Origin of the sequence: Candidatus Nitrosotalea sinensis, assembly GCF_900143675.1 — an archaeon.
In the GTDB taxonomy this organism is placed as follows: domain Archaea; phylum Thermoproteota; class Nitrososphaeria; order Nitrososphaerales; family Nitrosopumilaceae; genus Nitrosotalea; species Nitrosotalea sinensis.
This window is the reverse complement of sequence record NZ_FRFC01000003.1, coordinates 622,124-677,784: the sequence shown is the minus strand read 5'-3', so window position 1 is coordinate 677,784 and position 55,661 is coordinate 622,124. Positions and strand designations below refer to the sequence as shown.

The following is a 55,661-nucleotide window of genomic DNA, read 5'->3' as shown; positions in this document are numbered from 1 at the left end:
AAATACGAGAGTCAAATGATAAAATCAAATCATGGTTGAGATATGGCCATTTATCGCAATTTCAATTCCTACAATGATATTTCTGGGCATACGCCATGCACTGGATGTTGACCACATTACTGCAATAGACAACCTGGTACGATTGCATAATGCAGTAAAAAAATCTCGCCTAGTTGGAACTGGCTTTAGCATAGGCCACATGATCTCAGTGCTTGCAGAGATGATCTTCATAATTTACGTAATAGGCAGCATAACTAATTCTGGTACCATATCATTATGGGGGGGAATCATTGGGGCCATAGCGCTTGGAGCAATAGGAGTAACCAACATCTACTCCATGAAAAGATGGGGCAAGAGCGGATCTTCAATACTTGCAAGTAAGGTACTAGGCAAAACAGGAATCCTAGGTCCTACAGGCTCGGCAGTAGTAACAGGACTTGTGTTTGGTTTGGGATTTGACACTGCAACGCAAATTTCAGCAATTACACTCTCAGCAGTATCATCTGCTACAGCAGGTGTCCAATCAGCCTTTATTTTGGCAGGATTTTTTGCAATAGGAATGATAACCATAGACACATTTGATAGCATAATACTGCGCTCTGCTTTCTCAAAGATACTTCATACAAAGGGCTTTAAAGTAATGTCATACGCTCTAAGCGGAACGGCTTTGATGATTGCATCAGTGGTACCGTATGAAATACTAACAAACACAGAGATACTTCCAAAGATGACAGGTCCCATTCTAGCAATAGGTATCGTATCATCATCTTTTGTGTACGCATTTGTTACACAGAGAAAAACAGTACAAGAGAAATTTACAGAATAGATTCACAATAAGATACTAGTCACATTCTCAAAAGTGATATTCTTCTACAGTAATAATATTCAAAGTAACACCACCACATTTCATGACTAGCAAGTATATACTAGCAGGAATTGCAGTAGGAATATTTCTTGCAGGACTAGGTACAGGCTATGCTATTTTCATGAACACGTTAAACCCATACCAAATGATGAGTGGAAATCCTTCCATGTTTAATCAAATGATGGGAAAAAATCCACAGGTGCAAGGACAATACATGTCATACATGATGCAAAACCCCCAGTACATGAGCCAATTTATGACACAAAATCCACAGTATATGGGTCAGTGGATGGGAACAATTATGCAAGATCCTCAGCTAAGACAGCAGATGTACAATTACATGTTACAGAATCAAGATTTCATGTACCAAATGATGAAAGACAGGAACTTTCAAAATACATACATGGGTCCATGGATGATGCAGAATAACTTTACTTACAACGGCATGATGTGGCACCGATGACATCAAAGGGAAACATCAACATCATTATAACTTGCAGATACCATATCCAGCTACCACAATGACAGACAAGTTCAGTTATACCACCAAGACAGGAAAAACAATAGACAAGACAATAGAAGACATCACAACAAGTCTGAAAGAAATTGGTTTTGGCGTCCTTGGAATACTTGATTTTAAAGCAATTTTGCAAAAAAAAGGCCTCGATTACAAGGAGGAGTACAGATTGCTCGAAGTATGTAACCCTGGCGCAGCAAAACAGGCACTAGAGTCAAACCCAGAAATAGGACTGTTACTTCCATGCACCATTGCAGTATACCAAAAAGACAAGGAAAATTTCATCAGCCTTGCCAGGCCTACTGCACTTCTTGCAAATATCAAAGACAGTAGACTGGACAAGATGGGTACTGAGATAGAACAGAAACTTGTAGAAGTAATTGAAAAAATAAAATAGATTTTGAATTTAGAATTTAGTGAACTACCACTACAGGGCATGAAGCATTTTCCAATACCTGTCTGCTCACGCTTCCAAGCACTTTTATCTTTTTTATTCCTCGCAATCCTTGGCTTCCCATAATTATCAGATCACTCTCATTTCTTTTTGCATGATCTAGTATGGCCTTGCCAGGATTTTCTGTTACCACCTTATAGGTTGCTTTTACTCCCTTGTTTTTGCAATACATTACACACTCTTGCATAAAACCGTGAGCTTCACTTAGTGCCTTTTTGACGTACTCATCAACGGCTTTTGTTGCACCCTTTCCTTTGATCACGCCTGAAAGTACAATTCCAGGGGGCTGAGCTGCAGAAGTAGACACAACATGAAGAAGATCAAGTTGCGAGTCAAGCCTTTTTGATATTTCAACGGCTTCATCTAGTGCTCTCTTAGAATACTCTGAACCATCAAGTGGAACAAGTATGCTAGAATAGTTTTTTGCCATACTCAGTTATTGGATTTTATGCTATTATAGACTCGGAAGAATATCATTTGTGAGAATCGCTCAGACAATCTAAAGATTCTCAGTGTTGTTGTTTTCTTGTAATTGCAATAACTGCTATTACAATTCCAGCAATTCCAATACCTATTCCAGTCATACTTATCATATACAGTTTGTCAGTGGTATCTTTTACCTGTTGGAATGATTGTACCACATTTGACACACTTTTTGCTGCCGAGTCTGCATTATTTTTTGCATCTTCAATGTCACTTGTCAATTGATTTACAAGTGTACCCATCTGGCTTGTATCAACAGAACCTCCAGATGAAGATCCACTAGATGCTGGAAAGTTCAGTACATCCACACTTGCAACATCATCAAGAGGTATCTCAGCATCAATTGCTTGTTCGTTTATTGAACCCTTGAACACAAGGCTGTATGTTCCAACCCTAGTCGGAATCAAGGGTGAAACATACTGTCCATCAACTGTACTGCTTGGCAAAAAGTCAAGAGGCTTTGTCACACCACCATATTGAATTGAAATTTGCATGTCTTTTAGTGCATTAATTACAGGAGTTGCACTGTCACCACTTCCTTTTTTGACTGTAACCTGAACAGCGTTTACAAGACCAGTGTATACAGGCTCATTATCCCAACCTACCTCAACAAGATAATTTCCAAAAACTTTGGTGATATGTGCCTCAGCAGGCTTTACACCCAATGGTGAGACAAATACAAGAGTTGCAACAAGAAACAATACAGACCCAGTAACAAGAAATTTTTTCATCATGTCAGTCACGTGACGATATCTTAGAATCGCACCTGTGATTTGAATCTAGTTACCAACACTACACCTGCAATTGAAATTATAATCAGGACAGCAGGTAATGGGAATTCTGGCACTGCAGATGTTGATGCCTCTTGAATATTATATGATGCAATCAATGTCGGATGGATTCCCACATGTACATCTTTCATTATTGTATTGACATCTGACTTGTTGTTTAGATCTTGAACTAGTTTTGTAAAGCCAGTAGTAATCTTGTCATTTCCAGCAACACTTGAATTCTTTGATGCTACATCACCAAACATTTGTTGTGCAGTAGTTGCAAGTCCTACGGAATTTTCATAAGCATTTTGATCAACTATGGTAGCAGGCATTGACATGGAACCTGACATGCCAGACATTGAACCGCCAGATGTACCAGACATGTTATCATTCATATTCATTTGCGACATATCATTCAAATCAACAGTAGAGTTTAGAGCATCACCATATTTTTCAAGAGACTCTTTTAGAACAAAGACTACTGCAAGTGCTTGCACTGTAGAGTTGTCAAGTTTGGAAGGGTCGACTCGAGCAGATACAGATTCATCAAGATAATTACCAAGCATAGTGACATCATCTTGTGTACCGGTTGCATTGTTAGATTGGGCGGCAGATATAGTGGAATTTATAAGGGTTGGAATTTGTTTTGCTAACAAGACATTTCTCTCACCCATCTCTTTGGTATCATTTGAATTCCAGTATTCACCTAATGCATCTGCATAGTAGCCTATTGCTTGCTTGTCACCTACATGCTTTGATACAAGACCAACCTCGGTCTTTATTTCAGAGACTTTGGCAAGCCATGATGCACTCTCATCCCCACCAAAGTTGTGTGCAAAAGCAGGATGAGTATAGATTAAACCAGATGCTATAATCGCGGATAACAATACTGCAATTAATTTATTGTTCACAAAAGATAAACAAGATTTGTTCTTTAAAAGTCTTATAGTACAACAATCGAATGACACACAGAACACGTAACAAGGGTTAGCAACAATCCAATGTTCGACGATTGTACCACAAATTGAGCAAGAGCAATATACTAAATCAAACAATTCAAGTTGTACTAGATGTCAAGATCAAAAAGTAAAAACAAATTTCTTATCATATTCATCATCGGAATAATTGCAGCAGCAATATCTGTTCCAAGCATTCCAAGTGCACACGCACATGCAATCATAACAAAAAGTGATCCTGTTCCAGGACAGTCCCTTTCAGCTGCACCGTCCAAGGTTGATATTTACTTTAGTGATCCAGTAGATATCCGGTACAGTGAGATAAAAGTTCTAGATGCAGACGGACAGCAAATTGAAAAAAATGACCAACACTACATAGGAAGTGATCAAACAGCACTCAGTGTATCACTTCCACCAAACTTGAAAAACGGCATTTATACAATATCAACCAAAGTGCTAGACCAGACAGACGGTCACGTCACTGAAGATGCGTTTGTTTTTGGCATAGGTCAAGAAGTACCAAAGAGTACCACAACTCCTACCTCAAATAACTACCAAGAAGTATCAATACCTGAAACAATAACGAGATTTCCTGCACTTGTAGGACAGATAGTTGTTGCAGGAATTGCATCAGCATCCTTATGGCTATGGGGACCTGTCTCAAGAATTCCAGGATTTGGAAGAACAACCGAGACCACAAGAGCCAAGATTGACAGCGCAATGGCAAGACTTGCAGTAATTGGTTCCATAGTTGTGATATCATCAGGCTTTGCAATGATAATTGTCCAAGCCTATTCCATCAATGCAGGAATACTTGATGCAATCTCTACAAAGTTTGGAAACATGTGGGTCTTGCGAATGATAACATCATCAGCATTGCTTGGTGTCTCGTTGATGTTGTACCAAAAAACAAGAAAAAACCCTGCAATCATTTCAAAATATCACACAGCAACACTTCTCGGAATAAGCTTTGCAGTACTTTTGACAACTAGTCTAATCAGCCACGGTGCCGCAACAGGTCAGATAGTACCACTCTTGTTGGACTTTTTCCACAATGTGTTTGCATCATTATGGATTGGAGGAATAATCTACATTGCATTTGTAATCATGCCGCAGGTGAAAAAATCAGATCAAGCAAGCAACATCATATCAATAATAATTCCGAGATTTTCCATACTTGTCATATCAGTGCTGGGTGCAGTTGTAATTACAGGACCATTCCTGATGTATTTACTAGAAAACAACCTCGCATTAACATTGGCATCATTTTATGGTCGAGTTTTGATTGTAAAATTACTTTTAGCTTGTGTCATGATTGCATTTGGAGCATATCACCAGTATTATCACAAAGAGAAAATACTGACACCATCAAGTCAAGGCATCAGAAACCCCATCATGCAATTATCCAGTCCAAATCATTCACTTTCAAGATTTGATAAAACCATAAAGATAGAAGCTCTAATTGGTATTGCACTTGTTGCCACTGTTGCAATACTTGTAGATTCAGGTCTGCCATCAGGCGAGTTTCAAAATCAACTCCAATCAGTGCAATATGATGTATTTGGGCTTGCGGTAAATGCAAACCAGGCACCATCAGGTCTTTCCCAGACAGGATTCATAGAAAACGGAAGTAGAATTGTCTCATCAATTTCGCCATTTACTACAGGGGATAACGATTTTGTAGTATCATTTCTTGATTCCTCCAAAAATCAGATAGATATGGAATCTGCACAGATAAAACTCACCCAGACTGACAATAACATAGGACCAATAACAATAGATGCCAACAAGACAAACACTGGCACCTTTACTGCCAAGACAGACTTTGGATTTCCAGGACACTGGACATTACGAGTGGAGGGAGTACAAAACAAACAAAATTCTTTGAACCTTGTCTATTCATACAACTTTTTTGTCAAGCCAGGACTAGATAACCTTCAGACAGACATCAAGGAATACAAGACTCCTGGAAACAGTAGCACTCCAAGATACCCAGTATATGACAGTGAGCGAAACAAGGTATGGGTTGGAGATACCACACTTGGAAGCGGCAATATACTTGATTTTGATTTGGCTACAAACAAATTCACAGAACACAAGATTCCAGGACTAAACAGCATGGTCTATTCTGCACTTGATTCACATGGCACCTTGTGGTATATTGACTTTACAAGAAAAGTCCTTGGAAACTACAACCCAGATGACAACTCCAACAAAGAGTATCCAATTCCAAACCAGGACTTTCTCACATCAATAGCAATTGACAAAAATGACACAGTGTGGATAACTTCACATTCTGATGATATATTGAAATTTTCTCCATCTACAGCAAAATTTGATTCCATAAAACTTACACCAAAATCAGACCCGCTTGATATGGCAATTGACAACACACAAGGTATGATATGGATTGCAGACGGTATTGGAAAGATATCAAGTCTTGACATTGCAACAAGCAAGGTGACAGATTATGCTCCACAGGGCAATTTCACCATGAAAGGTCCCACAGGAATAATCCTGGACTCTCAGACAGGTAAGATATACATCTCAGAGCACGAAGGACAGGCAGTCACGGTCTTTGATCCTCTGTTAAAGACATTTAGAAAAATTCCACTTGACTCAAACCCGGACAATCTACCATACGGCATGGCATTTGATAAATACCACAACCTATGGGTCGCACAGCATACACTTGACAAAATATCAGTAATAGATACAAGGACAAACCAAGTAATAGAAAAGAACATCCCAACATCTGGCACATGGGTCCAGTGGTTAACATCAGACTCTGAAGGAAACATCATCATGGCAGAAGAAAAGGCAAATGCACTTGGTGTAATAGACATATCTGCAGGACCGGTACAAAGTACACCGCAACAAGCCCAGTCTTCAATTCCAAGCCTTGGTGTAAATTACACCCAGGTAGCAGCTCCTGCAATGACCGGACTTTTAGTAATTGTGGGATTGTTTTATTCCAAGGGCATAATTGATCTTAGAAGAGCTACTGAACAAGTAAAATCACAAAATTAGATAAAGCATTACCAACATAACAAAAACAAAAAAAGGAAAAGCGGTTTTACCCACTTAGTTTTTTGAGGCCCTCTGCAATAGAAAATGTTGCAGTGTTTCTATCTCCAAAGGTGATTGGATCATGGCTGGTGTTTACTATTGCAAAGTCTGTGACCCCGTTTGGTGTGCCAATATCAAAGTGATACAGGCAACTCTGTCCAGGCGTAGACAATTGTGGTAAGTATTCCGGAGATATTGGAGACAATGTGTTTACACCAACATCTACCCTACCTTGCACAAATGATATCCTTGAAGTTCCATCACTGTTGCACGGAATATACATTGCAACATGTCCTCTGGTGGTCAGAAATGGTGTGGTATCCACCATGTCCAGGAATTCACCAGGTTGCAAAGTTATTCCTTTGAAGGAAAACCATTCTTCAGTCGGTATGTCATTTGTGACCGGTTGGTATTTTGGACCAGCTGCATACGCGTTTGTTTGTGTCGTAGGACTGATTCCAAGTCCCATAGCAGCAACTATGACAATTGCCATAATTGCAGTCAAGATTTTTTTATACATTAAAATTTTGAAACTTGAAAAAATATTTCAAGAAATTGGTATGTTCTACGAATATACCAATCATGCAAAGACGCAATAACCCATTACAAAAATCATATCAAAAAATATTTAGAAAAATGGCTCATTTTTGCTGCATGACCGCACTTGTCACACAGCAAAAAAAGAGCATGATGAAGCCAAGACGATATGCTGTACCACATATGACACCAATTTACAAAATAAACAAGATGGTACATTTAACGAATATACCACATATTCAACTAATTTGTTCGATGATTGTACCATTTCATTTAAATTAAAATTTGAACCATTTAGAGATGTGTTAAGATACAACAACATTATTGAAAATAGATCAAATTTGTTGACTCTGATAATGTTTCTAGTAATTGGTATTTTAGCGGTGCCTGTAATTTTGCCACACCTGCTTCACAAGTTCCAAGTATTCCACATTTTGATTCATCTCAGCGGAATAAGTCTTGCAGTGTTTCTTAGTGTGATTTCAGCAATTGCATATTCCAGGGTCAAGACCAAAAGAATGTTCTTCACAATGATAGCATTTTCATTGTTTGTCATAGCAGAAGCATTATCGCTTGTAGATGCAGCATGGCAATACACATACTATTTAGGTCCGTTTCCCGCAGAAGAGGTAGGTCATTTCTTTGAATTGTCAACCCTCGGAATGTTTGCGATTAGTGTATTTAGGAAGGACTAGACATGGATAGAACATCAGAGATAGTCAACATTATTGAAAAAAATCCCGGGATAAAATTCAGGGAGATAATGAGGGAGACAGGACTCAAAAATGGAGTGCTGAGCTACCATACAAGAAAGCTAGAAGAAAATGGAGTTGTAAAAATTGACAGAAAATCAGGGGAGACTAGATTTTATCCTCTTTTTGTAACAGAAAAAGAATCAGTCCTGATATCAAGTCTTAGGCGTGACACTCAAAGACAGATACTTTTAGCACTACTCCAGAATTCGCCCCTTGCATTCAATGATCTTGTAGGTCTAGTCAAAAAGGCACCATCCACAGTATCTACATTTCTTTCAAAACTTGTAGAAGATGACATTATTGAAATCAAGATCATGGAACTACGAAAGACATATTCGTTGAAAAATCCAGACATGGTCAGAGAGATAATAGAAAAATACAATCCAGTGTTGCTTGAGAGAACTGCATACAACTTTGCAGACACATTTGCAAACCTCTAACAATATCAGAAAATACCATCATCTAGGTTCTGTTATAATACAATGAGAAGATACCCATTGTTTATTTATAGATAAAAGATAACAATTCGTGAAAATTGAAAAAGATTGCCATTTTATGCATTAGTGGATTTGTCTTGTTTTCAGGTATTTTTTTCACATCAGTATACGGTGACGGGCTTGCAAGTGAGATACTCCCCCCTGCAATGATTGGAAACAAGAATGTTACATTGTCAATTAACTCATCACCATTTTTGATTGACAACAATCATGTAGGAACCCAGATAAACTTCATAGTTCAAGATGCATCAAACCAAGTCCCATTCCAGCAGGTAACACTCTCAGTTGCAGCCTTCAAGGACAACAATGCGCTGTTTGGCCACATATTCATGAGTGACAGTGGCAACTTTTTGTTCAATGTCATACCTGACAATTCCACAAACAATATAACAATAACAGAAAAGGGCGGCGTATTGCCAGGACTATTAGGTCATAGCGGAACCTACGACATAAAAGGTCCAGTCTTTGTGTCAGGCGGTCTATATAAATTCAAGATTAGTGTTCTAACACTTGGCTCTTATGATAACCAAATTAGCAAGTCATATGATGCTGCAATATCAATACCGCAAACAAACCAGTACACTGTAGACGATAAAGACGACGGAAAACAGACAGTCTCCATTGTTGCGTACTATGATACAATAGGAAATTTCCAGTATGATAAAGACAATAAAAAAATGAGCTTTACAATGCCGTTTAACTGGAGCCCTGACAATCTAAAACAAGTCACAGTTGTACACCAAGAACTAAAGATACCAAGATCCTTTGCAACATTTGTTGTTACAAAATATGATGCAAGCGTTAACGGCGTACAACTTCCAGACAAGGCAATAAGCATTGATGACTATTCTTCAGACGAATACAGAATCATTCACCTGATACTGTACAAACAAGAAATAACCGCCATAAGTCAGCAACAAAACACAAAACAAGAGATGGACTTTACATTGTCTCCAAGCAATCAGACTGCATTTCCAATAATCCAGTATACAAGAAATGCCCAATACAAGGTAGGCCTCAGCTGGGACCCACCTCAAATCATGGCAGGACACACAACAAAGTTATCCTTCCAGGTATTTGACCCCTATATTGTAAACAAGACGGTAGGCTCGATACCATATGACTTTTCTGCAATTGAAGGAAAGAATGGTCTTGTATATCATAAGAGTGGAACAACAAACAGTGACGGTACACCAAGCACAATAGACATGAACATTCCAGACAACTATACAGGCCCGATAACTTTGGGATTTGAGAACCTAAATGGAAATAGTTTTGCAGATGCCGAGTTTACTGGAATCGTATCAAGACCTGCCATAGTGCCTGAATTTCCATCAGGAGTTATCATGATATCAATAGTAGTATTTACTGCAGCCCTGATTTTGCCCAGATTTTTAAAGACATGAAACTAAAACGAGGTGCAGGAATCATGATTGCAGGTATTGTCATGTTCCTAGCAGGACATTTTCTCTCCCAAATGGTATTGAATCTGACTCCAACAATAAATCCCGCAAATTCAAGTTTGATTGCAGATGCAAACTATCACATGATAGCAATGAGCAATCAATTGACAACCATAAGCCAGTTTGGAATTATTGCGTTAGTGATTGGCGCATTTGTGTTTTTCATCGACAGAAGAGCAGGAAGATGATTCTACCCTTTCATGCCATATCCTACTAGGACTGAATAGCAACCAAGCCCACATTCTTCGCATATTGGCTTCATTGCCGAGTTTTCCGCACTTCCAATACAGCATGGCCGCTTTTCTCTTCCCATGTGATCAACTGATACAATTGCCCAAGTAGGACAGTCAATAGGAGTTGTTCCACGTCCTCCCCAATTTTTTTTCATCAACTCCAGCTGGCTGTCAGGATTTATGATGTAATCATCATCAAATTTTTTCCTCATTGCCATGATGTCATCTACAACTCTAGTCCTCTCAGGACCAAATGGTAGGAACAAGGGGTCTCCCTTTGCAAACGGAGTATGGAACTGGAATCCAATCTTGTTTGTGTGATCATGCCACTCCTCCATGACATCTTTTACTGTCTTGTAGTTTTGCGAGTTGATTGTCATTGTTATCCAGATATCTTTCCAGGCCTTGTCTCCATTATTTTGCACATACTCTAGAACATGTTTTCGCGTTTTATCATAAGAACCAGGCCCACGAATCTTGTCATGGATTTCTTTTGTGCCATCAATTGAGATCCAGTAAAAGTACAGGTTTGGAATTTTTCGTATAGGCAGGGTACCATTTGATACAATGCAGACCCGTTTTGGAAATTGCTTGACAAACAAGTCTATGACATCAGGGCGTAGTGTTGGCTCTCCCCCAACCAACGTTATGATAAAAACATGGTTTTTCTTGAATTTCTCATCAATTACTTTTTGCCACTGCTCAACTGTCAGCTCTTCATTTTCTTTTCTGTTTAGCCACCAGTAGCAATGAGTACAGTGGAGATTGCAGACGTTAATTATATCAGCAGAACCATAAAGTGGACTTTTTCTATTGAGTAACTTGTATCCTGCAAACTTGCCAAATATGTGAAAATAGCATGGCATCTCTTGGATTATCTGCGTAAACCCTCTTCCCATTATCTCCATGATACCATACAATCACACAAAGGTGCTTAAAAGGAATTTTGCATACTGATTTTACAATAACATGGGCGTCCTGGGAAATACCGCAGACAGGAGGATCAATTTGCGCACATCAGTGTAGTAGTGCACTTGACCTGATCCAAATGGCGTATCTTTCTTGTTATGATATCTCGCAGATCTTCAATATCTGAGCATTCTACTTTTATTATGATATCATAGTTGCCAAAAACACCTGAGACTTCTTTTACGTCATCTATTGTTTTTACACCATCTACGATTGCCCCTTCCGCACCCATCTCACAATTTATCATGATATATGCGGTCTCCAACTATAATATATGGTAGTTATAATATATCAAATTTTTGCTAATACACCACAAGATCCGGGACACAAGCCCAAATGTGTCAATTTCATGCAAAAACCACTTGTGCGTGACAAGACCAGATTCAAGATTTTCAATATCAATATAAACAAAAAAGAAAGAAATGTAAAACTACTGGTCCCCAATTAGGAAGGTCACATTTACAGTAGTTGTTACTTGTTGGTTTGCCGTAAATACGGGCGTAGACTTGTCAACCATGGCCATTGCGCCATAGTACATCGGCATTGGTGACGGAGTAAATTCAGACAGACTGACAGCCTTGACTCCGATTATCTTTTGGCTTAGAGGTCCAATTGCCTTTTCTGCTCGTGATTTGGCATTAAGTACTGCTTTTCCAAGCAGGTCATCTTGCATGCTCTGTTGCTTGTCAGGTGAGAGTGAGAACGATATATTGTCCACCCTGTTTGCTCCTGCACCGACAGCAGAATCAACGATGCTTCCTGCCAGAGACAACTTGGTTGTCTTGACATAAAGTGTGTTTGATGCTCGATATCCTGTCAGAACACTCTTGTGTATTCCAGTCATAGGATCTGGTACAGAGTCATTATACACAGGATAGATTGAAAATCCTGCAGTACTAATTTCGTCTGTTGTGACACCTGCACTTTGAACTGCAGCTACTACAGTATTCATTAGCTGCGAGTTTTCGCTGATTGCATCTTTTGCAGTCTTGGCATCAGTATCTACACCAAATTGGACTGTAACCAAATCAGGTGTTACAGATTCAGTTGCAGAGCCTGTAACAGATACCGTTCTTTCCCGCGATGCAGGAATTACTGTTGTCTGGCCATAAGCTCCCTGTTGTGATACTTCAAGACTTGCAAAGATTGCAGTTGATACAATCAAGATTGCTGCAAGTGTTGCAAGCATTTTTTTTGTTGCCATGCCATACCAATATACAGTACAGCTTATAGGCTTTGATTAAATTTTATTTTAACTTAATTTTTTTAAAAAATTATAAAATACAAATCAAGATGTAGCATTTTTTGTTGATGGGATATATTTTGTAAATATTGTAATTATTTTCTAGATTGTCTAAATTTTGAAAAAAGCCTTGTTCCAAAAAATACTGCAAGAAAAGCAGCAGAAGCACCAAGTATTGCAATTACAATCATGGCAGGATCAGACATTGTTGAAACATGCTCTACAGGCGCACTGGTTACAGCAAATGGAGCTGCAGTCATGTTGGAATGGAGTGATTCAGAGGCCTTCATCATTGCCCTTTGTGTCATCTCAGGTATTTGAGGCGGTTGATTTTCAGATTGGTTTTGTTCCATTACATACACAAGCGGACCTACTATAACAAAGGCTGCAATTGCTGCCAGATAGTGTCGAAGCTGCATAAAGATTGCATCTTTTTTTGATTTTGAAACATTATTTTCCATGGGCGTAGATGGAGGTACAATCACAAATGCCGTCTTGACAGGTCCATAGTATTTCATTTGCTTGTTTTTTGAGCTGAGTTCTATCTTTTCGACCTTGATGAGTCCCACTCCAAGCAGCCGATTTATGTGCCAGTTGACAAGAGGTAATGAGACATCAAGTGCTTTTGCGATATCGTTTGTGCTCAGCACACCTTGTGATATCTTTCCAAAGATTGCCCTTCCGGTATCATTTGCAAGCTCTTCTCCAATTATTTTTATTCTCTGATCCTCAGTACTGATTACCTCGATATGCTCTTCTGCCTTGACTAGAAAATCATCATCATTTGCCATGACATAATCAAGATATGGTTTACAACATATAATTTAACAAGGATTGGTTCAACTCTGTAGAAATTCTTATCTTGATACAGTACCGCAGTATGCTCTAAAATGCCAGATTGGAATCAAAGATCGACGGGGTTTGCCAGACTCTTTTTGTATAATTTTGTAACAATCAAAAATATGAGTATAACGTCACAAATCCATGATACCATAAGGAGCATACCATGAGTACTCTAAGAGAGCAAAAAGCAATAGCAGTGCTTGCAATAGAGCACACCCTTCTAAAGATAAGCAATGACACCCTAACCAAAGTAGAATCAACGCTTCAAAATGAATACAATTCCAGCATATCCGACTGTTATGACCATCCAGATTACCTCTCAAGTGTTCTCAAGAGCATATTTGGTACAGCACATTCCAAAGTGGTGAGAGATGTAAACTCATACCTGCAAGAATTTACATACCAAAAGCCAATAGCAGACTTTCTTGCCAGAATACAATAAGATGTCAATCATTTTACAAGCTCGTTAATTCATGCTCATAGATACTGTAAAACTATGGCCAGTCTTGTGATAACATCATGCTGCCTGTTACTTTCGACCTTTGGGGATGCATGACAGAACTATCAAAGAACTGCAGTGACATGAGTAATGCTGCATCAACATATCTTGGAATAATAGCTGGTACCATAATTGGAGGAGTTGTTAGCTGGTGGATATACAACAGACAGAAAAGAACATCAGATCAGCAAGACAAGATACTAGGAAGGATAAAGGATTTAGAAGAAAACCATACCGAAATCTTGAAGCGATTAGAGGAGTTTGACGACAAGCACGAGTCGTCACTTGATTCATTGCAAGAATTGGACAAAAAGATAGATTCTATACTAGATAAGATAAAAGACAAGTAACCTATTTGTTTGAAAATGACCACTTGTCTTCCTTGTGCATCTTTAGTATCTGGTCCGGAGGAATGTCTTTGTGATCTATACCAATGTGATTTGTATACTCTATCAGACTGGTAAAATTTTTTCCGCAAACAGGACAGTCCTTTGAAAATCCGCCCATGAGATACATTGCAGAATTTTATATTTTAAGATATTCTAGATTATCACGTCCCTGTTAGAACCAAATCAGAGATAGCAAGCCCTATAAAAATCGGTTCAGTGAAAACAAATGTAAAGTAATGCAGTTATTTCTTGCCAGACATTTCTATTGTCTGAACCAAATATTCCATCATTTTTGCAAGTCTCTTTTGATTGTTAATTACTTCTAGTACCGTTGGTGCTCCACGGTCCATCGGTTTTTGAATAGGCGCAGTCTCACTTTCATGTATTTTTCGTGCTGCTTCAAGAAATTCTTCTTTGCTTGTCAAGGTATGTCAGAAATACATTGTATAATCTTGTATTTATCGTTCTTGCAGATTCTCTTTTTTGTAAAAACGCAAATTCAGATATTATTTTCTGCATACAAGACAGGATAAAAAAAATGCTATGTAACAATGTCTCCACTTGAACCAGTGGATAGATTGCTCCATGATTGATTCTTGTAATGATACGTCCACCCCCACGGATCTTCATTGAAAGAGCCAATACCTGTGAAATAATGATCAAGATAGCTAAATGGTGTTATAGATCCAGCTTGCCCATTGCCATATGTTCCCAACAGTATGTCTGCTTTGGAGCCTCCAAAATCAAATTTTCCCATATCTCCCCTTGTGGCCAGAGCGGGTGAAAATGTTCCGGTAAATGTTGCAACATATCCACCACTGAATTCACCTGTTGCAGTCTTTGGTTCAGGCACCCCATTTTGCGGACTGGGAACGCCTGCAAAGGTATGGAATCTTCCGTCATACTGCACTAGAGCATAGAAGCTTCCATCAGGTACTTTCCAGATTTTGATGTGTTTGACATAATCATCCAAGGCCCAATAGCCAAGAAATCCAGAATCTTCATCATTTGTAACTTTGTAGTTGATATCAAGTACCAAGGAAGAGCCATGTGGTACATTTCCATTATGGAGAAAAGATTTGTGAGACATATTGTGTGTAGGTATTGCATTTGCTGATCCTATTGGCGCAATTAGTGATATGATTGCCATGGAACTTGCCACTATAATGAGCAAGTTTAGGTAACGAGGTTGTAGTATAGTCATTGCATCCAGATGACATTACGGATATTTATGGATGATCTACACAAACGGTACTATTTTTAGACAATCAAGAGATATCTCATCTAAGAATAAAATCAAGCATTCTGTAGCACTAGAGTTTTCCATACTCTTCTTCATCAGAGTATGCCCTTTCTGCGTGTTCTTCAATATCAAGTCCTGCCTCTTCAACTTCTGGCTTGACACGGATTGGAATCAATGATTTTATTATCTTCAGTATGACCCAGGTTCCTCCAAATCCCATGATTATTGCAATTGCCACACCTATTGCTTGTGCTCCAAGCTGTCCAGGGTTTCCAAAGAGCCAGCCGTTTATTCCAAGATGATTTACTGCAGAATCTGCAAATACTCCAACTAGCAAAGAACCGACAATTCCTGCGACTCCGTGTACTGCTCCAATATCAAGTGCGTCATCAATCTTTAGTTTCTCCTTAAAGATTGGAACCATCAAAGACGATGCAAAGCCTGCAACAATTCCAATTACTACAGCATATTCTACTCCGACATAACCTGATGCAGGAGTAATTCCTGCAAGTCCTGCAACTGCGCCGTTGATTGCTGCAATGACACTTGATTTTCTTGTCCTAATCCAAAATACTACAACCCAGATAAGACATGACACCGCAGATGCCATCTGTGTGTTGACAATTGTAATTCCTGAAAGTGAGCCTGCCGCATATGCACTTCCTGCATTAAATCCAAACCAACCTAGCCACAATAATGAAGAGCCTAAAACTGCAAGTGGAATATTGTGGGGCACCATAATTCCAGGGCCAAATCCAAGTCTTCTCCCAAGAACAAGTGCCGCTGCAATTCCTCCAACACCTGTAGTTGTGTGAATTATCATTCCTCCTGCAAAATCCACTACGCCGAGTTTGTGGAGCCAACCGTCTCCCCATATCCAGTGTACAAGCGGATAGTAAATCAGCGCACTCCATGCAACTATAAACAAAATATAAGCACTAAACTTCATCCTCTCTGCAACAGCGCCTGTAAGTATCAGAGGAGTAATGACTGCAAACATCATCTGGAACATGGCAAATGATACCCCTGGAACTGTAGGGGCATAATGGAGCCCTTCATTTTGAGATACACCTTTTAGGAATCTCCAGTCCATGTTTCCGGTAATTCCTTCTCCTGTGTCAGGTCCAAATGTAAGACTAAAGCCTGCTGTAAACCACATTACACTAAGAAGTGCAAGACCAAAGAAAATCTGCATGAAAACAGAGACTGCATTTTTTTGTCTCAAAAGGCCTGCTTCAAACATCCCAAGTGCTGGGATCATGAGCAGTACCAAGCTAGATGCTATCATCAGCCAGGCGGTATCGCCTGTGTTAATCGGAACGGGCAAGATGGAGATATCCTGAATATATGCACTATTAAGTATTTTCCAAACAGGTTTGCAAGAAAGAGATCAGGAAGGTGGAACCATGTGATGTACTTTATCTGGCAATATTTTTAGCAAAATTCTTTTTTCACCAGGTCTTGAAAATGGATATTTTTCCACACCGAGATATTTTTTTGCCATCTTGTCAATGTGAATATTTGCTCCCACATCTGTCTGCTCTATCACTTTGCCTCTAACTGTTACCATGTGGTACGGGTTGTTCTTGTCAACTATTGATATTGCAACTCGTGGGTCCCGTGATACATTTTTTTGCTTGACTCGCCCTTGTGCGGTATTTACTAGAATGACATCATCTACCATGTCTATCCACACCGGTGTTACCTGCGGAGAATTGTCAGACATTATAGTTGCAATGTATCCAAGATTTGCATCAAGGAATAATTTTGCAACTTCAGGTTCAAGTTTCATGATATAGGAGCTTTGTTTCCAAACTTGCCATGCATTACAATATCAGAGAGCGGCACCCTAGTATTTGGTGATTCCCTTGCTTGAAGGTCTTGAGGTAACTTTTCTTTCTGGCCTTTTTTTCCAATTGCAATCATTATCATTACATCATAGTCTTGCGGAACTTGAAGTGTTTCTCTTGCCTTGGCAGAGTCAAATCCTGCCATTGCGTGTGTGACAAGTCCCTGTGAGACTGCCTGGATTGCAAGATTTTCCCATGCAGCACCAGTATCAAACTGGTGCGTCATGGATGGCTTGCCGTTGTGCTCTTTTTTTGATAAAACAACAACAAGTGCAGATGCATCCTTGCACCATTGCTTGTTAAAGTCAATTAAAAGATCAAAAAAGCCGTTCCATTCGCTAGAGCCATTTTTTGCATACACAAATCTCCACGGTTGGCTGTTTGATGCAGACGGTGCCCACCTTGCAGATTCAAAGAGTGAGAAAAGTTCCTTGTCTTTTATGTCATATTTAGCAAAGGATCTTGACGACCACCTGTTCACCAGTACTTCATTTATTGAAAATTGAGGTGTCCTAGTTTTTTGCACTTCGGAATCTATCATGATACCATGATACAATAATTTTGGATAATTAAGTCTAGCAGTGGTGTTTTATTTTCCATTTATTTTTGTAAATATTGGCCCCATGTACTTGCCTGATGCAATGACAGCCAATGATACGCCACAGCCCAAAAGTATTCCACCTATCACGTCTGTTGGATAATGTACCCCTACATAGATTCTAGAAAATGATACCAATATTGATTCAATAGCAAGCATTATTGAAAATACAATCTGCCTTGACCTGTTAAATGTCAACAATAGTATGGTTGCGCCTGCCGACACCATTACTGCATGTCCTGACGGAAATGATGCATCATGTTCATTTTTTATCAACAGCCTATCATCAGATACTACAGGCCTTTGTCTGTCAATTTCTGACTTTATCACGCTTCCAAGCGGAATTAAAATCAAAAATGCCATTGTAAGAAACACTGCTGTTTTTCTTCCATCTTTTTTACCAAACACAAACAATATTGCAACAACAGGAATCCAAACAAACTCTCTTCCGTATTTGCTCAAAAATACCATGATATGATCAAGTGCTCCACCTACAGGGTTTACACCAGACAACACAGAATTATCAAATGATACAATACCGGAATTATTATGAGAAATCAATACTGCAAGTACGGCAAACAATGCAAGCAACACAGCAGAAGATACAACGTATTTCATTACACCCTGAAGGCAGAATCATGGGCATTTCAAGATATCTCTTTGATATATCAACAAGGAAATAATCCAAGTTAACTTGTAACAAACCTAGCTTAACTGTAACCATACAAGCTTATGACAACTTATGAGATTCCCAGTGCATATACAAGACATGGAGACCAAAACAAAACCTACCGTGTGGGCAGGCGAAGTCCGTGCTCCCTTTAAGAAAGTAATAGCATTTGATGCCTTGTTTTTTGGATTAGGCATCATGATTGGAGCAGGAATAATTACAGCAGTCCTAGTAAGATAGGACTGTTTTTTAATTTTTCAAAGATATTATTCTACGCGATGATGCTGTACTAGCTGATCATAGTATCGTACAGACTTGATGTTTACAAATTCCATCATGCCGTATCTTGACAATTCCCTTCCAAATCCGCTGTGCTTTACACCGCCAAACGGAATCCTAGGGTCTGATATTACAACATTATTCACAGATACAATTCCTGATTCTACAAGTGCTGACATCTTGTCTGCCTTGTCCAGGTTTTTTGTCCAAATGCTTGCCCCAAGGCCATACTGTGACTGGTTTGCAAGTTTTATTGCCTCTTGCTCGTCTTCTACGATAGTGACAGGTGCTACAGGTCCAAAGACCTCTTCATTTGCCACTGCCATATCAGGTGATATCCCTCCAAGAACTGTAGGGGTGTAAAAGTAACCCTTGCTGCCTAGTCTTTTTCCGCCTGTTAACACCTGAGCTCCCTTGCTTGTGGCATCTTTTACCATTGCCTCAATCCTAGCAAGGCCATCTGCATTTACAAGAGGGCCAATATCTGTACTGTCAGACATTGGGTCACCTACAACAAGTTTCTCAGTTTTTTGTACAAACTGCTCTATGAACTCTTTTGCTATGTTTTTTGTTACAAAAAATCTCTTTGATGCAATGCAGCTCTGTCCGCAATTGATGAATCGTCCCTTTACTGCACCTGTTGAGGCCTTGTCTACATCAGCATCAGAGCACACAATGAACGGATCGCTGCCACCAAGTTCCAGTACACATTTTTTTATCTGGGATGTTGCCCTTTGAGCAACCTTGGAACCTGCAATATTGCTTCCAGTAAACGTAACTGCATTAATATCAGAATCAATTAATTTTTCTGCCATCTTGGAATCGCTGACAAGTGTCTGAAATACACCTTCAGGAAATCCTGCTTTTAGAAACATTTGCTCAATTTGTAGTCCACAGTTCATTGTGACACTTGCGGGCTTGAGAAGTATAGTGTTGCCAGCCATAAGAGATGGCGCTGCAAATCTCAATGCCTGCCAATATGGAAAGTTCCACGGCATTATACTTGCAATTAATCCAAGCGGTTCAAATGCAATATAGCTTTTTCTTGCATCAGTGTTTATTACTTCAGAATTTAGAAATGTCTCCCCATTGTCTCCGTAAAACTCCATCACCCATGCACACTTTTCAACCTCTGCGGCAGATTCCTTGATTGTCTTTCCCATCTCTTGGGTTGCAATCTTGGCAAGAGAGTCCTTGTTTTTTCGCAATTGTTCAGACAGCAAGTGCAAAAACATGGCACGTTTTTTTGGGTCTGTCTTCCACTTGGAAAAAGTCTCACGTGATTTTGCCACCTTGGTTTTAAGTTCTGCATCAGTGATGATTTGATATTGAGCAATTTGCGATTCAGTGGCAGGATTGATTGTCTGAATAGACATCAATTGTACCAGTACAGCAATAGGGTTATATACCTTTAGCTGGTTATCATTACCAATGACTGGTAACTATGACCAACCGGACCCATCAGCAATCTTTCGCGAATGGATCCAAAAAAGCGGTAGGGCACAGATGGATTTTATGAAGACATTTGGAGAGATGATGAACCGTACAAATCAATCAAATCCTTTGGATACACTAAAGGAGATGGCAGACAAGTCGACCCGTGCACAGACTGACATGGTGCAAAACTTTGCAGAGACAGGATCAAAAGCAATGTACAATTGGTTTGGCCTAATGCAGAATTTACCTCAATTTTCATCATGGGGTGCATTTAAGACATCAGTTGGAAGCAATGGGAGAATCTCAATACCTGAAGCAGAACGAGAAGCAATTGGAATCAAGGAAAATGACTTGGTTCAAGTCATCATAGTTCCAATCAATAAAAGAAATTCGAAATAGGAGGTGAAAAGATGAGCAAGACAGAAACAAAAGAAGCATATGCAGTGTACAAGCAAAACATAAACAGATACTTTGAGGAAGCAGAGAAAAACATCACTCAATACATCCAGGCAGCATCAAACCTCCAGCAGGAATTTGCAACAGCATACAAAAATGCAGTAGAATCTGCAATTGAATTCCAGCAGGAATCAGCAACAAAGAATGGATTTAATGCAAACCTCCCGCCAACATACATCAAGGCAATAAATGATGCAACTGAAGAAATTCTAAAGACAAGTTCAGTTCAGAACAAGGCGGTACTAGCAGCAATGGAGGCAGCAAGACAAAATGTAAAGACCTTCAATGACAACCTCAAGGCATTTACAACAATGGATGCAAACATACTGCAATCTTGGTTCTCAGCATGGACTCCAAGCAAGAACTAACATAATTTTTTTACTTTTTTTTATGATCTTTGAGCAAGCCACTGGGCAAACTCGGGAAGAACTTTTTTCTGCGAGAAAGAGCTTGCAATCATTCCAACGTGTCCTGTAGGGTATATTTTCAAGGTCTTGTCTTCAGAAGATACTGCATAGTGTATAGGCATGCTGCATTCAGGGGATACCAGATGGTCCCCTACTGCAACCTGCGTGAGAAGCGGCATTGTTATATTTTTGAGTGAGACCCGCCTTCCTGCCACATACATGTTGTTGTTTATCAAGAGATTCTCCTGGTAGACGTCTTTAATCCACTGGCGATACAGCTCACCAGGAATCGGAGGTGTGTCAGAGACCCACTTTTCAACACGCAAAAAGTTGTCCACATAGTCTTTATTGTGAATGTTTTTGAAGAAATTCAGGTATTTTTCAAATCCTTGCTCAAATGGTTTGAGTATGGAAAAAACATAGTACATCATCTCAGGCGGCATGTTGCCAAGTGTGTCAATTAGCTTGTCAACATCCAGGTGCTTGGCAAGATTTGACACTACCGTGCTGTCCCGTCGTCCATCGATTATAGGTGCAGTAAGTGTAAGTGTTTGTACCTTGTTTGTATGCAGTGCAGCATATACTGTAGATAGCGTACCGCCTGTGCAATAGCCCTGCAATGACACTCGTTTTGATTGTGATTCATTCAAAACATAGTCAACGCAGTTGTCCATGTACCCGTTGACATAGTCATCAAAGCCCTCATGTCGGTTTATCTGGGTTGGAGTTCCCCAATCTATTAGATATACATCAATTCCCTGGTTGAGCAAATTTCGCACCCAACTCTTTTTTGGATGAATATCTAAAATGTGAAATCTGTTTACAAGTGCATATGCAATGACAAGCGGTGTCTTGAGTTGTCTTTGCACCTGTGGCACAAAATGCAACAGACGGACCTTTCCTTCAGAGTAGACTACCTCGTATGGAGTTGTTTCAAGGTCCACCTCTTCTAAAGACTTGGCAAAGTTTGGAGCCTCGAATATGTTGGCATTTAGCTTGATAAATTCAGCAATTACCTTAGGGTCTACCCTGATTTCATTTGTCATTTTCTTGTACTTCCTTGTTTGCTATTTTTTCAAGTTTGGCAACTCTTTTTCGCAAAGAGTGTAACTCTTTGTACACCTCATCCATCTCTTTTTTTGTAGGCATGTTTGCACTCTCAAGCAGCGTGGATGCAATGTTATTCCAGTGCTTGGCAATCTCAAGCTCACTTGTCACCAGTTTGCCAAAATTTTCTGCAAATTCTACAGAATCAAACAACCTTGTGAAATAATTCTCAAATATGTCAATCCAGATCCTCTTTGATGCCTCGATGTGTTCTACATCATTTGGCAGTTCAGGCACCTTTCTTGTGTACTCACCTTGCGCATCATTCCAGGTATCAGATAGTTGCTTGTAGTATGTGCCAAGTCTTTTGTTAAACTCTGCCAAGTCTTCATTCATCTCTATAGTTTCAGTGCTAATGTTTTTGGCATTGATTGCAAATTTACGAAACGGTCCTGTTGCTGCAATTGATTGTTGCCTATTTGACATCAAATACAGCAGGTCTGTCCAAAATAGTGAATTGTGCTTGAATCCTGTCAATAGTTTTTTCTCATCAGGTGTAGACATGAAAACAAAATAAGTTAGGACTCAATGCATATAGGGATTACTTGACATTGTTAATGATTGCAAATTGTTAAAAACATGTTAATGGTATAAATGGCATCATGGCCCAAAAGACCGAATCAAAAAGCCCCCTCTCAGTATGTGATGTCATGCGAGATAGTACAAACGATGTCATCATGAAACTAGAAGGCTTGCTGCCATTATACATTGAGGGCTTTGCAGACTTGCAGTCAGAGGGTTTGCGCATTGCCAGGGACTTTTTTGGCACATGTTATATCGCAGAAAAGGAACTGGAAGACAAGCTTGGAGTGGACCAAAAAGCAATCGAGTCATTTGAAAAGTTTTCCAAGATAATGTCGCAGACTGCAATATCACAGATAGAGATGTTCTCCAACATGCAAAAGACATTTGTAGATAATGCAAAGATGGCACTAGAATCATACGACAACCAGGTAAAGGCCATGCTGTCAACGTATGCCAAGATGTTAGAATACGCTTCAGCGTCCATACCAAAGGTTTCAAGCAAATAATACTTGATGTCTTGTCATAACTAGTATCGGCAAAAACTTATCTTGTTTGTAAAAACTCCAAAATTTGATAAATGAAGGAAAAATTTGTTGAGGTCAATAGGTTTAACATACGATATCTTGAGGACGGAAATTCTGATCGCACCATTGTGTTGCTTCACGGTCTTGGAGGGTATGCGGAAAGATGGAACAACCTATTTCCATTTTTGAGCAAGAAATATCGCGTCATAGCTCCAGATCTTATAGGATACGGGCAGAGCGACAAGCCATCAGTTGATTACACTCCAGAATTTTTTACAAAATTTGTATTTAATTTCATGAATGCAGTTGGAATAAAAAAGACATTTCTGATTGGCACCTCACTTGGTGGACAGATAGTAATAGAATGTGCTGCATCACAAAATGACATTATTGAAAAAATCATCTTGATATCACCTGCAGGAATCATGCGAAAATCAACTCCCACACTTGATGCATATACAATGGCAGCACTATATCCAAACAAGGATTCTGTCAAAAATGCATATCAGATGATGGTAGGTCCAGGAAAGCAGATCTCAGAGACTTCGGTTGAGAGGTTTGTAAACAACATGTCAAGGCCAAATGCAAAGATGGTCTTCCTGTCAACATTATTGGGATTAAAAAATGCTCCAGACATTCATGACAAGCTTGCAAGTATTACAATACCGACACTGGTGATATGGGGTAGAGATGACAAGCTCATACCGTTTGAATATTCCCAGCAATTTGTATCCACAATTCCAAACTGCGAGTTTGTTGCAATGGATGGATGCGGGCACTCACCGTATGTCGAGGACCCAGAAGAGCTAGCCAAGATAATAACCAAGTTTCTATCAGCGAGGCATCAAGGATGAGAATCACAGTCAATGTAAATAAGGAACAAAAAGAAAATCACACCATGAGGGGAAATGCATCATGTCTTTGAAGGACAAGTCACTTGAAGAGCTTTTACCAGAATCCATATCCTCTACGCCTGCAATAAGCATTAATTCAGATGATACACTTGCAGAAGTGGCAGTTCTTTTGCCACATCACCTTGAGACATTTACGGATTCACTTGTTGTAGCAAAAAATGATTTGCCAGTAGGCATTGTTGGAGGAGTAGAGATTCTGGATACGATATTAAAAAATCAAACCAGAGGGCATCTTGATAAAACCAAGACTGGAGATGTAATGAACAAAAACATTACAATAATTAATGTCAGGGACAAGCTAGCTGATCTTGCAGACAAGTGGTCAAAAACACGGCGAGCTTTTGCGATAACAGCAAACAAGTATCATGGATACTCGGCAATATCTGCAAGGAAGATTCTTGAGATAGGCACCATACACAAGATTGAAAGAAAAATCAGTACAATTCCAAGAAAAAAAATTGTAACATTTAACAAAAAAGACACTGTAGAGAAGATAATCTCAAGCATGTTTGAGAATCACACAAGAAAGCTTTTGCTTGAAGGAACAAATCTGTTCATCAATGATAGAATAATCATACAAAAATTGGTACGAGAGTTTGATTGCCTGCGTGATAGTACTGACTTTATGAAAACAAGCTCAGAGATATTTTCTCTAGAAGAGGCAAAAAAGGCAACAGAGGATATCACAATAAGTTCAGCGTGCACCATGATGCAAGATATGCAGTCTCCATATGTACTGACTAGTCAGGGAGTAATTAGCCCCTGGGACATGGTCATTGTGCTGAGCTCCCAGTAAAATAGCTAGTTTCTACCCACCACTGGAATAAAATCCTGAATATTAGTTCTCAAAGTGGATACATCAGGGAACATGCTCATGGCATTTGCTGCAACAAGGCCCAATGCAGTCTTGACGCCATCTGTTTTTTTCTGAGGATCAGCAAGTGATAACAGACGTATTGTGGTCGAATCATCATGGGTGCTAATCTCTATTAGAAATTCTTGGTGTAATTCATCAATTACTAGTGCAGATACTAGGGCCTTGTTTTTACCAACAAAAACATCAGTGAGTTTTACTAGAGATGACTTTTTTTCTATAATGGATACAAATTTTTCTGCAAAGATACCGAGGTTGATTTTTTTATCAAGCACGACATGGGGCATTATTTTCCCACTCCCTTGTTTCGTGATCGCGACCTTGTCAGTGAACCGCAGCAGTCACATCGCGGACTGGCAAGATGTAAAAACATGCAGCATATGCTACAGAATTTTTGTCCAGAATCATATCTTCTAGTGGCAACAGCTGGAGTGTTTTTTGAACACATTCCTTTGCACGTATACACCATAGTGGTTTTTTGTCTTCAGCATTATTAATACTAGTGCCATTTTTGTTTCTAGTGGTAATTTTACACACAAAAAGTTAGCACTAGATAGTATTTTAGTCACTAGTTTATATCATAGGATTGCTCAATATATCACATGAAGATTCAATCACAAAAAAACAAGACAAAAAGATCAAGTCACGCAAGAATCAGAAATCTGGGAGGTGAATTGATTGGATAAGCTAGTACTAGTTTCAGGAGGAATAACTGTTGCAGTGGGCGTAGGCTTTATTGTAGCACATGCTGTAGATCCATATCTTAGCTCAGCATATGTTTCAGGCGGCATAGGGGCTCTAGTAATAGGAACAGTTATGACAATACTGGGCAAAAAAATAAGCACCAAAAAGAATGTAGAGCAGATGAGATGACCCAAACATCCACCCAAAAAAATCTAAGCCAGTTGCATGCATATGACATCATGGTAACTGGCTCTACAGGATTTATCGGATCTCGCCTTTTGAAAAAACTTGTCGCTTTAGGATATACCGTTACTGCCTTGTCTAGAAAAAAGATACCGGATGAAAAAAATATAAGATACGTCCAAGCAGATGTTCTAAATTCTGACGAGCTTGCAAAATCTTTGGAGGGAATCAGAGTTGCATATTATTTGTTGCATTCAATGGAAGGAGACAAGAGATATTGGAAGGAATTTGCAGACAGGGAGAGAAGACAAGCGCAAAACTTTCTCAAAGCTGCTACTGCAGCAGGAGTAGAGCGCATCATATACCTTGGCGGGCTGGTAAATGACAGTTTAGAATTATCAAAACACATGCAGAGCAGAAAAGAAGTAGGAGACATACTTGCATCAGGAGACATTCCTGTGACGCAACTTAGAGCATCCCTGATAATTGGAGCAGGTGGAGGCTCGTATGCCATGCTCAGGTACCTAGTTGAAAGACTCAGAGTCATGATAACTCCAAGATGGGTCAAGTCCCAGGCCCAACCAATAGCAGTAGATGATGTTATAGAATATCTCGCACAGTCACTTGAAAAACAAGAGACTGTTGGAAGGACATTTGACATTGGAGGGCCTGAAAAGTTGTCATATGAGGAAATGATGCGACAATACGCGGCATATCTTAACAAGAACATATTTGTCATGAACATACCGTTTCTTACTCCAAGGTTATCATCATACTGGGTAGATCTGATTACCCCAGTTCCGGCATCACTTGCAAGACCATTAATTGACAGTCTAAGGCATGATTCTACCGTAAAAGATGATTCGATAACAAAAATAATTCCACTACGATTACGTCCAGTCAGAGAGGCAATAGATATTGCAACAAAGGAGATAAGAGCAAATCCTCCAGAAGGGGGACCTGAAGGAAGAACGCGATTTCAGACCAACCATAAACTTTTGATTGGCTGTCTTTTTGCTCTCGCAGTTATTGGAACTACATACTATTACCTAGATGACAGAAAAGAAGTGTACCGGTGGACGTGGCTTGCAGCATCAACCATATGGTATGGTGCAATAGGATTTGCTATACTGTTTGTTTTTAACAAAACAAGATTAGGGTATCTAATAGCAGGGATACTATCATGGGTGACACTTGCATTTTGGATGTTTGACAATTATTATGTTGCATTTCATACTGCAGTTATAGCTACAAGGCCAGACTTTGTGATGACAGTACGAAACTTTGTAGGAGTCGGAGTGGCAGCATTAAGTGTGGCATCATCACACAATGTATTTCACAAGATTCGCATGGTTCAGCATCAAGGAAGGCCTGTGTGATGAAACCATACAGGATACGCATGGTACAGGCAATCTCTTGACAGCAAGATGAGAATCGCAGAAAACATCATAACCCAAGAATGTCATACCAAGTGTACCCAAATTGCCTGAAATAAAAAAAGAGAAAAGTTGTGAGGAAAATGTGCTTGTGCTCCAGGGCGGAGGCTCACTTGGGGCCTACGAGTGCGGAGTATACAAGGCAATACAGGAATGTGGCATAAAACTTGATGTCGTTGCAGGCACGTCAATTGGGGCAATCAATGCAACAATCATTGCTGCAAACAAGAGCGGCAACCCTGCAAAGGACTTGGAAGAGTTTTGGCTCAACATGGCAGAAGGCGTCACGCCATCTTATCTTCCAGAAAAGATGCGTGAATTATCATCATCAATGTATGCTGCAATGTGGGGAAACCCAAATGCATTTCTTCCACTCTGGCTCAAACCATCATTTAATTTTTCAAGCTCACCATATTTGTATGACATATCTCCCCTGAAAAAGACACTAGAAAAATATGTAGATTATGCAAAAATAAAGGATGCATCAAGGCCAAGACTTGTGATAACATCAACAGATGTGCAAAATGGCAAGTCGTCCATATTTGATAGCAAGTATGACACATTTACATCAGACCACGTGCTTGCAAGCGCAGGATATCCATTTTATGGAATATCTTGGACAAAGGTTGGCTCTAGATACTTGTGGGATGGCACACTTCTCAACAACACTCCGCTCAGGGAGGTAATTGATGCATCACCGGTATGCGACAAGCGAGTAATAATTGCAAATCTATTCCCAAGACAGCAGGAGGATCTGCCAAGGACCATGTCAGAGGCATGGCATCGTGCAAGAGACATCATGCATACAGACAAGACAGACCAGGCAATTCGCATGTCAAAGATAATCTCAAGATATCTTCTTGTGATAAAAAAGATGCATGACATTTTAGAGAATGTATCTCTTGATGAGACCAACAAGAAAAAACTAGAGGAATTAGAATCAGAGTATCACAAGCTTGCATGCCAGCGAGGAACAATAATCAAGGAAATCATAAGAATTGAGAGAAAGGAGGAATCTCATTATTTGTTTGAAGATGCAGACTTTTCACTTGGTACCATAAAGAAATTGATTCGAAACGGCCACCAGGATGCAAAAAGTGCGCTTGAAAACTTTGGAAAAAAATAGAAGTTATAAAGATAAACTATAGCAAACATACCATGAAACCAAAAAAGGCCAAAGAAAAGGAAGATTTCTTAGATGAGCCCACCACTGAAAACAATGACGAATCTGTCGAGTTTTTAGATGACGAGTTTGAGGAAGACATTGACGAAGAAAAATCCTAATTCATACAAATAATGCCAACTACTTAAAAGCAAGATATTCTCATCTTTACTCAAGTGAACAATTACAACAACCAAATTGAAAAAATTGCAGATGCAATATCACATGATAAGATATCCCTTGATGAGCAAGATCAATCAAAACTCAAAAAATACTATGACATGGCAAAAAACCAGTTTAGCCTAAAAGATGAATCGGCCATGCAACTTGTCAACGAGGCATTTTTGTATCTCAAGCTAAAAGGATCTGATTCTATAGACCCCTTGCAGCATGGCGACCAGTTTGGGGCCGGATTTAGTTAAAATAAAAAATAAAAAAATTACACTTGTGCAAATCTAAGTCTGGTTTTTGCCGAGACTAGGACAATGCTCAATATTGCAATCACTAGTACTAGAGCAGACAAGGCTCCAAATTCTGGAACTACTTGGGTTCCAATGACTTCTACCTGGCTTGTATCTTGTGGAACTGTTACAGTTACAGTTCTGTCAGTGTTGGTTTTTGTTTCTGTAAAGTCAGTGTCTGCGCCATCAACTAGAACAAAGAACTGGTCGTCATTTGCACCATCTTTTGCATCAATTAATGCACGCGGCATAGTCAATGTGAGGTTACCATCAGAGGTTGCAGTGACAGACACTATGAGTGAAGTATCTTGGTGACTAAGTGACATGTCACTTATTGTTCCTGCGTCCATGGTATAAGGCACCTGAAAAGACTGTCCGCTTGTGGCATCTTGTACAGTGTACTGTTGTGCAGTCTGTGCAAATACCGGTGCGGCTCCAAGTGAAAACACTAGTGCCGCCATAATTGCATACGATGAGCGGTTCATGCATCTTGATTTACAAAGTATTATTTGACTTTTGCTAGCAAAAAATACCAGAACAAATTTAGTCTGGTATCAAACCCATAGAGTAATTGTTTACAACAGGGCTTGGTCTTTGTGTGATATCATTGATGGTTGCAATAACCCCAGTAGCGTCAGCACAAATGCAACATGTCAACATACTAGTCAATTACGAGAAAGACCCGTCAAGGAACTATTCGGTATCTTTAGAGTTAGGACAAGAGTATACCATATCTCAAAAATACACATGGCAAAATACTCTAGGAAGACTGGATGTAACATCATATACAATAGATGAGGGACCTGATGTTACCATACCGCGACATTCTGATGGTAACTTTACAATAAACATTCCAACTGACAAGGACCATACTGTGACATTTCGCACCATACAACAGTTTGAGATAACATCAACATATGATGGCATTACATTTTCTCCACCATCTCCGACAGGCGACAATTGGTTTGATGACGGCTCTGGCGTCCAGTTTGTTGTACCATATGTGATACAATCAGACAATCAGTCAAGACAGCAGCTTGCAGGATGGTCAGAAGGTAATTCAGATGTCACTATAATCCCAAGGCAAGATGCAGGTTTGTTTAGATCTCATGTCATTCAAGTGACAGAAAAACACGATCTGTCTCCGCAATACAAGAACCAATACTATGTCAACGTTATCTCAAATTTTGGCAAGCCACTTGGAACAGGCTGGTATGATTCTGGGACCATTGCAAACATATCTGTAATTCCAGGAGACGACAGCATTTTACATCATGTGTTTCTCGGGTGGCAGGGTCAAGTAATTGGCGATGCGTCACAATATTCTGCTGAAATTCTGGTGGACTCGCCAAAGGTGATGGTTGCAAACTGGTCTGTAGACTATACTGATATATCCATAATTGCAATAATCGCAATTGCAGTTTTGGTCATAATTACAATTTACAAAAAAAGAAGAAATCCTGCAAAAATATAATCAAGAATAGGGAGAACTTAAAACCACCAGCATCAATTACCAAAGGTGTTGCTGCAAAATCAGGATCCAGTATCCTTGAGGGAAAAAATTCAAAGCATAATGGTAGCCAATGGTTTTAAACGAGAATGTTACGGAAAGATACTAGATTATACAATAAACCTGTTCGAGTCAAAGGGACTTGGAATTGATTATTACGGATATCACAATATTATTCACGAGCTTGAGGTGACATACATTACTCTCTTGGCAGCTCAAGGGGAGAGCTCGCACACCATAATAAAACAAGAGGACTTGCCATATCTGTTTGCTGCAGCTTTATTCCATGATTACGATCCGCAGAAAAAAGTAGACAAGCCTCACGAGGAAGACGCCATAAAATTTGTCATGACAGATGACAAGCTTGACACTTTACTAAAAGACGCAAACATTGACAAGAACCTTATTGCAGCATTAATTCATAGAACTACATATCCTTGGAGCGGAGAGATAAAAGAAAAAACAGAAAAGAAAATTGAAGAATGCCTTTCAATGTCAGATTTGGTTCAGCAAGACATTGCCAAGCAAGAGCACTTTAGAAAGATGGGATGGTTCTTGTCTGTAACGGACAGGATTGCAGGATATACGCTTGGTGATTTTGCTAAAGCACTTGAGATGGCACAAAAAAATGCACATGCACTTGCTTGGCACCCATATTATATCGTAAGAAGGTCTGTTGCGTACTTTGAGGATCTTTTGAACAACGATGCAGAGATGTGTCAGAGTGTTTTGCGCGCATTGCCAAGAGAGATGAGAAAGCATTTCACGGACAATGTGTTGTCATTTATGAAATTGCGTGAACAGGAAATCCAGATAGAAGGGTCACTAGTATATGATAATACTAAATTTTTTGCAGTGATAGAGCCAGCCTCTACAAGACAGGAACCGGAATTTATCCACACCCTTGCTGAAATTCACAAACAGCTTCCACAGCCACTCCAGTTCAAAAAAGATGATTTTGTCGAGTCTGTCATGTCAAAAGATACCATACTAAACACACTAAGGCTTGGAAGCGACAATGGTCCGGTAATCGGTTTTACAAAGGGTGGTCCGCTTGAAACATACAGGCTGCGACCGGAGATAAATGATGTCAACCTTGGAAAAAATAATACTGCATTTATGGAACCACTTGCAATCAGAATGGGGTACTGGGGTCAGAGGGGAGGCAGAGAGATGAGGCTGCTATTCAACATGCAAGCCCAGTCAAAGGGATACAAGTATCTGACAAGCTTTGCATTAAGAGATGTCATAGCAAGCAGGATTGAGAGAAAAGAGCCAATCGAGTTTGTCAGGCAGTTTGACCCAGAGCGTTGGGACTATTACAGAATAGCACTACAATAGATTCTATCTCTTGCGAGAGGCTATGAATTTGGCAAGGTGAATTGCGCCAATAAATGGCCATGATATGGCAAGTACAAGAAATCCAAACCATACTATCTGGCCATAATTTAGATACCCTGCTGCAAGATTTAGTGGAAACACATACTGGAGAAGATCAGGTTTTACGTAATAGGATATCACATGTTGGATATACGACTGGAATGCATTCCATCCCACAAATACTGTAACAAAGAACAAGACTGCTTTTCGTCCTACATATTTTTCAAATCCTTTTTTGGAGCCAATCTTTTCATCAAGTTGCTTTATTTGATCGTGCATCTTTTCAAGTGCAGCTTCAACATTTTTCTTGTATAGGTCAGGCTCTTGGGAACCAAGATAAATTGGAATCATCATTTTTAGATAATTTTGATCAGAATCTGGAAGCGGTCTGCCCTTTTGTAGAGATTCAAGCAGATACTCTAGTCTTCCCTGGTCTCCTTTTCCAAGAATCAAGAGTTGCTGTATTGCTCCGATTAGATCTTCAGACAATGAATTTGTTAAATTTGTCCCAGATAAAAGTGATCAAGTGATTAAAAAACCCACAATCAACTCAAAAGATTGTCAGCGTACAACCAGATACAAATTTCAAAAATTATACCATCTTTATTGATTTTGAAAAACTGCAAACTCTCATCTGGGAATTATTTTAATTTGCTAGATCTTGGCAACTCCCACAATTGCACGTGGAAAGACATCTTTTCTCTGTTCTTCAGATTTTAGATATTGTTCATACCCAGATATTGGTTCCAATGATTTAGAGTCCATTATTGTATATCGTGATATTTTTGCTCCAGAGAACAAGTCCTCAAGATCCTCTTTTGAGAACCACTTGGAATAGACACCTTTTGATGTTCGAAGTATGGCATTTTGCACATCTTGTTTTGAAGTTACAATCTCACCTACAGTTCTTTTGACCTCACGTCCATAGAATTTTTTGAGTCCAAAGTCTCGAAACAGTTTCTTGTTAAACACAGAGACAATAATTGTACCGCTTGGAGATGCAAGTTTTTTCATGGATTTTAACATCTGGATTTGAAGTTCAGTATTTTCCTGATTCCCCAAAGTCTGGAACGTGCACACTATGACCTTGTGTGTTCCTGAAAATAGTTTGTCATTTAGATGAAAGTTTTGCGCAATTCCATTTACAGGAAATATTCTAGTGTTAAGCAATTTCCCAAGGCCATATTTTTTGAGCAGCCTTGCAGAGTATGAGACCATCTCTTCAGAATAATCTATTCCTATCACACTTGAGAGTTTATTTTCATAGGTTTTGTCATACCCATACAGCTTGGCAGTCTCTGGGTTTTTTTTAAAATCCTTGCAAGAATTTTGGCTGATTTTTGAGCCAAGCAATATCAGGTATCTTCCAGGGCCCGAGCCCACATCTACAAACGTGATTTTTTTTGTTTTTAAAATAGAATCCAAGTGATTTATGATGAAAATCTCTTCAAATCTTTCATAAGACCTTGCAGACCAGGCAGCCTCTGTAGGATGTACAACATTTTTGAAATACTGCCGTGCCATGTTCTTGCTTGCAACAATTCCCTTGATTAGGTCATGATCATTTTTTGACAGCCTGCCAAGATGTAGACTCTGCTGTATCTTTCTTGCAAGCATTCCCTTTGTGCATATTTCATTTCGTATGTGCGGAGACAGCATGTTAAGATAATCTCCTTTGAAATCATAGCCGGTCTTGCAGCGACTACAATACACTTTATTCTTGTGGGACTCGTCAAATCGTAGTGTGCCATCACATAGAGAACAGTTTGCAATGATTCTATGATTTGAAAAAGACAAGATTATTTTTCTTCAGAGGTGGCATCATACGCGTTCTCGCTGCTCTTCTTTTTTACAACCTTTTGTTTTGATGCACTTTCTTCTTTTATGTACCCATCATAAGTGCGATACACTTGTCGTATTGTTTTAAGATAGGATTCAAAGTCTGGAAGCTTTATTGGTTCATAGTAATAGTTCATGTGAACTTTGGTGAGATTGTTCTTTGAAATCCCAACACCCTCAAGCACATGGATTGGTTTACTGTCAACTGAATGAACCCAGCCAAGCGACCTTATTTTTTCAATCATCTCTTCAAAGTGGCCAAGATCATTTGTGACAATTCTCAAGATAAAGTCATAATTTTGTCCCTCTCCCTGGACCACATCTATTGTAGTTACAATTCCATATTCCCTGCTAATTTCTACAAGATTGTTATACATCTCAGAGTATGGAATGACTCGTCTCTCAAAGAGTGGATTTTGTGTTTTGATAAAAGTATACCATTGATTATCAAAGAGCTTGCTGGGGTCTACAAGTATCCACTTTATTTTATCATCACGTTTGCTGTCTGCAGTATTGTTGTGCTCGAGTATGACGCCTTTTTTTACAAGATCCTCAATTCTACTTTTTACATTGTCACGAGATAGCACATATCCATGACTTTCAAGTTCCTTGTTTGCAGTGTCAGGGGTTGCGCCTTCTTGTAGTACTTGTAGTATCAATACATCCAGTGGGCTGATACCATTTTTTGTAAGGTTCTTCATCGGTATTGCCCCTTCGTCGCTATCAGTTCCCCTGCCTACCATGATGAGAACCTCTCATACTATTATTAAAAACATTTACTACATTTTTGTCGCACAAGTGTTCTGATCCATACCATGTCAGGCATGGAGGACGATTTTTTGTTCCTAGATATGGTCAACATTTTTGCTGCAAAAAGTGTTCTAATTGATTTATAATTTCTCTGACAAGTCACTTCATGACAGCAGTACCAGCAGTCGAAAAAACAGAGACAGCCAAGTGCAACACCTGTGAGCGCGATTGTGTACAGTTGTGCACACAGTGTGGAAGAAACTTTTGCAAAAAGCACATGCTAAGACACTTGGAAAAGTGTGGCGGATTCAAAGCACTGGTCCACTCACTACTTCGGGACGACTTTAAGGAAATAATCAAACAAGTTGCGGAGGCAATGTTAAAGTCGATATGAATTTCTGCAAATCCCCTGATGAGTTCGTGAGATTCGAACGAAACAACACAGTTGTCGGGAGAGAACTAGGAGGTGAAAGACAGTAAATGATTGGAAGCAAAATTCAGCTAGTGCTTGCACTTGCTGCAGGATCATTGATACTAAGTTCAAGTTACCTAGGATTTGCATGGGCTGATGCAGGTCAAAACCCAACAGGAAACGTGCAGATAAAGGCAACAAATGCAATCAAAAATGATCCAAAAGCAATGAGCATACTTCAGACCATAGAGCTCTTCAAGCAGCAGTATGCAGCACAGCAACAAAAACAAACCATACAGGATCAACAGAACCAGTTGGTTGAGCAGCAGCGCAAACTTGCACAGCAATATCTCCAAGCAGATATCGCAAGTGTGAACCAGCAAAACGATGCAAGCGTATCAAACGCATATGCAGGTTTTGTCAGCAAGGTAAATGGCTCAGCACAAGGAGTATTCATGGACGAGTTTGCATACATGCAACAAAAAGTGGCACAGGGACGACTTGCAATGAACCAAGTAATCCAGAACGGTGGCACCCATGACCAAGCACTCAGTGCATTTAACAACGGAGCTGCAACTCAAAAGACCGACCTTGTTAGCGTAAACAAGGAAACAAATGTCAAGTACAACTTGGCAGATGGGACAGTCCAGGACTTGTTTGACAAGTATGGAAATCTCAAAAAGTACTCGGCATACTAGAGAACCCCGAGTTTTTTATTAATTTATTTTTGGCTCTAACCATGAGCCATTTCATCTAGATTTATTCTTCGCAGTATCTTTTTGCCGCTTTTTACGCTGACAAGTGGGTTGTCATCATATTGTTCTGGAAGCTTTGCAGATGAGACGCTTCCCTCATAGACATGCCTTGGCCTGTCAAGATTAGTGTCAACCCAGACACATGCATCCTTGCCACATAGTATGACACAGTCTTCTATTGTCTCACCACTGTTTCGTATTCTTATTTGTGGAGTGCCAGATGAGACATGTTCTAGTGTAAAGTGATAATCTTTTGCAATCTTTCTTGCAACCTTTGTCTTGACAAACCATGTGATAATACCTACGACTCCAGATGCTACTACAGATGTCAATACTCCGTTGACGAGTGTTTTATCAGGTGCAGAATTATCTGGAGGCGGAGGATTTGATTGGACCGGCTGGCTAGTATTTGTGACAGGTGTTGTTGTAGGAATTGATTGCTGCTGGACTGGATGAAGATCTTGGTATCTTAACAATCCTGCGAGATTGTTGTTTATTGGAAATGATGTTGTGTTTACATTTGATAGTATGGTTCTTGGGTCTTTAATTAGGACAAATTGTTGATAGTCGGCCTGTGTTGCAACTATTCCTGCAAGAAGTGTTCCATCGGGAGCGGTAAGATCAAACTTGACATTATTTACAGTCGAGGTTGGCGTGGTTTGAGGTGGAGTTTGTGATGGCGTTGTAACTGGAGGTGGAGTTACAGTTTGGTTTTGCGGAGTGGAGATTACAGGTGCAAGTGTTGTTGCAGTTGCTTCATTTGAAGGATTGCTATGAGTTCCAGGATATACTGCAGATACGCGATATGTGTACGTAGTATTAGAGTCAAGGCCTGTCACATAATATTTTGTATCGCTGTTTTCAGTGTCATCATCAATTGACTGGAAGAGTCCTTGATTGTTTTTTACTTCAACCTTGTATCCGAGTAGTTTCTGCCCATATTGCTCAAGCGGTGGAAGCCAGGTCAGGAGGATTCCCTTGTCAGAGATTGCCTTTGCTACAAGCGGTGCTGGAATTGAATCAGCAGCAAGGTGATTTGCCTGATATGCAAGCAAGTTACTGAGATTATTATTTGCAGGATATGCTGTAGGTACTGGATTTAGCAAGACTGCTCGTGGATCTTTTTTGTACTGTAATGAAAGATAATCATCAGAGCTCATGATGACACCTGAGAGTGCAGTTCCATCAGGTGGTACAAAGTCAAATTGTGTATTAGTCATAGTAGCACCAGGGATACTTGATGTTGTTGGCTTGGATGTTGTAGTTGGCGTTGCAGATGCGGGATTTGATGCAGAAGAGGATGTATCGTCAGAGTATACTGCAGAGACCCGGTAGGTGTATGTGGTGCCAGTCTTAAGACCGGTCACAGAATATGCTGTGATGGTACTGCCACTGTTGTAGACCAGAGTGTCATATACCCCTATTCCCACCTCTTGCTCTATTTTGTATCCCACAATTGTTTTTCCATAATTTTGTGTAGGTGCAGTCCATGACAAATTTACCTGTGTTGGAGAGACTGCAGTTGCAACAAGTCCTGTTGGATATTCTGTAAGTACAGGAGTCATTGCACCTTGTGCAGAGTTAGACGCGTATGCCCCAACTAGTACAAGAAATAATGCAAAGAGTAGAAATTTTCTATTTATCATGGTCGCTGCCCTTTTTGCTTTAGATATAGCATATTTATTCGTACAAATTTTTCAATTCAACCTAAAATGGTTTTGGCATCAAAGATACTGGAAGAAAAGTAGTTTTGAAAAATCTACTTGATTGTGATTACAGCGTGTGGTGGTGATGATGGGTTGACCACTGTAATGTGCACTATAGCAGCATCCTTTCCAAAGGCGTTGCTTACAGTGTTCTCAAAGACTAGGTCTTTGGTTTGGCCAAGTGCTACATCTGGTGCTACAAAGCTTGGCTTTGCTGTGTTAGCATCAACCAATTGTACTGGTTCACCTGCGATTTGTCTCCATGAGAACTGGATGAATGCGCCAGTACTCTTTGTACCGTCGAGAGTGACAGTAGATGTTGCGTTGACAGTTGTGTCTGGACCGGCATCTGCTGTTGGAGCACCGCCTGGTTCAGGATATGCAGCGTAGACATACTGTTCACAGTTTCCTACGATTGAACCGTCTTGTTTAATTGTTAACTGGAATGCGTAAACACTGCCACCAGAACCTGATGGAAGAGTTACTGTTGGTGAAGCATCAGTAGATGATGAGATTCCGATTGGTGCTCCAGATGTTTGTGCCCATTCATAAGTCAATGGAGCATTAGATGGATTGTCAATCATTTCAACAAGTGTTGCAGAACCACCTTCGTGTGATCTTATGATAGGACCACAGCTAAGTGATGCAAGTTTGTATACAGATGCGCTAATTACATGTACTAGAACAGAGTCAGAGCCAACTCCACCATATGGATCCTTGGCTGTAATTGTGAATTGTAAAGTTGCATTTCCACTTGGACCTACTGCAGGTGCTACAAGTGTTGTAGTAAGGTCAGTCGGATTAGATAATGTGACTTTGGTACCAGAATTTTGTGTCCATGCATAAGTCATGTTGTCACCGTCTGGGTCAGTTGCTGTTGCCATCAAAGTCATTGGAGCACCTTCCATGACAGTCAATTCATGATCAGTTGTTACTACTGGAGGATGATTATTGTGTATAACATGAAGTGTAAATGCTGTAATGCTTGTAAGTCCCTGTGGGTTTGTTACAATTAATGAAAACTTGAGATCTTTTACTTGGCCTGGTGCAACTGCTGGTGTTGTAAAGGAGATATCTACATCGCTTGTAGATGACAAAGTCACTGGTTCTCCACCTAGTTGTTGCCATTGGTATGAGATTGCTTGGAAGTGTGGATCAGTTGAATCCTCACCTGACAGGGTGACTTGGGTTTGTTCATAAACGGTTGCCTCACTTGTTTTTTGTTGAGTGGCACCGTATGCTGACATTGATGTCATGCCAACTGAGAAAACTATAACTGCCAAGACTGCGAATATTACTTTGGAATTATTCAACGTGTGTGTTGTAAATTTTCGAATATTAAAAACCTTTCTCTCAAATTATTAATTAGTTAGGATCGCTAAGAAAGTTGACAACAAATTTTATGTGAAAAATGATTTTTGAGCTCAAAAAGATCCATTTTCCACTCAAAAAAATGGTTTGAAGAATTTTTAGATCTCATAAATTGCCTCCACCACTGATCATTTTTTGAAACTTCACATTTTAGATAGTTTCTGAAAAATAAATGAAAAAGGCAAACGTGTTACTTGTTCCACATCTTCTGCCAAGTCTCTGCGAACTTGTTCATCATATCGCCATACGCCTTGACTTGATCCATTCCAGATTGATTGATGATCTTTTGCCAGTTATCGCCAAATTGTTTGAAGGTGCTTATCCCAGAATCACTCATGGCCTTTTGCCAATTCTCAGAGAATTGGTGTAGGGTCTTGTCACTTGATTCTTTGACTGCTTTTGCAACTACATCATTATACTTTGACTGGACATCCTTGGTAGCCTTTTGTAGCGATTCAAAGGAGTGCATCCATGTCTTGAGTGATTTGTTGTATTCAATCCACAATTTGTCCCAGTCTTTTGAGGCATTCTCTTTGGACATATCAATACAGTAGGAGTATCACTTGATAAGAATATTGTTAGTTATCATGGAATTGCAATCAAGAATCAAACAAAACTTGAAAATCCAGTTACTTTTTCTGAAGATTTCTCTCTTTTCTGAAATAATACATACCGATTGCTACACCTGCAATAAATGCGACTATACCTATTGCAACCATTCCCATCGACACTTGTACTATATTGCACTTTATTCCATCTGACGCATTACAATTTTTGCTCAAAAACGGATCTTCTGCAATTATGGAATCTACCACTACAGGTTGGTTACCAGTATTTGCTATTTTTATGTAATACGAGCCGCCATCATTGCTTCGTTCTATTATATGGTACAGAAAACCGTTTGTGCTGTCTTTTTCAAATGTCATTCCATTAGGATCAGATCCTTCAAGCTTTACAGAGCCAGATGAGGGCGTGACATGAACAAGTATCACATTGTGTTCATGGAGTTGTCCTGACTTTATGGTAGAGTTGACAAATTGGTTTGGGAGAATCTGAGTGCCAGAAAATATGTCAGTTTTTTCCCCAAGAAGTGATTCCACTGATTGATACGAAGTATCAAAGAGCCCTGCTCCTATTACCACAATAACAAGCCCTGCTGCCGCAATAATTGGCCCTCTGACAAGATACAGTTTTACCAAGATATCCTAGGCTGTAATTGACCCAAATAAGAAACTTGCAGTGACAAGACATGGAAAAATTTTACTTAATGTTTATGACCAGCCCATTTTCAATATGATTTGATATTGAAAAAAATTGTCCCCATTTTGATTATTCTAGCATTACTTGTTCCATTTAATGCGTTTTCTTTCCAGCCAGTATCAGGCCAGACAGTTTCTACTTCATCAGGATCGTCATTGATTCATTTCAACAAGAATGTGTTTAGTTGGACAGACAGGGTGTATATCACAATCTATGCTCCGGACTTTAACTCTGATCCAAATTTGATAGATGAGATTGGAGTTACATCAGATGACAAGATTACAGTCTCTACAAATGGACATAGTATTCCATACCACCTTGTTGAGACTGGCACAAACACTGGAATATTTTCAGGGTATGTTACATTGACAGGAGATCCTACCATCAAAGGCACTATAGGAGTAGACGGACAAGGGACAAATCCAACAGGAATCCAATCAACATGTAATCCAACATGCGGTCCAACAAACGGTTTTCTCCCAAGCACTGGAAATGACGGAATCTCAGTATCATTTGAGTACAACCGAGACCAAGTCATCACAGGCTCTGCTCTTATCAGATGGAATGAAGGTCAGATAAAGTGGCTTGCTCCAAACTATCCAGTCGGTGGACAAGCCATACTGCAGATAACAGATCCTGACATGAATCTCAACCCAGATGCAATTGACAAGTTTGACACAAGTGTGTGGTCAGACTCTGACTCGGGTGGAATCAAAGTCTCAATGACAGAAACAGGTCCTGACACGGGCGTATTTCAAGGGACCGTGTACCTTACATCAGACTTGAGCTCATCCGGCAATAGACTTCATGTATCGCCTGGAGATACTGTAACAGGAGAGTACATAGATACCACATTGCCTTTGCCGCATTCTCCATCAGACCAGATGCGCATGGTTGCAACAACAACTGCAGGCTCGGTACCTCCACTAGAGCAAGCATCATCAAGCAATGCCCGAGTCCTGGACTCTACAGGAAACCCTCTGACCAAAGTAAATGTCAATCAACAGATACACATTGTGTCAGATGTAACAAACAATGAAGACAAAGACCAGCCTTTTGCATATTTGGTACAGATACAAGATAACAATGGCATTACAGTGTCACTGTCATGGATAACAGGTTCCATGGCCCCTCATCAGACAATGAATTTGGGTCAGTCATGGATGCCCACAAGCCCGGGAAGCTATACTGCACAAATCTTTGTGTGGGAGAGCATAAAAGAACCAAATGCGCTTGCTACGCCGTCAACGCTGCCAATCCAGGTTAGATAAACGGTGTATCATTAAATAATTCCTAGAACAATTATTATCTAATGCACAAGGAAGCATTCAAGATAACATATTCAAACAAAAATTACCTTTACTTGTCAATTGCAATTTTTGCAACATTGCTTGTGACACTTGGCACAATATCTCAGTTTATCTTTTTTTCACCAGGCTTTGTTTTTTACATTCCACAGGACTCTGTCTTTAGTTTTGGATTGATTGTTGCAATATCTGTACTATCTGGAATTGTTGCAAGCATGAGCATATACCGTATGCGATTGGTTAAAAGCGGATTAAAATCAGGTGTCGGATTTTTTGGTTCCATAATTGGAGCTGGTGCAGGAGCATGCGGTTGCGGACCAATTGGATTTTCACTGGTATCAGCACTTGGAACAGTAGGAGGTACTGCAACTGCATTTTTGTCAAATTATGAAACTCCCTTAAGACTAGGGTCCATTGCAATATTGGGAATTACTTATTTTATATCAGCAAAAGAAATAACTGCCAAGTGCAAGATAGTCAAGTAAAATCAGGGACTAGAAGAGCAGGTAAAGTTTCCAAATTGTCCGTGCAGACCAACTGCTCTTGTAACACCTGCGCCAGACGGATCATTCTGGATTGTAAGTGCGCATGATGGGCTATTCTTATTTTCTACCATTTTATTTGCAAGCGAGACGGCTGCTACAACAGACGAGTTTTCAGGGTGTGGTTTGTCAAAAAGAGAATGTCCTACAATTTCAGGTACTGCGATTAACAATACAATCACAATAGCAAACAAGTTAATGGTCTTTTTTCGAGTTAGATTCAACTAGACACCATACCTCTAAAGATCATTATAACTGTCAAGATCATTATCAGTTTGAGCAATTCATAGTTTTGGTTTACAGAGTCTAATGTTTATCAGTAAGAATGACGTAGTTTTACAATTGGGAAAAACCAATCAAAAAGACAATGTGGAATCAATACATAAAAAGGCTCTAGGATTTCAGAAAAATGGCGAACAGGACAAGGCGCTTGTCCAATTAGACATGGCACTGGACATAGAGCCGGACAATCCAGAGTTACTTTATGACAAGGCAGTATCATTACAGATGCTTTTGAGATTTGATGATGCAATAGAGTACTATGATAAATCACTTAAAAAAAACAAGAAAAACTTTGGTGCGCTTGTCAACAAGGGATTGTGCTTGTCAAACCCAGAGACAAACAGACATCAAGAAGCACTAGAGTGCTTTGAGATGGCACTTGAGATAACGCCAGAGGATCTGGGGGCTCTCTCACTTAGAGGATATTCACTTGACAGTCTTGGGAGGTACAAGGAGGCAATAGAGTGCTTTGATAAAATTTTACTAGTGCAACCAAAAGAAGTGAATATTTTGATAAACAAGGGCCTTGCATTATCACACCTTGGAAAATACGATGAGGCAACGGCTTATTTTGATTCTGTATTGGATATAGAACCTGATAATTTCTTTGCAATTCAGTTAAAACAAGAAGCTCAGAAAAGCATGAAACGAGATTTTTTGCAATGACACTTCAATAGACATATGCAAGGCATGTAACTCTTGGACAATAGATAAATAGTAAAAATAGAATGTTTCAGATAGTTGAACAAAAAAGACGCTCAGGATATAGTGCGAGAGATTCGAACAATCAGCCAATATGTAAGATTTGCAGGCGTTGTTGACAGCAAGGGAAAGATAATAGCATATGAGAGAAGGCCTGGACATGAACCATTATTGAATATAAAGAGTACTTCGGATCAGTTTTCACATCTTGCAATCAAGACTCGCATGTCGTCCCAGTTTAACAAGCAATTAGGTGATGTGAAATTCATGTGGGAGGAAAGAGAAAAAGTGCAGACAATATCTTTTGCAGTAGGAAAAAATACAGTATGGGTTTCAATCGATAAAAAAGTCATTCGTTCTGAGGTTCTTAGAATAATAGACAACTGTTTGCCAATTGTCAAGCAATTCTCCTAAAGTAATTTCATGCAATAATTTCAACATAAATAACAGTACAAAACAGAACAGAATAATGTACAAGACATTACTGCTGATTACATTAGTGATTGTCGCTGCAGTTTTTACCAATTCTGCATATGCAATGAACTACACCAGTTCAATATTTTCAAATGCTCAAAGATATGCAGATTCAAATTCTTATAAAAATTCAGAACATGGTTTCTCAATCCAGCCTCCTCTTAATTGGGGAATTGCAAGCGTGCCTGCAAACATATCAAATGGAACAATTGTCATATTTACAAATGGGGACAAGAGTCAACTTGCTACCTTTGGAATACAGCACTCATTCATAAGCCAAAACATCACTCGTTCAATCATAAACCATTCAGACAATGACATATTCTCCATAGTTGCAAGAACGATAAATTCAAACAGTTCAGATTCTAGCACATCAGTCCTAAACGGCCTAGTGGACAGATATAGTGACGGGGTAAGGGTTGCAGTCAGCTATACCACACATTACACTGCAGATGATTCCACAATACTAAGTGAGAACGTATATTATTTTCTTGATAATGGAAACCAGTACATCCTAGAGATGGCAAGCAACCCAACCAACATTCAGAAAAATGCCCAGTTATTTGCAGATTCGGCAGAGACGTTTCTGGTAAATCAACCAAGTGCTGTGCCAGAATTTCCAATTGTCCCAGTTGCGCTGGCAGTAGGAATGGCATTGATAATAGCATCTACAAGAGTAGGCCTTTTTACAAGACTTGGTCATTCAAACTAGGTACCAAATTAGACAAACATGTGATCAAGGTCTAAAAGTTTGGAGTTAACAGTTATTATGTAGCATAAGATTACGAAGATCATGTCAACAGAAGACAGACAAACGTTTCCTGCTACATGCTCAGACTGCAAGAAGGAAACACAAGTTCCTTTCAAACCAGCAGAAGGAAGACCAGTATATTGCAGAGAATGTTTACCAAAACATCGTCCAGCACGAAGATTTTAGGCTGAAAAACGCTTAAAAAAATTTTTTTGAATTTTTACCATATTGTTAGATCAGAACAATTAATTGGATTTTGTAAAACCATACAATATTGTCAAGGCTCCAATCTGCAGAAAACTTTGCAAAAGAAAGACATCTTGGGAGGACGATAAACGACATATCGCATTATGTACACCTAAGTGCAGTAGTTGCTAGATTGAAGAATTTGGGGATAACAGATCAGGATACAATATCTGCTACGTGGTTGCATGACATCATGGAATACACCACAACAAGTTTTGATGAGATAGACCAGCGATTTGGCTCAAAGGTTGCAGTGTTGGTGCTGTCAATATCAAAAGACAAGAGTCTTACAAAATCAAAGCAAGAAGAGCAATACGTAAAGCAACTAAAAGATGCACCAATTGAGGCAAAAATAATAAAATTGTGTGATATTTCGGCAAATCTCAAGGATCTCAAGGCCTCCTCGTTTTCAAAGAGTCGTAAGATAAAAGAGATGAAAAAAAGTCTGTTTTATCTAAATGTGATAAAATCAGACCTTGCAAGAAACATAGTACAGATTCCTGGAATCACAGGTCTTGTAAATGGAATAAATGATACCATAGTTCCATATGGGCTACGACCTGTTATGATACAATGACAAACCCTTTTAGGGTTTAAGATGAGAAGAGGATTTGTTGGTACTAGAGGCATACATTAGAAAGGAGTTGGAAAGTGCAGTCAAGAACTGGTGCCCCAATATCACACTGATAAAAAAGGGTGAATCAAGGTTGCAAAAAGTCTGGAAATTCAAAAATGGCTCTGATTTCATATACGGATACCTTGTAGGTCAGATGGAAGGATACATTGCAGGACTAGTTGTAGGAAGATATGGCAAGATACCAGACGTGGAAGAAAGCAAAGATATAAGGAAAATGGTAGAAGTTCGTGCAAAAGAGATAAGACAAATCATATCAGTACAAGAAAAAAAGACAAGTTAGAATAGGTGTCATATTTTTATTGATGAAGTATTTACCATCATGATGTGCCTTTAGAAAAAAAAGATAAGAAAATTCTTGACACCATGATAGATGAGGAGATCTCAAAGATTCCGGGACTTGCCAGAAACATTCGTCTGCCACAGTTCCAACAGGCATTTCACATAGGTAATGAATCAGAATACATCTACGGATACACGCATGGTGCCATCGTAGGTAAGTTTGAGACATATTATTTTGTGGTACATTCTGGGAAAAAGCCAAGTAGTCAAGAGGTGGATGATATTGGAAGGACGATATTTGAAAAATCAACAGAGATACGAGATGCCATATCTAAAGTAAAATGACATGACAGGATGTCAAATATGCACAATTATAAAAAATTTTGATAAAAATAAGAAAAACAGGAAGTTATCCTGAATCTGAATTTTGTTGTTGTTTTATTGACTTTCTACTATTTCAGCAGAAGCAAATCTCTGGCCTACTTGGGTAATTCTTACCTTAGCGTTCTGGCCAGCCTTGCCATCTTTAACAAATATCACAAAGCCTTCTACTCTTGCAATACCGTCGCCTTTTCTACTGATTTCAGTGATAGAAACGTCGTATTCTTTACCGGTTTCTACTGGTTTTGGACTGTTATCAAAACTTCTACCGCCACCGCCAAATCTTCGACCGCCGCCGTATCCTCCTGATCGTCCACCGTATGAACCTCGTTCGTTGTAACTCATCGTTGCACCTCCTTCTACCCTATGGTACATATCACTCCATAAAAATGCTTGAAAGTTGTTTTGTGTCTAGTTTTCTTGAGATCTTATGGATTTCACTATACTTAATACATACAACATGGGGCCAATAACAATGGCAAAAGCTAAAGCAAAACCAAAAGCAAAATCAAAAAGTAAAGCAAAACCAAAAGCAAAATCAAAGAAGAAATAAAATCCAATAGATGAGACGGACTTTTTTTTCTCAATTGGAATTTTTTATAAATATAATTTAGCTGCAATCTAATGTTTGATTTTATCACTAATTGTTAATAGCAAGCTTGACAGAGTAAAACTGTGACATCAACGCAGGAGATTGGTAAAAAATCAATAGAATTTCACAAGAAATTAAGAGGCACGATATTACTTGGGCGAAAAATGCACAAACTCAGTACAAAAGAAATTCAGCTTATCTACACCCCAGGAGTTGCGGCAGTCTCAAAAGAAGTATATGATCATCCAGAGAAAAAATTTACACTTACATCTAAGAGAAACAATGTTGCAATAGTAACAGATGGTACAAGAATTTTAGGACTAGGAAACATCGGTCCATACGCTGCAATGCCTGTGATGGAGGGAAAGGCAATATTGTACAAACAATATGCAGGGATTACTGCGTTTCCAATATGTCTTGGTACTACAGATAAAGACAAGATAATTGATGCAATAGTGGCAATTGAGCCATCATTTGGAGCAATCAATCTAGAAGACATTGAATCGCCCAAGGTTTTAGATATCTCAAAAGAATTAGGAAAAAAAATACCAATTCCTGTTTTTCATGATGACAGACATGGTACATCAGTAGTGGCTCTTGCAGCACTTCTTAATGCGTCAAGAGTTGTAAAAAAATCTCTGGCAACATCAAAGATAATCATAGCAGGTGCAGGATCTGCAGGGATTGGTATTGCAGAATTGTTACGATTTGCAGGATGTAAAAATATGATTGTGACAGATTCATCAGGTGCAATTTACAAAGGAAGAAGAGAGAACATGACTAGATACAAAAAAGAGATTGCTGCAAGTACCAATCAAAAAAGAACACGAGGTTCCCTTGAGGAAGTCATGGTTGATGCAGACGTATTCATCGGGGTTTCAGGAATACGAAATTTGGCAACAGGTGAGATTATATCAAAAATGGCAAGTAACTCAATAGTTTTTGCCCTTACCAATCCAGAGCCTGAGATAAATCCAGTAATTGCAAAAAAAGCAGGGGCAAAAATTGTTGCAACTGGAAGTTACCAGTTTCACAATAGAGTGAACAATGCTTTGGTCTTTCCCTACTTGATGAGAGCAATACTAGATCATCAAATATCAAAGATAGATGTGAAGATACTCTATGCGGCAGCAGTTGCAGTTGCAAACACAATTCCAAGAGATAAACTACATGTAAACAACATCATACCAGACGTAGGAAACAACAGACTACAGCACAACATAACTCACGCATTGAAGAAATTCTACAAGAAATAAACAGAATAATAAAAAGAGTCAGTCCAGTACACTATACCAAATATTTGAAGACTATTTTATACGTGCAATCACGTCATTAAAGTCGTTTATTGGTACAATTTTTACTGTACTTGTTGAAGATATTCCCACTGCAATGCACATTTGTTCTATATCGTGAGCACTTTTTGCATCGAGGATTATTATCCATTCATGCTCAAGCACTGACATGTAGAATCCAAGCATCTTTTTGATACCGAATTTCTTTTGCGCAGACTTTAGTTTTCCTTTAATTTCAAGAAATGTTTTCTTGCTGCGGCTGTTGTTTAATGGACATAGATCAGGACTGTGCACTGCAAATATTCCAAACAACATGACTAGTGTCCCAATTCCATTTCTAATAAATCTTAAGAAAAGAAATTTTTATGATTTTTTATATCTTGATGCAAATGTATTTTCTGTGCTTCCCATGTCATTTAGAAATTGTTTTCTCAATACTTGTCCATATGTAACCAGATCTCGTGCCAACATCTCAAGGCGTGATTCAAGTTTTGGAGTCATTTTTCCATCGATAAAATCATCACTGTCACTTACAGATACCCCGTATGGCATGCTCCAGCCATAACATTGCCTTACTGCGGTTCGCATTTGATCCATTGCAGTGAGGCCCTTTTCATGAGATGAGCAGACATATCCAAAAGTTTTTCCTGCAAATTCGGCCCAAAAATAATCAAGAAAGTTCTTCATTGCACCAGACATTGAGCCGTGATAATCAGGAGTTGATAGTATCAATGCATCTGACCAGGCTACATCATCTTTGGCCTTTAGTATTTCAGGAAGAGATTGGTTCTCAGTGGGATCATACAGTGGCAATTTGTTTTGTTTGAGGTCAAGTAGACGAGTCTCAGCACCATATTTTTTTGCAATATTAAGTGAAACTGATACAGCAATAGTACTTGAGGCATTGCTACGCAGACTAGATCCTACACCTAAAACTCGAAATGCCATCCAATAGGTTTCTAGATAGCCAGGATAAATAATCTCTTCCTGAGGCAGAGGGTGTGACTGAGTTTTACAATCCCCAGTCAACTAATAACAATAAATCAGATATACCATGGAGAAGAAAAAATGAAATTTTACATCGAGTTTAACCCATGCAAAGAATGCAAGGAAATGATAAAAGAGATCAAGGAAGGGTTTCCAACAGATGATAATTCACAGAAATTTCTCCGCCATCTGACATACAACCACAGTGAAATTGGACAAGCAATAATTGACGAGTTTCCAAAGGAAGAAGAAAAAGAACATTTTCCTTGGTTTCAATAAGATAGCAGATTCAATCAGATACTAGAGAATTTACAAGTATGAAACATTTTGTGACTCGTCTATTGTTCTTTCTATTGCAGAATAGATAGGAGTCTCAAGTCTTGAGAGCGTCTTTTTCTTGATGAATCCTACAGTCATGATATCAGCTCTAAAGATTGTTCCAAGTATCCAGTCAAATCCTACTTTGAGTTTCTTTTCTCGAGTGGGAAGATGCAACCAATAAAAGGTTCTCCATAGAAACCATGCGGGAAATCCATGCACCTGTCGTCCGTTTAGTAATGCAACACCAGTTCTTTTTCCAATGGTTGCCATCACACCTTTGTTATGATATTCAAAGGGTTTTACCAGATTAGCATTTCCTGTAATCTCTGCAAACAAATTGTCAGAGACTAGTTTTGCTTGTCTTATTGCTATTTGTGCAGTTGTAGGATAGACCAGGTTGTTTTTAGCGTCAACCAAATGTGCACAATCCCCCAACGCAAAGACATGAGTATTATCTTTTAGCCGGAGGTACGAATCTACAACAAGTCTGCCAGACTGACCGTGTTCGCATTTAAGAGATGCAATTAGGGGGTCAACTGTAACTCCACCAGCCCAGACAAGTGTTGCGCACGGAATTATAGTATTATCACTTAATAGAACATGGTCCTCACCTGCATCAATGGCTTTTGTGTTTACATACACTTCAATTCCCGATTTTCTTACATATTCCAAGGCAAATTTTCCAAGCTCGTCTCCAACCTCAGGTAAAATTCCATCTCTTGCAGAGATGATTATTGTTTTAACATTTTTTGGATCAATGTTTTTGTAATAATTTTTTGTTGCATCAAGTAGAAAGTGATGTATTTCTGTTGCAATTTCTACACCTGCAAAACCTCCACCAACTATGACAAATCTCAATAGTTTTTCTTGTAAGATTTGATCTTTTTCCTGGTCTGCACACTCTAGTACGCTGATGATATGATTTCTAATAGCTATTGCATCTTCCAAAGTCTTGATTGTAAATGCAAAATTTTCAATGTTGACATTTCCAAAGAAATTATCTTTGCTTCCAAGTGCTAATACTAGATAGTCATATTCTAATGTGCTTTCCTTTTGGTCAAATATCCTAACCAGAGATACATTCTTGTTTTGTAAATCAATTGATGTGATTTTCGCATGACAAAAATTAGCAGTCTTACAAAAAGATCTGATTGGTGTAGTAATATCACTGGCGTGAAGCATTCCTGATGAGACCTCAGGAAGCATAGGAGTAAAAAGGAAAAAGTTGTCTTGACTTACCAGAGTTATTTCAACATCGTCACGCTGTTGTTTTTGCATCTCACGTAGGATATTACTTCCCGCAAAGCCTCCTCCAAGTATGAGTATCTTTGTTTTAGGACGACTATGTGAGCTGAATTTTCTTATCATATGTTACAATCCAGATGAATAGCCAAAACGATAAAAGTGATGCGTATCATCAATACGAAATTCGTAGATCTACCAATAAACCAGTAGCTTCTGCTGGATAAACAAACATGTTCAATAAAATTGTGTTAGGCTAAAAATCAGACATGAATGCATGGGAATTTATTCTTCCGTGCCAGAAATTGTTCATGCATAAAGACCGAGGCACGTGCACTGGAATATGTAAGGAATTCAAGGTAAGAAAACCACGAGATGGGTCTAGTCGTTATTTATCAGGCCAAGTACGCTGCCAGATATGCGGTGTCTTTATGTTAAGAGAGGCATGTCATGATAGAGAAGACAAACCTGCAACAGATGAGACAGTTGATTTGTATTGCAACTGTTGTAATTGCATGGTTAGATCAAGGCCCAGAAACAAGCCAGGATCAAAATCAAAAAAGACACCAGAAGAAGAATACAATGAACTAAAAAAGAAATACTAGGCAAAAAATCATGTGAGAAGTTTTGTCAAGATTCTTTTCATACATTGATTCAAAATACTTTCCCTATACAACTTATGAATAATGAAATGTACGATAATTTGTAAAAAATGAACAAGATCAGTATCAGGAATAATTTTACAAACTTGATCATATTGCAGATGATTGTTCTATCTGGAACTTTGTTTTTTGCAGGTCAATCATATGCCCAGACAGCCAATGTCCCAGATGTACCGACGGGGTTTACTGCAACACCAGTATCGCCAACAAGCGTTTTTCTTGCATGGAGTCCACCGCAAAATAACGGTGGTGCATCAATTACAGGATATGAAATTGATTATAGAATGGTTCCAAATCCGTCAGATACTACACTTGTCAGATTAGGAAATGTTACAAATTATACCCATACCAACTTGGTGACCGGAAAAACGTATCTTTATCGAGTCTTTGCAATAAATTCAGCAGGTAATGGAAGTCCTACGCCAGAACAGAGCGCCACGCCTACAAGCAGTTCAGCACCACCTCAAAATATTGTACCAAATCCACCGCAAAGTCTTGGTGCTACAGTCTATTCTTCAACCCAGATAAATCTCTCATGGAGTTCGCCTGTATCAAACGGTGGGCCTCCAGTTACAGGTTACAAGATTGATTACCAATTAGATTCTGGAAACTTTACAAATCTTGTTGCAAATTCAGGTAGTTCATTTACAGCGTACTCTCATACAGGCTTGCAGACAGGTCACACATACACATACAGGGTCTTTGCCATAAACTCGATAGGAATCAGCAATTCATCAAATACTGCATCAGCAACACCTGTTGTGGTAAATACAGTTCCAGGGTCTCCAACACTTAGTGCAAATCCTGCTTCTGCTACAAGTGTAAGCTTGTCATGGGTTGCACCATCAAATAATGGCGGAATGCCAATCACGGGTTACAAGATAGAATACTCCAACGGAACATCAAACTTTATCGTACTTGTAGCAAACACTGGAACATCAAATACATCCTACACACATAGTGGACTTGTTACAGGTACAAGTTACACATACCGTGTCAGTGCAATAAACTCACTAGGAGTAGGTAGTCCATCAAACAGTGTAACTGTAACGCCGCAAGATACCATGACGCCGATAATAACAACGGCAATCGCAATATCACCTACTAGTGCAAAGATATCATGGATTGCACCATCACAGACATATGGTCAGATAATCAGCGGATATACAATTGATCAAGTGATAAATGGAAATATGCTTCCAATTGATGATTCAATTCAAGGAAGCACCACTAGTTATACAATATCAGGTCTTACAACAGACAAGACATACAGTTTTGTGGTATCAGCCCAGCTGTCAGGAGGGTCTCAGACAAATCCTTCTCCACCTGCAACTATCACTCCTACAAGTACATCAACACCTCCAGATTCCAGTCAAACCCCAACACAGACACCATCACAAAATCAGACACTGCCAGACCCACCCACCAGACTTAATGCCACAATGATCACATCAAGCAGCGTCCAAGTAACATGGATAGCACCATCAAACAATGGAAAACTTCCTGTGACAGGATACAAGGTAGAATCAATGACAGGACAATCAGGTGCATGGGTCACAGATACAACAAATACTGGAGTCCAGACATCATTTGTCAAATCAGGGCTACAGCCAGGAGTATCATATTATTTCAGAGTATCGTCAATAAGTAACGCAGGAATCAGCCAGCCTTCATCTCAAGTACCAGTTACAGTACCATCACAAAATACCAATCAAAACTCTTCACCGCCTCCGTTCATACCACAACAATCTCAAGGGTTTGTATCTGTGATAAATACGACATCTACAATCAGTTACAAGATAATTGGAGGTCAGATACTAACAGCTGGCATAAACCAGGACACATTCTCCCTTAATGTGAATATAAGAGCAAGCAGTCCAGGTGTTTTGTCAATTCAGCTTCCAAGAGACATGATAGATTCTAAAAAACCAGACGGTACAGATGAGACATATATCGTAGCAGACGACCAGAATCTTGCCAAGTTCAATGAAACAAAGACATCAGCATACAGGACATTAAACATTTCATTTCCTGCAAATACCAACAAGATATCAATTTACGGGACAAGTGCCGTACCTGAATTTCCCACAGCACTAGTTGTTTTGTTGATCGCTATCGTATCAGCAATTGTCTTTTCTAACAGAATAATCAGGTACTAGCACCGGACACATTTGCAATTTATGGCAATTGAACAAATATTTTTCTATATTTTTGGGTATAAAGTATGATATTTTATGGAAAACTACACTCAAGATTTATTAACTGTACCGGATTATTATTGGCATGCCAAGAAAAGAATACAAGACAATAACTGTCAAGGTCGAGGCATTTCAGAAATTCATAAGAGCTATAAGAGATGCTCAAAAAAGCGATCCATCATTGGACAATAGCACATTTCTGACTTCATTGCTGGGCAAGAAATCTAAAAAGAGTCGTTAAACAATCAAAATAGACCGATAAAAAAATCCCCAGTTTTTCAACTTTTTGCAGTGACGCCTATTGATTCGTTTAGTCCAATTTGATAGTGTTTTGTAGAGTCGGTCACAGAATGTGGAATCCAGGTATTAGACAAGTCAACTGAAGCGTCAAAGCCTGCAAGAACACCAGTCAACATGGAAAGTGATTCTTGTTTAGAGTCAAGGTTAATTGAGATTCTTGCAGTGTCCCCGGTTTTGAAAACATTACTATCAGTTGAATCAATTACGGTTGAGAAGAGACAAATAGGTGTTGAAGAATCACACGTAGTGCTTGGTGCAATAGATACATGTACTAGGCCCCTACCTACAGGAGATTGAAGTATCATAGTGCCTTTGTTGTTGTCAATTATTGTCCACAGTATGACGCCATGAAAGTTACTGCTTTCAGATATGGCACCTTTTGTGGAAAACTTGGTAGGAGTTTGCGCATGTACTGGATTTGCAAATAGAATCAAAGATGCAGACAAGACCAAGATAGTCAATAATCTAGCATACATACTTGTCATACGTATGATATTCCTAGTCTAAAAAGATATAGTAAAGATGCTGGTTATGCAGGTTTCATCAGTATTTTACCAAAGAGATTGCCTTTTAGCATCTTGGTATGTGCTTCTACTGCATTTTCGAACGTGTAGATTGAATCTACAATTGATTTTATTTTCCCTTTTGACATCCAGTGAATTCCAGCCTCTAGTTCTGCACGTGTTCCTTGTGTAGAACCGAGAATATTTGTTCCTTTGAAAAATATGTGTCGAAGATCAGATGCTACATCATATCCGGTTGTAGCACCTGTCGTGACAAGAGTTGCACCATATTTGAGCAATGCAAGTTCCTTGTTCCAGTGTGAGCCTCCAATGTGCTCAAAGATGACATCAATTCCAGGACTGGTGTGCTTTTGTTTTGCCAAGTCTTTTGATATTGCAAATACTTGTTTGTTCCAATCTTCTTTTCGGTGGTCTACTGCAAAATCTGCACCAAGTTTGAGACATTCCTCAAGTTTGCTGCCACTTGCAGTTGCAATAACATCACACCCGTAAAGTTTGGCAATCTGGATTCCAAATGTTCCCATACCTGAACCCCCTCCCATTATCAATACTGTTTGTCCTGGCCTTATCTTTGCCCTGCCAACAAGCATATGCCATGAAGTTGTCATGGTCATAGATGCAGCTGCTGCATCTTCGTATGATACATTATCAGGGATTTTGACTACATTTACTTCTGGAAGATGAGTATACTCACAATATCCGCCCCACAAGGGGCCTGTTTGAAATCCCCAAACCTTTCTATGTCTACAGTCATATTCTCTGCCATCAGTACAATCAACACAAACTCGACATGACAAGTTTCCATGCGAGACGACCCTATCTCCAACTTTGATAGTAGTGACATCTGACCCTACAGCAACTACCTCGCCTGCTGCATCAGTGCCTGAGATGTGTGGCATTGGGATCTGGATTGGTTTTCCCCTCATTCCCCAGATGTCATCATGGTTTAATCCTGCTACAACTACTTTGAAGACCACCTCGTTTGGTTTTGGTTTTGGGTTAGGTATCTCCACTATTTTTAGAATTTTTTTGTAATCATCATCAGGTGCATAATTTTCATAGACTAGAGCTTTCACAGATCAAGTGTCTAAAATAGGCAATATTAAGAAAATGATCAAAAACATGCAAGTTTCATCAGACTGCAGAAAGAGATATGTGAATTTCAGTTCCTTTTCCTAGTCCATCAGAATGTGCCCAAATCTTTCCATGGTGCATCTCTACGATTCCTTTGCATACGGCAAGTCCAAGTCCAGAACCACCATGCTCTCTTGTGACAGATGTGTCAATCTGATAAAATTTTACAAACACTTTCTCAAGATTATCTTTTAGCATTCCAACCCCATTATCTTTTATGATTATCCTATAGTTTGTACCATCTAGATACAATTTGACAGATATGTTGCCAGTATTTATAGGACAAAAATCTAGAGCATTGTAAAGTACGTTGTTTATGACTTGGATCATCCTTAGCTTATCACACACATAAAATAGATCAGGTTGGAGATTTGTAGACAACGTGATGCCGCGCTTTTCAATATCAGGTCTGATTCCCTCAATTGCTTGCAGCATAATTTCTTGAAGGTTATTCCTATTCATAGTAAGTT

The 55,661-nt window shown here is 39.2% G+C and carries 76 protein-coding genes (1 of these 76 cut by a window edge); 41 read left to right on the top strand and 35 right to left on the bottom strand.

Going from position 1 to position 55,661, the window contains the following annotated elements:
* Positions 1–31 precede the first annotated feature (31 nt).
* The 3 genes from NSIN_RS05590 (at position 32) to NSIN_RS05580 (ending at position 1,779) form a co-directional block, all read left to right on the top strand.
* Positions 32–826: a HoxN/HupN/NixA family nickel/cobalt transporter gene (locus NSIN_RS05590; RefSeq protein ID WP_101009844.1), complete on the top strand. Its 795-nt coding sequence runs from the start codon at positions 32–34 to the stop codon at positions 824–826.
* A gap of 82 nt (positions 827–908) precedes the next feature.
* Positions 909–1,328, top strand: a complete 420-nt coding sequence (locus NSIN_RS05585) for a hypothetical protein (RefSeq protein ID WP_101009842.1) — start codon at positions 909–911, stop codon at positions 1,326–1,328.
* Positions 1,329–1,359: 31 nt separating this feature from the next.
* The gene (locus NSIN_RS05580) at positions 1,360–1,779 is read left to right on the top strand and encodes a DUF302 domain-containing protein (protein WP_245871914.1); all 420 of its coding nucleotides are present in this window, start codon (positions 1,360–1,362) and stop codon (positions 1,777–1,779) included.
* Positions 1,780–1,795: 16 nt separating this feature from the next.
* Here the strand turns inward: NSIN_RS05580 and NSIN_RS05575 are convergent, their stop codons facing one another.
* The 3 genes from NSIN_RS05575 to NSIN_RS05565 all read right to left on the bottom strand — a co-directional run bounded on the left by NSIN_RS05575 (position 1,796) and on the right by NSIN_RS05565 (position 4,003).
* Positions 1,796–2,266, bottom strand: coding sequence for a universal stress protein (locus tag NSIN_RS05575; RefSeq protein ID WP_101009839.1), 471 nt, complete (start codon positions 2,264–2,266; stop codon positions 1,796–1,798).
* Between the two features lie 79 nt (positions 2,267–2,345).
* Complete coding sequence (locus tag NSIN_RS05570; protein ID WP_101009838.1) at positions 2,346–3,062, bottom strand: hypothetical protein; 717 nt, start codon at positions 3,060–3,062, stop codon at positions 2,346–2,348.
* Positions 3,063–3,073: 11 nt separating this feature from the next.
* Complete coding sequence (locus NSIN_RS05565) at positions 3,074–4,003, bottom strand: hypothetical protein (RefSeq protein ID WP_101009835.1); 930 nt, start codon at positions 4,001–4,003, stop codon at positions 3,074–3,076.
* A 159-nt stretch (positions 4,004–4,162) separates the two neighbouring features.
* Between NSIN_RS05565 and NSIN_RS05560 the strand changes: the two genes are divergently transcribed.
* A complete protein-coding gene (locus NSIN_RS05560) occupies positions 4,163–7,078 on the top strand; it encodes a copper resistance CopC/CopD family protein (RefSeq protein ID WP_101009833.1) in 2,916 nt (971 codons plus the stop codon).
* A gap of 46 nt (positions 7,079–7,124) precedes the next feature.
* Here the strand turns inward: NSIN_RS05560 and NSIN_RS05555 are convergent, their stop codons facing one another.
* Positions 7,125–7,610, bottom strand: a complete 486-nt coding sequence (locus NSIN_RS05555; protein WP_101009831.1) for a hypothetical protein — start codon at positions 7,608–7,610, stop codon at positions 7,125–7,127.
* 154 nt (positions 7,611–7,764) lie between these two features.
* Here NSIN_RS05555 and NSIN_RS05550 point away from each other — a divergent pair, with 154 nt between their 5' ends.
* The 4 genes from NSIN_RS05550 to NSIN_RS05535 all read left to right on the top strand — a co-directional run bounded on the left by NSIN_RS05550 (position 7,765) and on the right by NSIN_RS05535 (position 10,557).
* Positions 7,765–8,349: a hypothetical protein gene (locus NSIN_RS05550; protein ID WP_101009829.1), complete on the top strand. Its 585-nt coding sequence runs from the start codon at positions 7,765–7,767 to the stop codon at positions 8,347–8,349.
* A gap of 2 nt (positions 8,350–8,351) precedes the next feature.
* Positions 8,352–8,849, top strand: coding sequence for a winged helix-turn-helix transcriptional regulator (locus tag NSIN_RS05545; protein ID WP_101009827.1), 498 nt, complete (start codon positions 8,352–8,354; stop codon positions 8,847–8,849).
* 95 nt (positions 8,850–8,944) lie between these two features.
* The gene (locus NSIN_RS05540) at positions 8,945–10,312 is read left to right on the top strand and encodes a hypothetical protein (protein ID WP_101009825.1); all 1,368 of its coding nucleotides are present in this window, start codon (positions 8,945–8,947) and stop codon (positions 10,310–10,312) included.
* Positions 10,309–10,557: a hypothetical protein gene (locus NSIN_RS05535; RefSeq protein ID WP_101009823.1), complete on the top strand. Its 249-nt coding sequence runs from the start codon at positions 10,309–10,311 to the stop codon at positions 10,555–10,557. Before NSIN_RS05540 ends, NSIN_RS05535 begins: the two co-directional genes overlap by 4 nt.
* Before the next feature lie 2 nt (positions 10,558–10,559).
* On the opposite strand, the gene NSIN_RS05530 is transcribed toward NSIN_RS05535, so the two are convergent.
* From NSIN_RS05530 to NSIN_RS05515, 4 genes are all read right to left on the bottom strand, one after another.
* The gene (locus tag NSIN_RS05530) at positions 10,560–11,510 is read right to left on the bottom strand and encodes a radical SAM protein (protein ID WP_101010109.1); all 951 of its coding nucleotides are present in this window, start codon (positions 11,508–11,510) and stop codon (positions 10,560–10,562) included.
* A gap of 95 nt (positions 11,511–11,605) precedes the next feature.
* Positions 11,606–11,818, bottom strand: a complete 213-nt coding sequence (locus tag NSIN_RS05525; protein ID WP_320410672.1) for an Lrp/AsnC ligand binding domain-containing protein — start codon at positions 11,816–11,818, stop codon at positions 11,606–11,608.
* Between the two features lie 183 nt (positions 11,819–12,001).
* A complete protein-coding gene (locus NSIN_RS05520) occupies positions 12,002–12,775 on the bottom strand; it encodes an SIMPL domain-containing protein (protein WP_101009820.1) in 774 nt (257 codons plus the stop codon).
* A 134-nt stretch (positions 12,776–12,909) separates the two neighbouring features.
* Positions 12,910–13,605 (bottom strand): winged helix-turn-helix domain-containing protein, encoded by a 696-nt coding sequence (locus NSIN_RS05515; protein ID WP_101009818.1) that lies wholly within the window; start codon positions 13,603–13,605, stop codon positions 12,910–12,912.
* Positions 13,606–13,820: 215 nt separating this feature from the next.
* Here NSIN_RS05515 and NSIN_RS05510 point away from each other — a divergent pair, with 215 nt between their 5' ends.
* Together NSIN_RS05510 and NSIN_RS05505 are read left to right on the top strand one after the other, a co-directional pair.
* Complete coding sequence (locus NSIN_RS05510) at positions 13,821–14,099, top strand: hypothetical protein (protein ID WP_101009816.1); 279 nt, start codon at positions 13,821–13,823, stop codon at positions 14,097–14,099.
* A 110-nt stretch (positions 14,100–14,209) separates the two neighbouring features.
* On the top strand, positions 14,210–14,506 hold the full coding sequence (locus tag NSIN_RS05505) for a hypothetical protein (RefSeq protein ID WP_101009814.1): 297 nt from the start codon (positions 14,210–14,212) through the stop codon (positions 14,504–14,506).
* Position 14,507: 1 nt separating this feature from the next.
* Here NSIN_RS05505 and NSIN_RS09475 read toward each other — a convergent pair whose 3' ends face one another.
* From NSIN_RS09475 to NSIN_RS05475, 7 genes are all read right to left on the bottom strand, one after another.
* On the bottom strand, positions 14,508–14,663 hold the full coding sequence (locus NSIN_RS09475; protein ID WP_165775255.1) for a hypothetical protein: 156 nt from the start codon (positions 14,661–14,663) through the stop codon (positions 14,508–14,510).
* 124 nt (positions 14,664–14,787) lie between these two features.
* Positions 14,788–14,970 carry a hypothetical protein gene (locus NSIN_RS05500; protein WP_101009812.1) on the bottom strand — a complete coding sequence of 61 codons (183 nt, stop codon included), beginning with the start codon at positions 14,968–14,970 and terminating at the stop codon, positions 14,788–14,790.
* 116 nt (positions 14,971–15,086) lie between these two features.
* A complete protein-coding gene (locus NSIN_RS05495; RefSeq protein WP_133124072.1) occupies positions 15,087–15,749 on the bottom strand; it encodes a hypothetical protein in 663 nt (220 codons plus the stop codon).
* A gap of 109 nt (positions 15,750–15,858) precedes the next feature.
* Entirely contained in the window at positions 15,859–17,115 is a 1,257-nt protein-coding gene (locus NSIN_RS05490) for an ammonium transporter (RefSeq protein ID WP_281259593.1), read from the bottom strand.
* A 63-nt stretch (positions 17,116–17,178) separates the two neighbouring features.
* Positions 17,179–17,580, bottom strand: a complete 402-nt coding sequence (locus NSIN_RS05485; protein WP_101009806.1) for a PPOX class F420-dependent oxidoreductase — start codon at positions 17,578–17,580, stop codon at positions 17,179–17,181.
* Positions 17,577–18,179, bottom strand: coding sequence for a nitroreductase family protein (locus NSIN_RS05480; RefSeq protein WP_101009804.1), 603 nt, complete (start codon positions 18,177–18,179; stop codon positions 17,577–17,579). The genes NSIN_RS05485 and NSIN_RS05480 overlap by 4 nt, the downstream gene beginning before the upstream one ends.
* A 48-nt stretch (positions 18,180–18,227) precedes the next feature.
* Positions 18,228–18,854: a phosphatase PAP2 family protein gene (locus tag NSIN_RS05475; protein ID WP_101009802.1), complete on the bottom strand. Its 627-nt coding sequence runs from the start codon at positions 18,852–18,854 to the stop codon at positions 18,228–18,230.
* Positions 18,855–18,978: 124 nt separating this feature from the next.
* Between NSIN_RS05475 and NSIN_RS09470 the strand changes: the two genes are divergently transcribed.
* Positions 18,979–19,146, top strand: a complete 168-nt coding sequence (locus tag NSIN_RS09470; RefSeq protein WP_165775219.1) for a hypothetical protein — start codon at positions 18,979–18,981, stop codon at positions 19,144–19,146.
* 26 nt (positions 19,147–19,172) lie between these two features.
* On the opposite strand, the gene NSIN_RS05470 is transcribed toward NSIN_RS09470, so the two are convergent.
* Positions 19,173–20,561 carry an NAD-dependent succinate-semialdehyde dehydrogenase gene (locus NSIN_RS05470; RefSeq protein ID WP_101009800.1) on the bottom strand — a complete coding sequence of 463 codons (1,389 nt, stop codon included), beginning with the start codon at positions 20,559–20,561 and terminating at the stop codon, positions 19,173–19,175.
* Positions 20,562–20,616: 55 nt separating this feature from the next.
* Here NSIN_RS05470 and NSIN_RS05465 point away from each other — a divergent pair, with 55 nt between their 5' ends.
* Both NSIN_RS05465 and NSIN_RS05460 read left to right on the top strand, forming a co-directional pair.
* A complete protein-coding gene (locus NSIN_RS05465; protein ID WP_101009798.1) occupies positions 20,617–21,021 on the top strand; it encodes an AbrB/MazE/SpoVT family DNA-binding domain-containing protein in 405 nt (134 codons plus the stop codon).
* 11 nt (positions 21,022–21,032) lie between these two features.
* The gene (locus NSIN_RS05460) at positions 21,033–21,446 is read left to right on the top strand and encodes a hypothetical protein (protein WP_101009796.1); all 414 of its coding nucleotides are present in this window, start codon (positions 21,033–21,035) and stop codon (positions 21,444–21,446) included.
* A gap of 20 nt (positions 21,447–21,466) precedes the next feature.
* Here NSIN_RS05460 and phaC read toward each other — a convergent pair whose 3' ends face one another.
* Together phaC and NSIN_RS05450 are read right to left on the bottom strand one after the other, a co-directional pair.
* A complete protein-coding gene (gene phaC / locus NSIN_RS05455) occupies positions 21,467–22,531 on the bottom strand; it encodes a class III poly(R)-hydroxyalkanoic acid synthase subunit PhaC (protein ID WP_101009794.1) in 1,065 nt (354 codons plus the stop codon).
* A complete protein-coding gene (locus tag NSIN_RS05450) occupies positions 22,521–23,096 on the bottom strand; it encodes a poly(R)-hydroxyalkanoic acid synthase subunit PhaE (RefSeq protein ID WP_245871913.1) in 576 nt (191 codons plus the stop codon). The genes phaC and NSIN_RS05450 overlap by 11 nt, the downstream gene beginning before the upstream one ends.
* A 98-nt stretch (positions 23,097–23,194) precedes the next feature.
* Between NSIN_RS05450 and NSIN_RS05445 the strand changes: the two genes are divergently transcribed.
* The 3 genes from NSIN_RS05445 to NSIN_RS05435 all read left to right on the top strand — a co-directional run bounded on the left by NSIN_RS05445 (position 23,195) and on the right by NSIN_RS05435 (position 25,351).
* The gene (locus NSIN_RS05445; protein ID WP_101009792.1) at positions 23,195–23,623 is read left to right on the top strand and encodes a hypothetical protein; all 429 of its coding nucleotides are present in this window, start codon (positions 23,195–23,197) and stop codon (positions 23,621–23,623) included.
* Positions 23,624–23,694: 71 nt separating this feature from the next.
* Entirely contained in the window at positions 23,695–24,495 is an 801-nt protein-coding gene (locus tag NSIN_RS05440) for an alpha/beta fold hydrolase (RefSeq protein ID WP_101009791.1), read from the top strand.
* 61 nt (positions 24,496–24,556) lie between these two features.
* Positions 24,557–25,351, top strand: coding sequence for a CBS domain-containing protein (locus tag NSIN_RS05435; protein ID WP_101009788.1), 795 nt, complete (start codon positions 24,557–24,559; stop codon positions 25,349–25,351).
* A gap of 5 nt (positions 25,352–25,356) precedes the next feature.
* Here the strand turns inward: NSIN_RS05435 and NSIN_RS05430 are convergent, their stop codons facing one another.
* A complete protein-coding gene (locus NSIN_RS05430; RefSeq protein WP_101009786.1) occupies positions 25,357–25,716 on the bottom strand; it encodes a hypothetical protein in 360 nt (119 codons plus the stop codon).
* Between the two features lie 191 nt (positions 25,717–25,907).
* On the opposite strand from NSIN_RS05430, the gene NSIN_RS09735 reads away from it, so the two are divergent.
* The 6 genes from NSIN_RS09735 to NSIN_RS05405 all read left to right on the top strand — a co-directional run bounded on the left by NSIN_RS09735 (position 25,908) and on the right by NSIN_RS05405 (position 29,316).
* Entirely contained in the window at positions 25,908–25,976 is a 69-nt protein-coding gene (locus NSIN_RS09735; RefSeq protein WP_394340811.1) for a hypothetical protein, read from the top strand.
* Positions 25,977–26,107: 131 nt separating this feature from the next.
* Positions 26,108–26,302, top strand: a complete 195-nt coding sequence (locus NSIN_RS05420; RefSeq protein WP_101009782.1) for a hypothetical protein — start codon at positions 26,108–26,110, stop codon at positions 26,300–26,302.
* Entirely contained in the window at positions 26,299–27,675 is a 1,377-nt protein-coding gene (locus tag NSIN_RS05415) for an NAD(P)H-binding protein (RefSeq protein WP_245871912.1), read from the top strand. Before NSIN_RS05420 ends, NSIN_RS05415 begins: the two co-directional genes overlap by 4 nt.
* Positions 27,676–27,778: 103 nt before the next feature.
* Positions 27,779–28,858 (top strand): patatin-like phospholipase family protein, encoded by a 1,080-nt coding sequence (locus NSIN_RS05410; RefSeq protein WP_133124071.1) that lies wholly within the window; start codon positions 27,779–27,781, stop codon positions 28,856–28,858.
* Positions 28,859–28,890: 32 nt separating this feature from the next.
* Positions 28,891–29,016, top strand: coding sequence for a hypothetical protein (locus NSIN_RS09670; protein WP_281259592.1), 126 nt, complete (start codon positions 28,891–28,893; stop codon positions 29,014–29,016).
* A 54-nt stretch (positions 29,017–29,070) separates the two neighbouring features.
* Complete coding sequence (locus NSIN_RS05405) at positions 29,071–29,316, top strand: hypothetical protein (protein ID WP_101009778.1); 246 nt, start codon at positions 29,071–29,073, stop codon at positions 29,314–29,316.
* 17 nt (positions 29,317–29,333) lie between these two features.
* On the opposite strand, the gene NSIN_RS05400 is transcribed toward NSIN_RS05405, so the two are convergent.
* Complete coding sequence (locus tag NSIN_RS05400; protein ID WP_101009776.1) at positions 29,334–29,840, bottom strand: PEFG-CTERM sorting domain-containing protein; 507 nt, start codon at positions 29,838–29,840, stop codon at positions 29,334–29,336.
* Positions 29,841–29,926: 86 nt separating this feature from the next.
* On the opposite strand from NSIN_RS05400, the gene NSIN_RS05395 reads away from it, so the two are divergent.
* On the top strand, positions 29,927–30,829 hold the full coding sequence (locus tag NSIN_RS05395; protein WP_101009774.1) for a hypothetical protein: 903 nt from the start codon (positions 29,927–29,929) through the stop codon (positions 30,827–30,829).
* A 45-nt stretch (positions 30,830–30,874) separates the two neighbouring features.
* Complete coding sequence (locus NSIN_RS05390; protein ID WP_320410671.1) at positions 30,875–32,206, top strand: HD domain-containing protein; 1,332 nt, start codon at positions 30,875–30,877, stop codon at positions 32,204–32,206.
* Positions 32,207–32,209: 3 nt separating this feature from the next.
* On the opposite strand, the gene NSIN_RS05385 is transcribed toward NSIN_RS05390, so the two are convergent.
* The 3 genes from NSIN_RS05385 to NSIN_RS05375 all read right to left on the bottom strand — a co-directional run bounded on the left by NSIN_RS05385 (position 32,210) and on the right by NSIN_RS05375 (position 34,827).
* Positions 32,210–32,734, bottom strand: coding sequence for a hypothetical protein (locus NSIN_RS05385; RefSeq protein WP_101009772.1), 525 nt, complete (start codon positions 32,732–32,734; stop codon positions 32,210–32,212).
* Positions 32,735–32,899: 165 nt separating this feature from the next.
* The gene (locus NSIN_RS05380; RefSeq protein WP_133124070.1) at positions 32,900–34,042 is read right to left on the bottom strand and encodes a class I SAM-dependent methyltransferase; all 1,143 of its coding nucleotides are present in this window, start codon (positions 34,040–34,042) and stop codon (positions 32,900–32,902) included.
* A 2-nt stretch (positions 34,043–34,044) separates the two neighbouring features.
* The gene (locus tag NSIN_RS05375; RefSeq protein WP_133124069.1) at positions 34,045–34,827 is read right to left on the bottom strand and encodes an Lrp/AsnC family transcriptional regulator; all 783 of its coding nucleotides are present in this window, start codon (positions 34,825–34,827) and stop codon (positions 34,045–34,047) included.
* Positions 34,828–35,000: 173 nt separating this feature from the next.
* On the opposite strand from NSIN_RS05375, the gene NSIN_RS05370 reads away from it, so the two are divergent.
* Positions 35,001–35,228: a hypothetical protein gene (locus NSIN_RS05370; RefSeq protein ID WP_101009766.1), complete on the top strand. Its 228-nt coding sequence runs from the start codon at positions 35,001–35,003 to the stop codon at positions 35,226–35,228.
* 86 nt (positions 35,229–35,314) lie between these two features.
* Positions 35,315–35,944 (top strand): hypothetical protein, encoded by a 630-nt coding sequence (locus NSIN_RS05365; protein WP_101009765.1) that lies wholly within the window; start codon positions 35,315–35,317, stop codon positions 35,942–35,944.
* 35 nt (positions 35,945–35,979) lie between these two features.
* On the opposite strand, the gene NSIN_RS05360 is transcribed toward NSIN_RS05365, so the two are convergent.
* The 4 genes from NSIN_RS05360 to NSIN_RS05345 all read right to left on the bottom strand — a co-directional run bounded on the left by NSIN_RS05360 (position 35,980) and on the right by NSIN_RS05345 (position 40,277).
* A complete protein-coding gene (locus tag NSIN_RS05360) occupies positions 35,980–37,647 on the bottom strand; it encodes a fibronectin type III domain-containing protein (protein WP_101009763.1) in 1,668 nt (555 codons plus the stop codon).
* A 113-nt stretch (positions 37,648–37,760) separates the two neighbouring features.
* Entirely contained in the window at positions 37,761–39,020 is a 1,260-nt protein-coding gene (locus NSIN_RS05355; protein ID WP_133124068.1) for a PKD domain-containing protein, read from the bottom strand.
* A gap of 248 nt (positions 39,021–39,268) precedes the next feature.
* Positions 39,269–39,619, bottom strand: a complete 351-nt coding sequence (locus NSIN_RS05350) for a hypothetical protein (RefSeq protein ID WP_101009759.1) — start codon at positions 39,617–39,619, stop codon at positions 39,269–39,271.
* Positions 39,620–39,707: 88 nt separating this feature from the next.
* The gene (locus NSIN_RS05345) at positions 39,708–40,277 is read right to left on the bottom strand and encodes a hypothetical protein (RefSeq protein ID WP_101009757.1); all 570 of its coding nucleotides are present in this window, start codon (positions 40,275–40,277) and stop codon (positions 39,708–39,710) included.
* A gap of 105 nt (positions 40,278–40,382) precedes the next feature.
* Between NSIN_RS05345 and NSIN_RS05340 the strand changes: the two genes are divergently transcribed.
* Both NSIN_RS05340 and NSIN_RS05335 read left to right on the top strand, forming a co-directional pair.
* Positions 40,383–41,609, top strand: a complete 1,227-nt coding sequence (locus NSIN_RS05340) for a hypothetical protein (RefSeq protein ID WP_101009756.1) — start codon at positions 40,383–40,385, stop codon at positions 41,607–41,609.
* A gap of 41 nt (positions 41,610–41,650) precedes the next feature.
* Positions 41,651–42,130, top strand: a complete 480-nt coding sequence (locus tag NSIN_RS05335) for a hypothetical protein (RefSeq protein WP_101009754.1) — start codon at positions 41,651–41,653, stop codon at positions 42,128–42,130.
* Positions 42,131–42,132: 2 nt separating this feature from the next.
* On the opposite strand, the gene NSIN_RS05330 is transcribed toward NSIN_RS05335, so the two are convergent.
* Positions 42,133–42,411: a hypothetical protein gene (locus NSIN_RS05330; RefSeq protein ID WP_133124067.1), complete on the bottom strand. Its 279-nt coding sequence runs from the start codon at positions 42,409–42,411 to the stop codon at positions 42,133–42,135.
* 118 nt (positions 42,412–42,529) lie between these two features.
* Here NSIN_RS05330 and NSIN_RS05325 point away from each other — a divergent pair, with 118 nt between their 5' ends.
* The 7 genes from NSIN_RS05325 (at position 42,530) to NSIN_RS05295 (ending at position 45,903) form a co-directional block, all read left to right on the top strand.
* Complete coding sequence (locus NSIN_RS05325) at positions 42,530–43,135, top strand: tetratricopeptide repeat protein (protein WP_165775254.1); 606 nt, start codon at positions 42,530–42,532, stop codon at positions 43,133–43,135.
* Between the two features lie 75 nt (positions 43,136–43,210).
* Positions 43,211–43,585 carry a hypothetical protein gene (locus NSIN_RS05320; protein ID WP_101009749.1) on the top strand — a complete coding sequence of 125 codons (375 nt, stop codon included), beginning with the start codon at positions 43,211–43,213 and terminating at the stop codon, positions 43,583–43,585.
* 55 nt (positions 43,586–43,640) lie between these two features.
* Positions 43,641–44,357: a hypothetical protein gene (locus NSIN_RS05315; RefSeq protein WP_101009747.1), complete on the top strand. Its 717-nt coding sequence runs from the start codon at positions 43,641–43,643 to the stop codon at positions 44,355–44,357.
* Positions 44,358–44,438: 81 nt separating this feature from the next.
* On the top strand, positions 44,439–44,582 hold the full coding sequence (locus NSIN_RS05310) for a CxxC-x17-CxxC domain-containing protein (protein ID WP_101009746.1): 144 nt from the start codon (positions 44,439–44,441) through the stop codon (positions 44,580–44,582).
* A gap of 88 nt (positions 44,583–44,670) precedes the next feature.
* A complete protein-coding gene (locus tag NSIN_RS05305) occupies positions 44,671–45,219 on the top strand; it encodes an HD domain-containing protein (RefSeq protein WP_165775253.1) in 549 nt (182 codons plus the stop codon).
* A gap of 34 nt (positions 45,220–45,253) precedes the next feature.
* Positions 45,254–45,559: a hypothetical protein gene (locus NSIN_RS05300; RefSeq protein ID WP_218192580.1), complete on the top strand. Its 306-nt coding sequence runs from the start codon at positions 45,254–45,256 to the stop codon at positions 45,557–45,559.
* Positions 45,560–45,603: 44 nt separating this feature from the next.
* The gene (locus NSIN_RS05295) at positions 45,604–45,903 is read left to right on the top strand and encodes a hypothetical protein (RefSeq protein WP_101009740.1); all 300 of its coding nucleotides are present in this window, start codon (positions 45,604–45,606) and stop codon (positions 45,901–45,903) included.
* Between the two features lie 93 nt (positions 45,904–45,996).
* On the opposite strand, the gene NSIN_RS09665 is transcribed toward NSIN_RS05295, so the two are convergent.
* On the bottom strand, positions 45,997–46,284 hold the full coding sequence (locus NSIN_RS09665; protein WP_101010101.1) for a TRAM domain-containing protein: 288 nt from the start codon (positions 46,282–46,284) through the stop codon (positions 45,997–45,999).
* 85 nt (positions 46,285–46,369) lie between these two features.
* Between NSIN_RS09665 and NSIN_RS09660 the strand changes: the two genes are divergently transcribed.
* Together NSIN_RS09660 and NSIN_RS05285 are read left to right on the top strand one after the other, a co-directional pair.
* The gene (locus NSIN_RS09660; RefSeq protein WP_281259591.1) at positions 46,370–46,492 is read left to right on the top strand and encodes a hypothetical protein; all 123 of its coding nucleotides are present in this window, start codon (positions 46,370–46,372) and stop codon (positions 46,490–46,492) included.
* A 122-nt stretch (positions 46,493–46,614) separates the two neighbouring features.
* Positions 46,615–47,787: an NAD(P)-dependent malic enzyme gene (locus NSIN_RS05285; RefSeq protein ID WP_245871910.1), complete on the top strand. Its 1,173-nt coding sequence runs from the start codon at positions 46,615–46,617 to the stop codon at positions 47,785–47,787.
* 51 nt (positions 47,788–47,838) lie between these two features.
* On the opposite strand, the gene NSIN_RS05280 is transcribed toward NSIN_RS05285, so the two are convergent.
* Complete coding sequence (locus NSIN_RS05280) at positions 47,839–48,138, bottom strand: hypothetical protein (protein ID WP_101009737.1); 300 nt, start codon at positions 48,136–48,138, stop codon at positions 47,839–47,841.
* A 48-nt stretch (positions 48,139–48,186) separates the two neighbouring features.
* A complete protein-coding gene (locus tag NSIN_RS05275) occupies positions 48,187–48,771 on the bottom strand; it encodes an NADPH-dependent FMN reductase (protein WP_101009735.1) in 585 nt (194 codons plus the stop codon).
* Between the two features lie 120 nt (positions 48,772–48,891).
* On the opposite strand from NSIN_RS05275, the gene NSIN_RS05270 reads away from it, so the two are divergent.
* On the top strand, positions 48,892–49,089 hold the full coding sequence (locus tag NSIN_RS05270) for a hypothetical protein (RefSeq protein WP_101009733.1): 198 nt from the start codon (positions 48,892–48,894) through the stop codon (positions 49,087–49,089).
* A 30-nt stretch (positions 49,090–49,119) separates the two neighbouring features.
* Here NSIN_RS05270 and NSIN_RS05265 read toward each other — a convergent pair whose 3' ends face one another.
* Positions 49,120–50,499: an NAD(P)/FAD-dependent oxidoreductase gene (locus tag NSIN_RS05265; RefSeq protein ID WP_101009731.1), complete on the bottom strand. Its 1,380-nt coding sequence runs from the start codon at positions 50,497–50,499 to the stop codon at positions 49,120–49,122.
* 185 nt (positions 50,500–50,684) lie between these two features.
* On the opposite strand from NSIN_RS05265, the gene NSIN_RS05260 reads away from it, so the two are divergent.
* From NSIN_RS05260 to NSIN_RS09465, 3 genes are all read left to right on the top strand, one after another.
* Complete coding sequence (locus NSIN_RS05260) at positions 50,685–50,978, top strand: hypothetical protein (RefSeq protein WP_133124066.1); 294 nt, start codon at positions 50,685–50,687, stop codon at positions 50,976–50,978.
* A 158-nt stretch (positions 50,979–51,136) separates the two neighbouring features.
* Positions 51,137–53,194, top strand: a complete 2,058-nt coding sequence (locus tag NSIN_RS05255; RefSeq protein WP_165775252.1) for a fibronectin type III domain-containing protein — start codon at positions 51,137–51,139, stop codon at positions 53,192–53,194.
* A gap of 124 nt (positions 53,195–53,318) precedes the next feature.
* A complete protein-coding gene (locus NSIN_RS09465; protein WP_165775251.1) occupies positions 53,319–53,474 on the top strand; it encodes a hypothetical protein in 156 nt (51 codons plus the stop codon).
* A gap of 37 nt (positions 53,475–53,511) precedes the next feature.
* On the opposite strand, the gene NSIN_RS05250 is transcribed toward NSIN_RS09465, so the two are convergent.
* From NSIN_RS05250 to NSIN_RS05240, 3 genes are all read right to left on the bottom strand, one after another.
* Positions 53,512–53,979, bottom strand: coding sequence for a hypothetical protein (locus NSIN_RS05250; RefSeq protein WP_101009726.1), 468 nt, complete (start codon positions 53,977–53,979; stop codon positions 53,512–53,514).
* A gap of 83 nt (positions 53,980–54,062) precedes the next feature.
* Entirely contained in the window at positions 54,063–55,133 is a 1,071-nt protein-coding gene (locus NSIN_RS05245) for a zinc-binding dehydrogenase (RefSeq protein WP_101009724.1), read from the bottom strand.
* Between the two features lie 58 nt (positions 55,134–55,191).
* Positions 55,192–55,661, bottom strand: the 3' portion of a protein-coding gene (locus tag NSIN_RS05240) for a PAS domain-containing sensor histidine kinase (RefSeq protein ID WP_101009722.1). It continues 1,537 nt past the right edge of the window; only the last 470 of its 2,007 coding nucleotides appear in the window; the start codon falls outside the window, past its right edge — the gene reads right to left on this strand; the stop codon is at positions 55,192–55,194.

Coding starts and splice junctions, on each gene's coding strand:
- NSIN_RS05590 (WP_101009844.1), top strand. CDS start 32: ATGGTTGAGATATGGCCATTTATCGCAATTTCAATTCCTACAATGATA.
- NSIN_RS05585 (WP_101009842.1), top strand. CDS start 909: ATGACTAGCAAGTATATACTAGCAGGAATTGCAGTAGGAATATTTCTT.
- NSIN_RS05575 (WP_101009839.1), bottom strand. CDS start 2,266: ATGGCAAAAAACTATTCTAGCATACTTGTTCCACTTGATGGTTCAGAG.
- NSIN_RS05560 (WP_101009833.1), top strand. CDS start 4,163: ATGTCAAGATCAAAAAGTAAAAACAAATTTCTTATCATATTCATCATC.
- NSIN_RS05555 (WP_101009831.1), bottom strand. CDS start 7,610: ATGGCAATTGTCATAGTTGCTGCTATGGGACTTGGAATCAGTCCTACG.
- NSIN_RS05545 (WP_101009827.1), top strand. CDS start 8,352: ATGGATAGAACATCAGAGATAGTCAACATTATTGAAAAAAATCCCGGG.
- NSIN_RS05535 (WP_101009823.1), top strand. CDS start 10,309: ATGAAACTAAAACGAGGTGCAGGAATCATGATTGCAGGTATTGTCATG.
- NSIN_RS05530 (WP_101010109.1), bottom strand. CDS start 11,510: ATGGAGATAATGGGAAGAGGGTTTACGCAGATAATCCAAGAGATGCCA.
- NSIN_RS05525 (WP_320410672.1), bottom strand. CDS start 11,818: ATGATAAATTGTGAGATGGGTGCGGAAGGGGCAATCGTAGATGGTGTA.
- NSIN_RS05520 (WP_101009820.1), bottom strand. CDS start 12,775: ATGGCAACAAAAAAAATGCTTGCAACACTTGCAGCAATCTTGATTGTA.
- NSIN_RS05515 (WP_101009818.1), bottom strand. CDS start 13,605: ATGGCAAATGATGATGATTTTCTAGTCAAGGCAGAAGAGCATATCGAG.
- NSIN_RS05510 (WP_101009816.1), top strand. CDS start 13,821: ATGAGTACTCTAAGAGAGCAAAAAGCAATAGCAGTGCTTGCAATAGAG.
- NSIN_RS05505 (WP_101009814.1), top strand. CDS start 14,210: ATGACAGAACTATCAAAGAACTGCAGTGACATGAGTAATGCTGCATCA.
- NSIN_RS09475 (WP_165775255.1), bottom strand. CDS start 14,663: ATGGGCGGATTTTCAAAGGACTGTCCTGTTTGCGGAAAAAATTTTACC.
- NSIN_RS05495 (WP_133124072.1), bottom strand. CDS start 15,749: ATGACTATACTACAACCTCGTTACCTAAACTTGCTCATTATAGTGGCA.
- NSIN_RS05485 (WP_101009806.1), bottom strand. CDS start 17,580: ATGAAACTTGAACCTGAAGTTGCAAAATTATTCCTTGATGCAAATCTT.
- NSIN_RS05480 (WP_101009804.1), bottom strand. CDS start 18,179: ATGATAGATTCCGAAGTGCAAAAAACTAGGACACCTCAATTTTCAATA.
- NSIN_RS05475 (WP_101009802.1), bottom strand. CDS start 18,854: ATGAAATACGTTGTATCTTCTGCTGTGTTGCTTGCATTGTTTGCCGTA.
- NSIN_RS09470 (WP_165775219.1), top strand. CDS start 18,979: ATGAGATTCCCAGTGCATATACAAGACATGGAGACCAAAACAAAACCT.
- NSIN_RS05470 (WP_101009800.1), bottom strand. CDS start 20,561: ATGTCTATTCAGACAATCAATCCTGCCACTGAATCGCAAATTGCTCAA.
- NSIN_RS05465 (WP_101009798.1), top strand. CDS start 20,617: ATGACTGGTAACTATGACCAACCGGACCCATCAGCAATCTTTCGCGAA.
- NSIN_RS05460 (WP_101009796.1), top strand. CDS start 21,033: ATGAGCAAGACAGAAACAAAAGAAGCATATGCAGTGTACAAGCAAAAC.
- phaC (WP_101009794.1), bottom strand. CDS start 22,531: ATGACAAATGAAATCAGGGTAGACCCTAAGGTAATTGCTGAATTTATC.
- NSIN_RS05450 (WP_245871913.1), bottom strand. CDS start 23,096: ATGTCTACACCTGATGAGAAAAAACTATTGACAGGATTCAAGCACAAT.
- NSIN_RS05445 (WP_101009792.1), top strand. CDS start 23,195: ATGGCCCAAAAGACCGAATCAAAAAGCCCCCTCTCAGTATGTGATGTC.
- NSIN_RS05440 (WP_101009791.1), top strand. CDS start 23,695: ATGAAGGAAAAATTTGTTGAGGTCAATAGGTTTAACATACGATATCTT.
- NSIN_RS05435 (WP_101009788.1), top strand. CDS start 24,557: ATGTCTTTGAAGGACAAGTCACTTGAAGAGCTTTTACCAGAATCCATA.
- NSIN_RS05430 (WP_101009786.1), bottom strand. CDS start 25,716: ATGCCCCATGTCGTGCTTGATAAAAAAATCAACCTCGGTATCTTTGCA.
- NSIN_RS05415 (WP_245871912.1), top strand. CDS start 26,299: ATGACCCAAACATCCACCCAAAAAAATCTAAGCCAGTTGCATGCATAT.
- NSIN_RS09670 (WP_281259592.1), top strand. CDS start 28,891: ATGAAACCAAAAAAGGCCAAAGAAAAGGAAGATTTCTTAGATGAGCCC.
- NSIN_RS05400 (WP_101009776.1), bottom strand. CDS start 29,840: ATGAACCGCTCATCGTATGCAATTATGGCGGCACTAGTGTTTTCACTT.
- NSIN_RS05375 (WP_133124069.1), bottom strand. CDS start 34,827: ATGGTAGGCAGGGGAACTGATAGCGACGAAGGGGCAATACCGATGAAG.
- NSIN_RS05370 (WP_101009766.1), top strand. CDS start 35,001: ATGACAGCAGTACCAGCAGTCGAAAAAACAGAGACAGCCAAGTGCAAC.
- NSIN_RS05365 (WP_101009765.1), top strand. CDS start 35,315: ATGATTGGAAGCAAAATTCAGCTAGTGCTTGCACTTGCTGCAGGATCA.
- NSIN_RS05360 (WP_101009763.1), bottom strand. CDS start 37,647: ATGATAAATAGAAAATTTCTACTCTTTGCATTATTTCTTGTACTAGTT.
- NSIN_RS05350 (WP_101009759.1), bottom strand. CDS start 39,619: ATGTCCAAAGAGAATGCCTCAAAAGACTGGGACAAATTGTGGATTGAA.
- NSIN_RS05335 (WP_101009754.1), top strand. CDS start 41,651: ATGCACAAGGAAGCATTCAAGATAACATATTCAAACAAAAATTACCTT.
- NSIN_RS05315 (WP_101009747.1), top strand. CDS start 43,641: ATGTACAAGACATTACTGCTGATTACATTAGTGATTGTCGCTGCAGTT.
- NSIN_RS05310 (WP_101009746.1), top strand. CDS start 44,439: ATGTCAACAGAAGACAGACAAACGTTTCCTGCTACATGCTCAGACTGC.
- NSIN_RS09665 (WP_101010101.1), bottom strand. CDS start 46,284: ATGAGTTACAACGAACGAGGTTCATACGGTGGACGATCAGGAGGATAC.
- NSIN_RS09660 (WP_281259591.1), top strand. CDS start 46,370: ATGGATTTCACTATACTTAATACATACAACATGGGGCCAATAACAATG.
- NSIN_RS05280 (WP_101009737.1), bottom strand. CDS start 48,138: ATGTTGTTTGGAATATTTGCAGTGCACAGTCCTGATCTATGTCCATTA.
- NSIN_RS05275 (WP_101009735.1), bottom strand. CDS start 48,771: ATGGCATTTCGAGTTTTAGGTGTAGGATCTAGTCTGCGTAGCAATGCC.
- NSIN_RS05270 (WP_101009733.1), top strand. CDS start 48,892: ATGAAATTTTACATCGAGTTTAACCCATGCAAAGAATGCAAGGAAATG.
- NSIN_RS05265 (WP_101009731.1), bottom strand. CDS start 50,499: ATGATAAGAAAATTCAGCTCACATAGTCGTCCTAAAACAAAGATACTC.
- NSIN_RS05260 (WP_133124066.1), top strand. CDS start 50,685: ATGCATAAAGACCGAGGCACGTGCACTGGAATATGTAAGGAATTCAAG.
- NSIN_RS05255 (WP_165775252.1), top strand. CDS start 51,137: ATGATTGTTCTATCTGGAACTTTGTTTTTTGCAGGTCAATCATATGCC.
- NSIN_RS09465 (WP_165775251.1), top strand. CDS start 53,319: ATGCCAAGAAAAGAATACAAGACAATAACTGTCAAGGTCGAGGCATTT.